74 protein-coding genes (2 of these 74 cut by a window edge) are annotated in these 55,832 nt (G+C 37.7%); 13 read left to right on the forward strand and 61 right to left on the reverse strand.

Annotation, left to right across the window (positions count from 1 at the left end; translation table 11 throughout):
• From NST02_RS17625 to NST02_RS17640, 4 genes are all read right to left on the reverse strand, one after another.
• Positions 1 to 1,616, reverse strand: partial view of a bifunctional diguanylate cyclase/phosphodiesterase gene (locus tag NST02_RS17625; protein WP_340949350.1) — the 5' portion only. 1,294 nt of this gene lie to the left of the window's left edge; 1,616 of the gene's 2,910 nt are visible here — the first part of the coding sequence; the start codon lies at positions 1,614 to 1,616; the stop codon falls past the left edge of the window.
• A 166-nt stretch (positions 1,617 to 1,782) separates the two neighbouring features.
• Complete coding sequence (locus NST02_RS17630; RefSeq protein ID WP_150914643.1) at positions 1,783 to 2,130, reverse strand: YisL family protein; 348 nt, start codon at positions 2,128 to 2,130, stop codon at positions 1,783 to 1,785.
• 99 nt (positions 2,131 to 2,229) lie between these two features.
• Positions 2,230 to 3,114 carry a fumarylacetoacetate hydrolase family protein gene (locus NST02_RS17635; protein WP_340949351.1) on the reverse strand — a complete coding sequence of 295 codons (885 nt, stop codon included), beginning with the start codon at positions 3,112 to 3,114 and terminating at the stop codon, positions 2,230 to 2,232.
• Between the two features lie 18 nt (positions 3,115 to 3,132).
• Positions 3,133 to 4,299 carry a DUF418 domain-containing protein gene (locus tag NST02_RS17640; RefSeq protein WP_340949352.1) on the reverse strand — a complete coding sequence of 389 codons (1,167 nt, stop codon included), beginning with the start codon at positions 4,297 to 4,299 and terminating at the stop codon, positions 3,133 to 3,135.
• Positions 4,300 to 4,666: 367 nt separating this feature from the next.
• On the opposite strand from NST02_RS17640, the gene NST02_RS17645 reads away from it, so the two are divergent.
• From NST02_RS17645 to NST02_RS17670, 6 genes are all read left to right on the forward strand, one after another.
• Complete coding sequence (locus tag NST02_RS17645) at positions 4,667 to 4,888, forward strand: spore germination protein (protein WP_095309945.1); 222 nt, start codon at positions 4,667 to 4,669, stop codon at positions 4,886 to 4,888.
• A 22-nt stretch (positions 4,889 to 4,910) separates the two neighbouring features.
• A complete protein-coding gene (locus NST02_RS17650) occupies positions 4,911 to 5,153 on the forward strand; it encodes a spore germination protein GerPB (RefSeq protein ID WP_095309943.1) in 243 nt (80 codons plus the stop codon).
• Positions 5,150 to 5,767 carry a spore germination protein GerPC gene (gerPC, locus tag NST02_RS17655; protein WP_095309941.1) on the forward strand — a complete coding sequence of 206 codons (618 nt, stop codon included), beginning with the start codon at positions 5,150 to 5,152 and terminating at the stop codon, positions 5,765 to 5,767. The genes NST02_RS17650 and gerPC overlap by 4 nt, the downstream gene beginning before the upstream one ends.
• 1 nt (position 5,768) lies before the next feature.
• Positions 5,769 to 5,948, forward strand: a complete 180-nt coding sequence (locus NST02_RS17660) for a spore gernimation protein GerPD (protein ID WP_095309939.1) — start codon at positions 5,769 to 5,771, stop codon at positions 5,946 to 5,948.
• A gap of 4 nt (positions 5,949 to 5,952) precedes the next feature.
• A complete protein-coding gene (locus tag NST02_RS17665) occupies positions 5,953 to 6,327 on the forward strand; it encodes a spore germination protein GerPE (protein WP_170943573.1) in 375 nt (124 codons plus the stop codon).
• An 85-nt stretch (positions 6,328 to 6,412) separates the two neighbouring features.
• The gene (locus NST02_RS17670) at positions 6,413 to 6,631 is read left to right on the forward strand and encodes a spore germination protein (RefSeq protein ID WP_137743594.1); all 219 of its coding nucleotides are present in this window, start codon (positions 6,413 to 6,415) and stop codon (positions 6,629 to 6,631) included.
• Between the two features lie 324 nt (positions 6,632 to 6,955).
• Here the strand turns inward: NST02_RS17670 and addA are convergent, their stop codons facing one another.
• The 3 genes from addA to NST02_RS17685 all read right to left on the reverse strand — a co-directional run bounded on the left by addA (position 6,956) and on the right by NST02_RS17685 (position 14,772).
• Positions 6,956 to 10,696: a helicase-exonuclease AddAB subunit AddA gene (gene addA / locus NST02_RS17675; RefSeq protein WP_340949355.1), complete on the reverse strand. Its 3,741-nt coding sequence runs from the start codon at positions 10,694 to 10,696 to the stop codon at positions 6,956 to 6,958.
• The gene (gene addB, locus NST02_RS17680) at positions 10,680 to 14,174 is read right to left on the reverse strand and encodes a helicase-exonuclease AddAB subunit AddB (protein ID WP_340949356.1); all 3,495 of its coding nucleotides are present in this window, start codon (positions 14,172 to 14,174) and stop codon (positions 10,680 to 10,682) included. Before addB ends, addA begins: the two co-directional genes overlap by 17 nt.
• Positions 14,175 to 14,568: 394 nt before the next feature.
• The gene (locus tag NST02_RS17685) at positions 14,569 to 14,772 is read right to left on the reverse strand and encodes a YwbE family protein (RefSeq protein ID WP_095309933.1); all 204 of its coding nucleotides are present in this window, start codon (positions 14,770 to 14,772) and stop codon (positions 14,569 to 14,571) included.
• A 535-nt stretch (positions 14,773 to 15,307) separates the two neighbouring features.
• Here NST02_RS17685 and NST02_RS17690 point away from each other — a divergent pair.
• A complete protein-coding gene (locus tag NST02_RS17690; protein WP_095309931.1) occupies positions 15,308 to 16,465 on the forward strand; it encodes an MFS transporter in 1,158 nt (385 codons plus the stop codon).
• A 228-nt stretch (positions 16,466 to 16,693) separates the two neighbouring features.
• Here NST02_RS17690 and lepB read toward each other — a convergent pair whose 3' ends face one another.
• The 4 genes from lepB to NST02_RS17710 form a co-directional block, all read right to left on the reverse strand.
• Complete coding sequence (lepB, locus tag NST02_RS17695; RefSeq protein ID WP_137743597.1) at positions 16,694 to 17,248, reverse strand: signal peptidase I; 555 nt, start codon at positions 17,246 to 17,248, stop codon at positions 16,694 to 16,696.
• Between the two features lie 32 nt (positions 17,249 to 17,280).
• Positions 17,281 to 17,901, reverse strand: a complete 621-nt coding sequence (locus NST02_RS17700; protein WP_095309927.1) for a TVP38/TMEM64 family protein — start codon at positions 17,899 to 17,901, stop codon at positions 17,281 to 17,283.
• Between the two features lie 14 nt (positions 17,902 to 17,915).
• Complete coding sequence (locus NST02_RS17705; protein ID WP_095309925.1) at positions 17,916 to 18,851, reverse strand: LCP family protein; 936 nt, start codon at positions 18,849 to 18,851, stop codon at positions 17,916 to 17,918.
• A gap of 259 nt (positions 18,852 to 19,110) precedes the next feature.
• On the reverse strand, positions 19,111 to 21,090 hold the full coding sequence (locus NST02_RS17710; protein ID WP_095309923.1) for a S9 family peptidase: 1,980 nt from the start codon (positions 21,088 to 21,090) through the stop codon (positions 19,111 to 19,113).
• Between the two features lie 302 nt (positions 21,091 to 21,392).
• Here NST02_RS17710 and NST02_RS17715 point away from each other — a divergent pair, with 302 nt between their 5' ends.
• Positions 21,393 to 21,755: a hypothetical protein gene (locus NST02_RS17715; protein WP_095309919.1), complete on the forward strand. Its 363-nt coding sequence runs from the start codon at positions 21,393 to 21,395 to the stop codon at positions 21,753 to 21,755.
• Positions 21,756 to 21,761: 6 nt separating this feature from the next.
• Here the strand turns inward: NST02_RS17715 and NST02_RS17720 are convergent, their stop codons facing one another.
• Both NST02_RS17720 and NST02_RS17725 read right to left on the reverse strand, forming a co-directional pair.
• Positions 21,762 to 22,184, reverse strand: coding sequence for a competence protein ComK (locus NST02_RS17720; RefSeq protein WP_340950022.1), 423 nt, complete (start codon positions 22,182 to 22,184; stop codon positions 21,762 to 21,764).
• Entirely contained in the window at positions 22,166 to 22,294 is a 129-nt protein-coding gene (locus NST02_RS17725; protein WP_340949357.1) for a hypothetical protein, read from the reverse strand. Before NST02_RS17725 ends, NST02_RS17720 begins: the two co-directional genes overlap by 19 nt.
• Positions 22,295 to 22,445: 151 nt before the next feature.
• Between NST02_RS17725 and NST02_RS17730 the strand changes: the two genes are divergently transcribed.
• From NST02_RS17730 to NST02_RS17750, 5 genes are all read left to right on the forward strand, one after another.
• Positions 22,446 to 22,658 (forward strand): helix-turn-helix transcriptional regulator, encoded by a 213-nt coding sequence (locus NST02_RS17730; RefSeq protein ID WP_340949360.1) that lies wholly within the window; start codon positions 22,446 to 22,448, stop codon positions 22,656 to 22,658.
• On the forward strand, positions 22,655 to 23,092 hold the full coding sequence (locus NST02_RS17735) for an SHOCT domain-containing protein (RefSeq protein WP_340949361.1): 438 nt from the start codon (positions 22,655 to 22,657) through the stop codon (positions 23,090 to 23,092). Before NST02_RS17730 ends, NST02_RS17735 begins: the two co-directional genes overlap by 4 nt.
• Positions 23,093 to 23,194: 102 nt before the next feature.
• Positions 23,195 to 23,533: a YolD-like family protein gene (locus NST02_RS17740; RefSeq protein ID WP_340949362.1), complete on the forward strand. Its 339-nt coding sequence runs from the start codon at positions 23,195 to 23,197 to the stop codon at positions 23,531 to 23,533.
• Positions 23,534 to 23,862: 329 nt separating this feature from the next.
• Complete coding sequence (locus NST02_RS17745) at positions 23,863 to 24,042, forward strand: hypothetical protein (protein ID WP_137744526.1); 180 nt, start codon at positions 23,863 to 23,865, stop codon at positions 24,040 to 24,042.
• A 1-nt stretch (position 24,043) separates the two neighbouring features.
• Positions 24,044 to 25,054, forward strand: a complete 1,011-nt coding sequence (locus tag NST02_RS17750) for an SDH family Clp fold serine proteinase (protein ID WP_137744527.1) — start codon at positions 24,044 to 24,046, stop codon at positions 25,052 to 25,054.
• 47 nt (positions 25,055 to 25,101) lie between these two features.
• Here NST02_RS17750 and NST02_RS17755 read toward each other — a convergent pair whose 3' ends face one another.
• The 48 genes from NST02_RS17755 to NST02_RS17990 all read right to left on the reverse strand — a co-directional run.
• Positions 25,102 to 25,890, reverse strand: coding sequence for an N-acetylmuramoyl-L-alanine amidase (locus NST02_RS17755; RefSeq protein ID WP_340949363.1), 789 nt, complete (start codon positions 25,888 to 25,890; stop codon positions 25,102 to 25,104).
• A 115-nt stretch (positions 25,891 to 26,005) separates the two neighbouring features.
• Entirely contained in the window at positions 26,006 to 26,491 is a 486-nt protein-coding gene (locus NST02_RS17760) for a phage holin family protein (RefSeq protein ID WP_137744824.1), read from the reverse strand.
• Positions 26,492 to 26,582: 91 nt separating this feature from the next.
• Entirely contained in the window at positions 26,583 to 26,690 is a 108-nt protein-coding gene (locus NST02_RS17765) for a CD1375 family protein (RefSeq protein WP_340949365.1), read from the reverse strand.
• Positions 26,690 to 27,016, reverse strand: coding sequence for a hypothetical protein (locus NST02_RS17770; RefSeq protein ID WP_340949366.1), 327 nt, complete (start codon positions 27,014 to 27,016; stop codon positions 26,690 to 26,692). The genes NST02_RS17765 and NST02_RS17770 overlap by 1 nt, the downstream gene beginning before the upstream one ends.
• Positions 27,017 to 27,026: 10 nt before the next feature.
• A complete protein-coding gene (locus tag NST02_RS17775) occupies positions 27,027 to 28,229 on the reverse strand; it encodes a hypothetical protein (protein WP_340949367.1) in 1,203 nt (400 codons plus the stop codon).
• Positions 28,230 to 29,342: a siphovirus ReqiPepy6 Gp37-like family protein gene (locus NST02_RS17780; RefSeq protein ID WP_340949368.1), complete on the reverse strand. Its 1,113-nt coding sequence runs from the start codon at positions 29,340 to 29,342 to the stop codon at positions 28,230 to 28,232. It lies immediately after the preceding gene.
• Positions 29,343 to 29,344: 2 nt separating this feature from the next.
• Positions 29,345 to 30,232, reverse strand: a complete 888-nt coding sequence (locus NST02_RS17785; RefSeq protein WP_340949369.1) for a phage tail family protein — start codon at positions 30,230 to 30,232, stop codon at positions 29,345 to 29,347.
• Between the two features lie 14 nt (positions 30,233 to 30,246).
• Positions 30,247 to 33,693, reverse strand: a complete 3,447-nt coding sequence (locus NST02_RS17790; RefSeq protein WP_340949370.1) for a hypothetical protein — start codon at positions 33,691 to 33,693, stop codon at positions 30,247 to 30,249.
• A 221-nt stretch (positions 33,694 to 33,914) separates the two neighbouring features.
• Positions 33,915 to 34,259, reverse strand: coding sequence for a hypothetical protein (locus NST02_RS17795; RefSeq protein ID WP_340949371.1), 345 nt, complete (start codon positions 34,257 to 34,259; stop codon positions 33,915 to 33,917).
• 17 nt (positions 34,260 to 34,276) lie between these two features.
• Positions 34,277 to 34,855 carry a major tail protein gene (locus tag NST02_RS17800; RefSeq protein WP_340949372.1) on the reverse strand — a complete coding sequence of 193 codons (579 nt, stop codon included), beginning with the start codon at positions 34,853 to 34,855 and terminating at the stop codon, positions 34,277 to 34,279.
• Positions 34,856 to 35,176 carry a hypothetical protein gene (locus NST02_RS17805; RefSeq protein WP_340949373.1) on the reverse strand — a complete coding sequence of 107 codons (321 nt, stop codon included), beginning with the start codon at positions 35,174 to 35,176 and terminating at the stop codon, positions 34,856 to 34,858.
• Positions 35,173 to 35,529 (reverse strand): HK97 gp10 family phage protein, encoded by a 357-nt coding sequence (locus NST02_RS17810; protein WP_340949374.1) that lies wholly within the window; start codon positions 35,527 to 35,529, stop codon positions 35,173 to 35,175. Before NST02_RS17810 ends, NST02_RS17805 begins: the two co-directional genes overlap by 4 nt.
• Positions 35,526 to 35,876, reverse strand: coding sequence for a phage head closure protein (locus NST02_RS17815; protein WP_340949375.1), 351 nt, complete (start codon positions 35,874 to 35,876; stop codon positions 35,526 to 35,528). Before NST02_RS17815 ends, NST02_RS17810 begins: the two co-directional genes overlap by 4 nt.
• Positions 35,863 to 36,120: a hypothetical protein gene (locus NST02_RS17820; RefSeq protein ID WP_445678167.1), complete on the reverse strand. Its 258-nt coding sequence runs from the start codon at positions 36,118 to 36,120 to the stop codon at positions 35,863 to 35,865. The genes NST02_RS17815 and NST02_RS17820 overlap by 14 nt, the downstream gene beginning before the upstream one ends.
• 44 nt (positions 36,121 to 36,164) lie before the next feature.
• The gene (locus NST02_RS17825) at positions 36,165 to 36,353 is read right to left on the reverse strand and encodes a termination factor Rho (protein WP_340949377.1); all 189 of its coding nucleotides are present in this window, start codon (positions 36,351 to 36,353) and stop codon (positions 36,165 to 36,167) included.
• Positions 36,354 to 36,390: 37 nt separating this feature from the next.
• Positions 36,391 to 37,563, reverse strand: a complete 1,173-nt coding sequence (locus NST02_RS17830; RefSeq protein WP_340949378.1) for a phage major capsid family protein — start codon at positions 37,561 to 37,563, stop codon at positions 36,391 to 36,393.
• A gap of 25 nt (positions 37,564 to 37,588) precedes the next feature.
• Positions 37,589 to 38,290 carry a head maturation protease, ClpP-related gene (locus NST02_RS17835; protein WP_340949379.1) on the reverse strand — a complete coding sequence of 234 codons (702 nt, stop codon included), beginning with the start codon at positions 38,288 to 38,290 and terminating at the stop codon, positions 37,589 to 37,591.
• Positions 38,290 to 39,429, reverse strand: coding sequence for a phage portal protein (locus tag NST02_RS17840; protein ID WP_340949380.1), 1,140 nt, complete (start codon positions 39,427 to 39,429; stop codon positions 38,290 to 38,292). The genes NST02_RS17835 and NST02_RS17840 overlap by 1 nt, the downstream gene beginning before the upstream one ends.
• A 19-nt stretch (positions 39,430 to 39,448) precedes the next feature.
• Complete coding sequence (locus NST02_RS17845) at positions 39,449 to 41,161, reverse strand: terminase TerL endonuclease subunit (RefSeq protein WP_340949381.1); 1,713 nt, start codon at positions 41,159 to 41,161, stop codon at positions 39,449 to 39,451.
• Positions 41,158 to 41,490 carry a terminase gene (locus NST02_RS17850; protein ID WP_340949382.1) on the reverse strand — a complete coding sequence of 111 codons (333 nt, stop codon included), beginning with the start codon at positions 41,488 to 41,490 and terminating at the stop codon, positions 41,158 to 41,160. The genes NST02_RS17845 and NST02_RS17850 overlap by 4 nt, the downstream gene beginning before the upstream one ends.
• Before the next feature lie 270 nt (positions 41,491 to 41,760).
• The gene (locus NST02_RS17855; protein ID WP_340950024.1) at positions 41,761 to 42,093 is read right to left on the reverse strand and encodes an HNH endonuclease; all 333 of its coding nucleotides are present in this window, start codon (positions 42,091 to 42,093) and stop codon (positions 41,761 to 41,763) included.
• The gene (locus NST02_RS17860; protein WP_340949383.1) at positions 42,086 to 42,439 is read right to left on the reverse strand and encodes a hypothetical protein; all 354 of its coding nucleotides are present in this window, start codon (positions 42,437 to 42,439) and stop codon (positions 42,086 to 42,088) included. Before NST02_RS17860 ends, NST02_RS17855 begins: the two co-directional genes overlap by 8 nt.
• A gap of 97 nt (positions 42,440 to 42,536) precedes the next feature.
• Positions 42,537 to 42,779: a hypothetical protein gene (locus NST02_RS17865; RefSeq protein WP_340949384.1), complete on the reverse strand. Its 243-nt coding sequence runs from the start codon at positions 42,777 to 42,779 to the stop codon at positions 42,537 to 42,539.
• Positions 42,780 to 43,007: 228 nt separating this feature from the next.
• Positions 43,008 to 43,283, reverse strand: coding sequence for a hypothetical protein (locus NST02_RS17870; RefSeq protein ID WP_340949385.1), 276 nt, complete (start codon positions 43,281 to 43,283; stop codon positions 43,008 to 43,010).
• Positions 43,280 to 43,735 (reverse strand): ArpU family phage packaging/lysis transcriptional regulator, encoded by a 456-nt coding sequence (locus NST02_RS17875; protein ID WP_340949386.1) that lies wholly within the window; start codon positions 43,733 to 43,735, stop codon positions 43,280 to 43,282. Before NST02_RS17875 ends, NST02_RS17870 begins: the two co-directional genes overlap by 4 nt.
• Positions 43,736 to 43,926: 191 nt before the next feature.
• The gene (locus tag NST02_RS17880) at positions 43,927 to 44,121 is read right to left on the reverse strand and encodes a hypothetical protein (protein ID WP_340949387.1); all 195 of its coding nucleotides are present in this window, start codon (positions 44,119 to 44,121) and stop codon (positions 43,927 to 43,929) included.
• Between the two features lie 29 nt (positions 44,122 to 44,150).
• Positions 44,151 to 44,378 (reverse strand): hypothetical protein, encoded by a 228-nt coding sequence (locus tag NST02_RS17885; RefSeq protein ID WP_340949388.1) that lies wholly within the window; start codon positions 44,376 to 44,378, stop codon positions 44,151 to 44,153.
• A gap of 13 nt (positions 44,379 to 44,391) precedes the next feature.
• Positions 44,392 to 44,622, reverse strand: coding sequence for a hypothetical protein (locus NST02_RS17890; protein WP_340949389.1), 231 nt, complete (start codon positions 44,620 to 44,622; stop codon positions 44,392 to 44,394).
• Between the two features lie 58 nt (positions 44,623 to 44,680).
• Complete coding sequence (locus NST02_RS17895; protein ID WP_340949390.1) at positions 44,681 to 44,947, reverse strand: hypothetical protein; 267 nt, start codon at positions 44,945 to 44,947, stop codon at positions 44,681 to 44,683.
• A 133-nt stretch (positions 44,948 to 45,080) separates the two neighbouring features.
• Positions 45,081 to 45,314: a hypothetical protein gene (locus NST02_RS17900; protein ID WP_340949391.1), complete on the reverse strand. Its 234-nt coding sequence runs from the start codon at positions 45,312 to 45,314 to the stop codon at positions 45,081 to 45,083.
• 40 nt (positions 45,315 to 45,354) lie between these two features.
• Complete coding sequence (locus NST02_RS17905; RefSeq protein WP_340949392.1) at positions 45,355 to 46,821, reverse strand: DNA cytosine methyltransferase; 1,467 nt, start codon at positions 46,819 to 46,821, stop codon at positions 45,355 to 45,357.
• Between the two features lie 23 nt (positions 46,822 to 46,844).
• Complete coding sequence (locus tag NST02_RS17910) at positions 46,845 to 47,318, reverse strand: hypothetical protein (RefSeq protein ID WP_340949393.1); 474 nt, start codon at positions 47,316 to 47,318, stop codon at positions 46,845 to 46,847.
• Between the two features lie 10 nt (positions 47,319 to 47,328).
• Positions 47,329 to 48,132 (reverse strand): DNA adenine methylase, encoded by an 804-nt coding sequence (locus tag NST02_RS17915; RefSeq protein ID WP_340949394.1) that lies wholly within the window; start codon positions 48,130 to 48,132, stop codon positions 47,329 to 47,331.
• 44 nt (positions 48,133 to 48,176) lie between these two features.
• Entirely contained in the window at positions 48,177 to 48,308 is a 132-nt protein-coding gene (locus NST02_RS17920; protein ID WP_340949395.1) for a DUF3983 domain-containing protein, read from the reverse strand.
• A complete protein-coding gene (locus NST02_RS17925) occupies positions 48,308 to 48,670 on the reverse strand; it encodes an organic solvent tolerance protein OstA (protein ID WP_340949396.1) in 363 nt (120 codons plus the stop codon). The genes NST02_RS17920 and NST02_RS17925 overlap by 1 nt, the downstream gene beginning before the upstream one ends.
• Before the next feature lie 23 nt (positions 48,671 to 48,693).
• Positions 48,694 to 48,987 carry a MazG nucleotide pyrophosphohydrolase domain-containing protein gene (locus NST02_RS17930; RefSeq protein WP_340949397.1) on the reverse strand — a complete coding sequence of 98 codons (294 nt, stop codon included), beginning with the start codon at positions 48,985 to 48,987 and terminating at the stop codon, positions 48,694 to 48,696.
• A gap of 91 nt (positions 48,988 to 49,078) precedes the next feature.
• Positions 49,079 to 49,303, reverse strand: a complete 225-nt coding sequence (locus tag NST02_RS17935; protein ID WP_340949398.1) for a hypothetical protein — start codon at positions 49,301 to 49,303, stop codon at positions 49,079 to 49,081.
• A gap of 223 nt (positions 49,304 to 49,526) precedes the next feature.
• The gene (locus NST02_RS17940; protein WP_340949399.1) at positions 49,527 to 49,718 is read right to left on the reverse strand and encodes a hypothetical protein; all 192 of its coding nucleotides are present in this window, start codon (positions 49,716 to 49,718) and stop codon (positions 49,527 to 49,529) included.
• Positions 49,719 to 49,722: 4 nt separating this feature from the next.
• Positions 49,723 to 49,971 (reverse strand): hypothetical protein, encoded by a 249-nt coding sequence (locus NST02_RS17945; protein ID WP_340949400.1) that lies wholly within the window; start codon positions 49,969 to 49,971, stop codon positions 49,723 to 49,725.
• Positions 49,968 to 50,282 (reverse strand): hypothetical protein, encoded by a 315-nt coding sequence (locus NST02_RS17950; protein WP_340949401.1) that lies wholly within the window; start codon positions 50,280 to 50,282, stop codon positions 49,968 to 49,970. The genes NST02_RS17945 and NST02_RS17950 overlap by 4 nt, the downstream gene beginning before the upstream one ends.
• On the reverse strand, positions 50,282 to 50,821 hold the full coding sequence (locus NST02_RS17955) for an ERCC4 domain-containing protein (protein ID WP_340949402.1): 540 nt from the start codon (positions 50,819 to 50,821) through the stop codon (positions 50,282 to 50,284). The genes NST02_RS17950 and NST02_RS17955 overlap by 1 nt, the downstream gene beginning before the upstream one ends.
• Positions 50,818 to 51,102: a hypothetical protein gene (locus NST02_RS17960; RefSeq protein WP_340949403.1), complete on the reverse strand. Its 285-nt coding sequence runs from the start codon at positions 51,100 to 51,102 to the stop codon at positions 50,818 to 50,820. Before NST02_RS17960 ends, NST02_RS17955 begins: the two co-directional genes overlap by 4 nt.
• Entirely contained in the window at positions 51,099 to 51,446 is a 348-nt protein-coding gene (locus NST02_RS17965; protein WP_340949406.1) for a YopX family protein, read from the reverse strand. Before NST02_RS17965 ends, NST02_RS17960 begins: the two co-directional genes overlap by 4 nt.
• Before the next feature lie 2 nt (positions 51,447 to 51,448).
• On the reverse strand, positions 51,449 to 51,877 hold the full coding sequence (locus tag NST02_RS17970) for a hypothetical protein (protein WP_340949408.1): 429 nt from the start codon (positions 51,875 to 51,877) through the stop codon (positions 51,449 to 51,451).
• A gap of 263 nt (positions 51,878 to 52,140) precedes the next feature.
• Positions 52,141 to 54,498, reverse strand: a complete 2,358-nt coding sequence (locus NST02_RS17975) for a phage/plasmid primase, P4 family (protein WP_340949409.1) — start codon at positions 54,496 to 54,498, stop codon at positions 52,141 to 52,143.
• A gap of 90 nt (positions 54,499 to 54,588) precedes the next feature.
• Positions 54,589 to 55,062, reverse strand: a complete 474-nt coding sequence (locus tag NST02_RS17980; protein WP_340949410.1) for a DUF669 domain-containing protein — start codon at positions 55,060 to 55,062, stop codon at positions 54,589 to 54,591.
• An 18-nt stretch (positions 55,063 to 55,080) separates the two neighbouring features.
• Positions 55,081 to 55,770, reverse strand: coding sequence for an AAA family ATPase (locus NST02_RS17985; RefSeq protein ID WP_340949412.1), 690 nt, complete (start codon positions 55,768 to 55,770; stop codon positions 55,081 to 55,083).
• Between the two features lie 3 nt (positions 55,771 to 55,773).
• Positions 55,774 to 55,832, reverse strand: the final stretch of a protein-coding gene (locus NST02_RS17990; RefSeq protein WP_340949413.1) for a hypothetical protein. 613 nt of this gene lie beyond the right edge of the window; 59 of the gene's 672 nt are visible here — the last part of the coding sequence; its start codon lies off the right edge, out of view — the gene reads right to left on this strand; it ends in the stop codon at positions 55,774 to 55,776.

Consider the following 55,832-nt stretch of genomic DNA (forward strand, 5'->3'; position numbering starts at 1 on the left):
TGAACAATTCGGTCTTCAATTTTCTTTTGTTCCGTAATATTGCGACCAATACCGTAGATCCCAACGCATTCACCGTTTATCGTAATCGGAATGTTCTTAATGTGAAAAAGGTTCTTTTCTCCCGACTTTGAGTTAATTTCAATATTATAATATTGTTCTCTCCCTTTAATGGCCCGAAAGAAGTGCAAGCGGACCCTTGCAATATCATCTCTATTAATATACTTTAACGCTGATTTTCCGAGTAGTTCTTCCTCCTTATATCCGAACATTTTTTCAAAAGAGGCGTTTACACTAGTGAAATTCCCTGATAAATCTGTTGAATAGACAATATCTGCATTATTATCAAAGAGTGAGCGATAATATTGCTCAGAAATTCGGAGATGCGCATTCAAATCCTTAATATCATCTTGAGACGCTTTCATTAAATGAGTTAACGTCGCGACTGTTTTCAATGAGTCAGAAATGTCATAATCCATTGCCATGTTCTTTTTCTTGCGCTGTACTTTATTTTCTGCCAAAGCTAAATAAGTAAAAGACTGACCAATCAATTTCGGGATTCCGTCGGCAATGGCGATCTCCCCATTGGCAAAAAATCCATTTGTTGGTGCCTGTAAGTGGAGGATTCGCAGCTCTTCATCAGCAAACCCATGTAAAATCCTTTTTCTTGAGAAACAATTAAAAGTAAAAATTGCCTCCATATTTCTCTTTCCTAATGCTTTCATTTCTCGAACAGACTTATCCACGATTGTTGGTAAATCCGCATAAGCGAAAACTAGCTTGTCTCCCTCAACAAGAGGATGATTCATTTCTATAGCTCCACTTTCGAGGATTTTCGATATCCTCATCACCTTTTTCTTTCCTTTGGTATCTAGCATAAACAAAAACTCTTCTTTTAACGTCTCAATATCCTCAATAAAAGCCTTTCCTAAATAACGCTGGATAATTTGAAGTGGTTTTTTCTTGTCAATGGCGTAAATGATATTTCCGCTCGCTTTTGTAATAGTAAAAGATTTCCCTATTTCCTGAAGTTCATAATTTACAAATGTTTCCATTTGTAGATCTGGATTGTTCAATGATATCGCTACAATCCCATGATTGCTTTCTTCATCCCCATAAAAAACAAAGCCTTCAGGATACAGATGATCACCTGTGGCGACACCGCCGGCTACTATTACATCAGGATTTTCATGATAAAAACAGTTTAGAACTGCAGCTAGCTCTTCACAATGATTTGTGGAAAATAAAATGAGTGCTCTTGTATCAAATCTCGTAAGCATATCAGCGAGCATTTTCCCCATCTCATTCACATCACCATAGTCATTAAAAAGAAACAATGAGGAGTGAAGCTCAGTCCTTTCGAAAATAGTAAAGTTAATGCTGATTTGTTCTTCAACCGTCCGTCCATTTTGGATGGCAGCCGTAGCAGTACAGCCTAAAACATGTGCAACTGGAAGCTCTGCACGAAGGCATTTCTGAATAGCGCCAACCTCTTCTTTAACGGCTGAATTGGCAAACAACTGTATAAAAATATTCGGGTATTCATATAGTGCGTGATCTTCAATGAACTTTGTTAATTCGTTTGCATTTTTATACATATAAGAAATAGTTTTTATCATAGAAACCACCTAGACGTTTTCTATATTACTTATACTAAATAGCTTGAATAGTCTCTTTTAAAATACCACATTTGATGAAAAGGTTAAATTGAAAATAAAGAAAAAGCTGCCAATTGGACAGCTTTTTTCAGAATTTTGTCGATATTTTGTTGATTTATTCACCCATTTACATTGGTAAGCTGTAGCCTAAATAAAGAACGGAAATAAGCGAGAGTAAGAATAAAACCCAAAATACAGTCGTTGTCTTTCCCTTTTTTGTACGTACGAGAACCATCTCCATAAAGCCAATAACGAGAATACCAGACAATACTTTTAAGATCGTCTCAACTAAATACGAAGATATTAAATAATGAACAAACATTCCACCTGTTGCAAAAGTGATTAAATAAAACAGACGTAAAATCATGTGGACAATTTTTTGTCCCTTTTCTTTTCCAGCCTTTTGAAGTCCAAAAGCAATGAAAAATAGAACTAGTGTTAAAACCCATGCTGTAACATGAATATGTATTGACATGTGCGCTCCTCCTCAGGTTAAGTTCGTGAATATCTTATCATATTTACATTGGAAATAGTAAATGAGAAGGTTCGTCTCAACGAATTTTTAAAACCTCTCTCACTCAGCTTGTATATGATTAATCAGTGTTCCAATTTTTTCAATCGTTACGGCCATTTCGTCTCCCGCTTTTAAAAAACGAGGCGGTTTAAAGCCTTTCCCAACCCCTGAAGGAGTACCAGTAGCGATGATATCTCCCGGCTCCAAAGTCATTCCTTGAGAAAGAACAGAAATGATTTCTTCCACTGGAAAAATGAAATTTTCAGTGTTTGATTGCTGTCTAATTTCATGATTGATGCGCGTTTCAATATTAAGTGAATTAGGGTTTCCCAGCGCTGATGCATGCACGATCCACGGCCCCATTGGGCAAGTAGTATCAAGGCTTTTTCCAATGAAGTATTGCTTATGCTTTGATTGCAAATCTCTCGCTGTCACGTCATTAATAATTGTATAGCCAAATACATAGTTTAAAGCATCTTCTCTATTTATTTTTGTCCCTTTTTTTCCAATGATAACAGCTAATTCACCCTCATAATCTAATTGTTCAGTTATATCGCGATGATGCAAAACTCGCTCATTCGGACCGATTACTGTTGTCGGCGCTTTCGTAAAGACTATTATATGCTGCGGAATATCGTCCTTACTCCCCATCTCAATAGCATGCTCTGCATAGTTTTTTCCAACACAATAGATATTTTTTTTCGGTCTTGGAATCGGTGCTAAAAGAGTGACCGCCTCTAAGTTGATAAACTGTTCATCAGCAGCTGCTTTAGCCTGCTGATAGATAGAAATCGCTTGTTCAAAAAACCCTGATGTAGCAATACATTCTTCAAGTGTCTCTGGTAAATCGTTTTCTCTGCGGTTTAATGGAAGAACTCGCTTTTCTCCTTCCTCAATAATGCCAACAAAAACCCCTTCCTCATCCTGTGCTGTAACAAATTTCATTCTCTCATCCTCCATTAATTATTTTTTCCATCTCTGCCATTTCTGATATGTAGCACTTCTCCACACCCATTCCATCGGACCAAATTGATGCGTCTTCATCCAGTATGAACTAAAAATAACTTGCACTGCAAAAATAACGATAACAAGAAGCGAGCCAGAAAAAACGGATATTTGATCATAAAGTCCAAATCCATAAGAGTAGAAAAGCGTTGTTGAGATTAATGACTGAAACAAATAATTACTTAACGACATTTGTCCTACAGGCGCTAAAAAACGGAGCAGCCTTTTTCCTCTTATCGTATCTGCAACTAAAGCAATGGCAAGCGCATAGGCAATGGCGAGCAATGGTCCGCCAAAGGTGTCTTGAATATATTCAAAAGCAAGACCGCCTTGAAAGATGTACGGACAAAGCTTCAGAAACAAGCCAAGAAAAAAGAAAAGGAAAAAACTTACCGTCAATGGCCTTCGCAGTTCTGTTACCCTTTCCATCCATTTGAGTTTGGCAGCGCCTCCTCCGATTAAAAAGAATGGAAAGATTGAAAACAACATAATAATACCGTTGCCTAAATTATTGACCATAGACCAATCATTCCATCTTTGAGAGAAAATCTCTGCAAAACTTCCACTTTGATACACTTCAATCGAATATTTTGCCATCTCTACCTGATAAATAGACGACTCTAACTCTGGCATGAATAATGCAGTAATAATCAATAAAAAGCAGAAAATAAGTTGGGGGATAAACCACATAAGTCCACCTGTTATAGTCATTCCCACGCCTGATCCCCTTATGAAAAGTAAGAAAAGAAAGCCAAACACCGCATAATTGATCAAAATGTCTCCATGCCAAATAAAAAAGGCATGAACCATTCCGAACACCAGCAGGACACCTAAACGCCGAAATGCAATTGGCGCAAATGCATTCCCTCTTCCTACCGTTCTTTCATAAAGAAGAACTAATCCATAGCCAAACAGTAAAGAAAAGAGGGGATAAAAGCTCCCTTGTGCAAAAATGTCAATCAAAGCATAGCTTCCCTTATCGAGCGGTGATCCCCACCAGGTAGCAGGGTTCAAATAAAGCATAGGTGAATGAAAGGACAGCATATTGACAAGAAATATTCCGAAAATGGAAAATCCCCTCATCATATCTAAAGATATAATTCTATTAGTTTTTGAAGTATCCATTATAGCTCCTTTAAAATTGTTATATCTTCGATTATAGATGGAAGTATATGGACATGCAATTTTCAAATATAATGGAAGAATCCCGCTCGTGCCCCAATGTGCTTCTAAAAAACCCACTTCATCATCTACATTCTCAACTGCCTGTTTTGAAGGGCAATTAAATGTTCCGCTCTCCGTTCTATTTTATTTCCGCTTTTTCTCTCCTAGACTGAAGATATTATCATTCTATCATGATCTTTTGTATGGCTCGCCCACCACCTTTTACCTATAAGCGGGATTTTACTTTTTCATCTTAGGCGATTTCATCACATTTGCCCCAGAAATTCATACGATAAAAGAGGAAACCTAATTACAAAGGATGTTGCCTATGCCAGCCATTGTTGGGATTGCCCAAGTCAATGCAATTGGAACAAGCTCTGTTTTTAATATTGGAGATGTCTACAAAATCATGCCCATTGCTTCTGTAAAGACTTTTGCAGGTGCAGGCTCATTTAATACGGGAGATGTATTAGAGGTTCACAACAACTACAGCTCTACCAATACGTTCGATCAGGATGTCGCTGATCAAAGTATCCTTTTCAACAGTTAGAAGAACTTAAAGGTGTGATTTTATGAATTTTAACATTCAACAATCAATTGTAATAAATAATTTTCGGATCGGAAGTCTTGCCAATTCCTGTGTCCTGCAAATCGGCAGTGCGGGGATTATTAAACCGTCAAGTCATTTATATAATACGGGTGGGTTTACAGAACCAGCCCCCATTCCGCTTAAACCAGAAGAAATTGAAACAGACTATCTCCATGTTCCTTCCGTCCCATTAGCCCCTCCAGCAGGTGGTGCTGGAATGCTATGAACCGTGAATACTACTCATATTTAGAAAAGTTGCACCGCTTTGTGGAAGCCCAAGATAAAAGAATTGTTGAGTTAGAGAAAAAAGTAAAGGGTTTATCTGATGAACTCAAAGATGTTCGGGCCCAACCGCCTGTTCAGGTGGGAACAATCGAATATAAATTCGACCAATTAAAGGTCGAAACCTTAGAAGGAACTTTAAATATCGGCTTAAATCCAGCCAATCCAGAAGGAATAGAAGATTTCGAAGTCCAAAATAAAAATATATCCACTTCTTTTCCTATGAAAACTAAATGGAAACCACTTAGGGAGCTTGAGCAAAAAATTGAGGAGTACTTAGACAAAGACTTGAACTCTCTCATTAAAGAATACGAAGAGCAATTGCAAATAAATGTGGATGATTCTTATATTGACTTTATAAAAAATGATATTAAAAAGCAGCTTCCCGGCCGGCTCGATCATTATCTTGCCCAAATTCCCGAAAAAGAGCGAAGTGCTGAAGCGTCACAAAAAATGACAGATGGAATTGTTGAACAAATGAAAAAGGATATTGGAAGTGCTGTTTTTGTTTTTCTAAATAATTTATCAAAAGAATCTACTCGAAAGGATGATGAATGATATGAATTTACAAATTTATAATGAAGAGCTTCAAGTTGGCAACATGCAAGTAGAAGCTGTCTCCAGCTCGTCAATTGTTCTAATTGGGGATGCAGAAACGATACAACTCTCATCCATTTTTGACACCCCTGCAGAATCACTGATTATCGGTCCATTTGTGCCACTGAATCCACAGGGGTAACGGAATGCTGAACAAGAGAACCTCTGTTGTTGATCGTATTATCATCAATTCTTTATCGATCGTCTCCACTTTCGAAATCGGAGATTCTTCACAAATTCAAGCTTTTTCTCGTGCAATCGCTTTGCAGCGTGAGCGTCAAACTTTTTTTAGCAATGAAATCAGGTTCTCTGATTTCGATATTTTTACAGAAGCGATTCCAATGGAGCCCATTTTCGAAAATGTGACCTTTGAGACAAACTCGATTCATCCTATCATTAAGGTGGGATTTCTCGATATAACAGGGGTGTCCACATCTTCAGTTATCCATATTGGAAACACGAAAAATATCAATATGGAGTCTAGGATCAAGCATATCCGCCATCTTCACCCCCGCAATTGAGTAACATTATTGGCAAAAAAGCATAATATTTTAATAGGCATTTAAATTAGGGATGTTTTACTCCATTAGAAAAGGGTGTTTTAGTATGCCTGCAATTGTAGGACCTGTTCAAGTAATTAATTTAGGAGGAGGAGTGCTTCAATTTGGAGATTCTCTCTTCATCTCTCCGAAGAGCGCTTCAAAATCGATGTCGGGCTCGGGGGCTGGTAATACTGGCGGCTTTATTATTACTAACAATCTCATAAGCGCCAGCAATACTCTCGATACAAACCTTGTCGATCAGCCTTTGGTAGGAAACAATTAAGGCATTTCTTCATAGATATTGTTGATTTTTAAAGCATATCAGTTGATTCAAATCGGACCAAATAAATGGGCGAAAGAACGAAAAAGCATCTGCACACTACTAGGCTTCGTTCACAAAAGCCGGAACGGCTGCAAAACTCACCATCCGCACGAGTTAAAAAATTTTGCTTTCAAGTTTGTAAACCTCCAAATAGAAACAGTCCTCAAGCTGAATTGAGGACTGTTTTTTTGTTTTAAGGGGAGATATTATTTAGACGATTTGCTGTTGAAAATTCGGCATATTCGATTTCGTTAGGGCACTCATGCCGATAGCCACAACTTTCATTTAAAGTTTTAAAACATGACCACCATCGAAGAAAAATAAATAGCGTTCTGTCACTTCTTTTTGCAAAATTTGTTCCAATGCTTGAGCATAAAGATTAAGCTGGACGCGATAACGTTCCTCAAGAATTGGTCTTGCTTGTTCAAAACCACCTTGATAGCGCTCTTGAATCGCGTCCGTCTTGTAATCGACAAGAACTAAGCCAGCTGCGTCAACAAACGCACAATCGATAATTCCTTGCACAAGAATCGGTTCATTATCACCAATCCAGTTCGGATAAACAACACTTGCAGGAAAAACGGCATTGAACGGGATCTCTCTGTTTAAGAAATCTGCGTGCAGCATCCGTTCCCCTAGCTCTGTCGTAAAAAACTTCACAATTTGTTCTACATCGATCACTTGCTTCTGCTCTTCGGTTAGCAATTCCTTGGCCACCATCTCTTCAAGCTGAGCTATAACGGAGGAAACTGTGATGTCCGCTGCTAAATTGACATGCTGCATCACCATATGCATTGCCGTTCCTCTTTCTGCAGGAGTAATCGTTTTTTCCTGCATGAATCGAGGACGATTAAGGATTGGTTTAGAAAATGAGAGCAAATCTTTTCCACTCTCCTCATCAATCATTTCCCATTGACGTTTCATCTCTGAAACCGACTGTTTTGAACGATGCATGGCAGCTTCCTTAAAAGGATACTGAAATGTTAATTTTTTTTTGATTTCTTCCTTCCAGTTTGACTCTATCTCAACAGTAAGCCCTTGATAGACACGCCCCATCAAATCATTCTCATCGGGGAGCTTTTCCTTTTCTCTCACAATTAAGTCATTCGCTTTCATAAACTCAATTTTCCAAGAGGAAGAGTGCTCATAAATTTCAGCTGGCACCAACTTATCAGTGCTTTCAATTCCACGCAATATGTCCGCATCCCGATGTCTAATCAATGCTGGACCAATCCAGTCTAAATAGCTTTTCGCCGCAGCGCGTTCATACTCCTTTAAAAGCCATCCTTTATTTGACAATGACTTTTCCCAGTCCGCAATTTTTTTATCTAGTTCCTTTACAGATGATAATAAAAATAATTTTTCCTTCGCTCGCGTGAGCGCCACATAAAGCACCCTCATTTCTTCAGCAAGCATTTCCAGCTTCTTTTTCTTTTTAAAAGCAAGCTGCGGAAGGGAAGGATATGAAATTCGTTTCTTCGCATTAATATACTTTGTCGCAAATCCAAGATCTTTATCAAGCATTTGCGGTTTTCGCAGGTCCATCATATTAAACTGGCGTGCTGTTCCCGCAACAAACACCACCGGAAACTCCAAACCTTTACTGCTATGAATTGTCATGATGCGCACAACATCTTCTTGCTCGCCTAAGGCACGCGCAGCTCCAAGATCATCTCCCCGCTCAGTCATCCTTTCAATAAAGCGAAGAAAGCGGAACAGACCTCGAAACGAAGTATTCTCATACTGTCGGGCTCGATCATAGAGGGCGCGTAAATTAGCTTGACGCTGTTTTCCCCCAGGGAGTCCACCAACAAAATCGTAAAATTTTGTATCGCGATATAATTGCCATATTAACTCAGCTAAAGCCCCTTGCCGGGCTTTCTTTCTCCAGCCGTGCAAGCGCTCGATAAAGGGTATCAGCTTTTCTTGGATTTCTTCTGTTCCCTCTGCTGCTCTCTCTTGACAAAAAGACACGAGTGCTTCGTAAAAGGAACCATGCTTTTTTTGAAGGCGCACTTGTGCCAGCTCCTCTTCATTCAAACCGATGATTGGAGAACGTAGTACCGCTGCTAATGGAATATCTTGATATGGATTATCAATAATTTTTAACAGCGACATCATGATCGAAACCTCAGTCGCCTCAAAATATCCAGTCGAAAGATTGGCATATACGGGAATTCCCGCTTCTTTAAACTCTTCAATAATTTGTGGCGCCCATGTCATTGAACGGAGTAAAATTACGATATCACGATATTGGATCGGCCGAGTCGATTTTGTTTTTCCATTGTAAATTTCTTTTCTCTTCACAACCATTTGCTTAATCTTATCAGCCATTACTCGGGCTTCTAATTGTGATTGTTCCAACTCAACATCATCAAACTGTAGCACATCTGGCTCATCCGCCTCAGAATCAGCGTCATCTTTTCCTTCCTGTTCAATCAAGAGCCACTCAATTGGATGTTCGCTTTCTGGATAGCTTGCACCTTGTACGAGCTCCGCCGCTTTATCATACTCAATCTCACCGACTGTTTTTCCCATGAGCTGTTTAAAAAGGAAGTTTGTTCCGTCCAATACTTCTTTGCGACTGCGAAAGTTGCGCGCTAGATCAATTTTTAATCCAGTGTGTTCTCCATCAGTAGTAAACCGCAAATATTTTCCTAAAAACAGGTTCGGTTCAGCGAGGCGGAAACGATAGATAGATTGTTTCACATCCCCCACCATAAACATATTCCCGCTTTTTTCCCCATCTTTTGTAACGAGCTGAAGAATAGCCTCCTGAACCATATTTGTATCCTGATACTCATCGACAAAAACCTCTTTAAACTGATTGCGATATGAAATAGCCGCTTCAGAAGGAAGCAGTTTTCCTCCTTCCGCCGACAGGATTTGCAGGCATAAATGTTCTAAATCAGCAAAATCAACTAATCCCTTTTCCTTCTTCACTTCAGCGAAGCGGGCAGCAAAGCTTTCCACTAACTGAACGAGGGTGTGAATATGGGGCGCCATTTCTCTTATATCTCGAATAAAGCTCTCAGGCCTTCTGGAAAACAATTCATCTTTTATCGTTTGAACGATTTTTTTCGCCTTATCGCGCAGCTTTTGTGCTCTTTCAAGCAGATTTTTATCAAACTCATCCCCCCGGCATGTCTTTGCCCTTGAAAAAGATTCTGCCTGCATGCGAAAATAAAGCTCTTCCCACGATATTTCCTTCGCTGTCAGGAGACTATCAACGATGCGAATATCATCGATGAAATTCTCAACCCTTGGGGAAGGACCACCAGGCAGCTTTGTTAATTCCAAGCCATTTTCTAAGAGCTCCTTTGCTCCTTTTAACTGCAGCTCGATATCAAAAAGGAGCACATCGGCAAATGGCAGATCTTCAATTGTTGTTCCCTCAGCCACCTCATACATTTCCTTCAACGATCGCAAATAAGCATGTGGAGAAGGATTGGATTGGGCAAAATCGTAAATCTCACGGATAATATCCTGAAGGGCAACATCACTGCGATCATTGGAAAAAGTATCTACCAGTTCAAAAAAGGCCTCATTTTCCTTCTTGCCATATTCATTCTCAAAAAGCTCCTCCATCACTTCATCTCTTAACAATTGTACTTCTGTTTCATCGGCAATGCGAAAACCCGGATCAACATCAATTTGATAGTAATATTTGCGAATGACTTCCAAGCAAAAGGAATGGAGAGTTGAGATAGAGGCCCTATTTAGTAAACTAAGCTGTTTACGTAAATGCTTTGAAGAAGGATTATCACTAATGGCTTTTTCTAATGCTTCTCCAATTCGATGTCTCATCTCAGCAGCAGAGGCATTCGTAAAGGTTACAACTAATAGCTCGTCCACGTCAATTGGCTCAGCGGTTGAAATGATCTTATTGATCATCCGTTCTACAAGAACTGCCGTCTTCCCCGAACCAGCCGCTGCCGCAACAAGAATATCCTGACCGCTCGCCCATATTGCCTTCCATTGGTCGTCTGTCCACGTTGCTTCCACCGGTTTAGTTGGTATCTTCATCGATTTCCTCCTCCTGTCTCATCATCTGCAAAATTTCCTCTTTAGAATAGGATGATAGATTGCGATAGTCATTCGCTTCTAACGATTCATCGAATTGACAAACCGATTTAAAGGAGCAAAATGTACAAGGCTTGCGCTCCTTTAGTTTATAGGGGGCAATTTTCACATCTCCACCTGCGATTGCATTTCCTGTTTTCACGTAATACTTGCGAACAAAGCGTCTTAGCTGCTCAAATTCCTCATGGCTTGCCACCTTTGAACGCTTCGTAAGTGTTCCGTCTTTTTTTATCCCCGCTGCGATGATAGCAGAATCACCTGTATCGACGGTTCTATCCATCAAGCGAATAATTTTTTCTTCACCCAGCAATAAACCATTCATTTTAAATTTTTTAAACAACTGGTTATCAAGCTCGTCCAAAGTGAGCATTTTGCTTGTGTTGACGATCGGATTGTGGACGTGAAAATAGAGGACTCCAGCCGGGTCCGCTTCTTTGCCAATTAACGCTTTCGAATTCGCTACAACAATATCGAGATAGGTTAACATTTGCAGTGATAATCCGTAGTATACTTCATTTAAATTGACATCTTTTGCACTTGATTTATAATCCATAATCCTTAAGTATACTCCGTTTTCATCCTCCGCCTTATCAATGCGGTCAATTCGACCAATAAGCTCCATCTTTGTTCCATTTCGCAAGGAAAATTTCAACGGCGGCAGCTTTTGCTTCGGTCCAAAACCAAGCTCAAGGCCGACAGGTGCAAAACCGCTCGCTTTCGCATGCTCCTGCAAGACGAGCGAGGCTCTCTTAATTATCTCTGCTAATTTTCTTTTTATATAATGATGGCGATTCGAGCTTAATAATATTTCATGCTGCAGTTTCGGCGCTAAAAGTTCAACCGCTTCCTTTGCCAGCTGCTCGATTTCCATCTGAGTCATCCGCTCCCATGATTTTTCACTCGCCATTACTGTCTCGACTATATATTTTAGGGCACCATGAAATAATTCCCCAATATCCGGAGCCTCTAAGCGAAAGACCTGTCTTTCTCTGAGCTTCAAGCCGTGTTGGGCAAAATGGGAAAACGGACAGGCAGAAAAAAGCTCCATCCGTGACACACTTCCTTGAATCACTTCTGAATATAGCTCCTTGCTCGTATCTTCAGAAAGTTGAGTCGATTCATTTTTGTAATTTAAGCTCTGCAGAACTTTTTTAGCCCGCTCTCTCCACTTTACATTTCCTACATAATAGTTATAGACATCCCACCAAATATCATAAATAGGATAGCCCCGCTTTTGCTGCTGAAGTTGTCCAGTTAACAAAGACAGGCTTGTCTCTTCATGAGAGATATAGTCTATTTGCTCCAGTTCAGGAAGCTCGGAAATTTCTTGAATATAGTGATGTGACTGAATGTGAGGGAAAATTTCCAGCAACCTATTAATATACAATGAAGGCATTAAGGCCTTTCCATCATCATTGGCCAAAGGATAGCTCACAAATAGGCGTTCAGATGCTGTTGTCAGAGCATTATACGCAAGAAATTCTTCATCTAGCAATCTCTTTCGACTACTCGGAGCAATTTCAATTCCCTTTACTGCTAACCTCTCTCTTTCCTCATCTGCAATCAGCCCTTCCTCAGAAAATTTGGCCGGCAGAACTCCGTCATTCAACCCAATTACAAAAGCAGCCTTGATCTCGGTTAATCTCGATTTCTCAAGATCTGCTACTAACACTTGATCGATAGACGGCGGTACAAGAGAGAATCGAAGTGATTCCAGCCCCGCATCAAGAATCGTGGCAAACTTCTTCAAAGAAATCTCTTCATCTCCTAGCATTTCCACAAATTGATCGAGAAGATCAATCATTCCGTTCCACGCCTGATCATGCTCCCTTGCTCGGACTAAATTCCCAGCCTCTTCTTCTTGTAATTTCCATTGTTCCAACTTCGCCGGAATATGAAGTTCTTCTAAAAAGTAATATAGTGCTGCACAGAGCTCTCTTCCTGTTCTCGCTTTGGCGAATCTCTTTGCCAATCGTTGAATTGGTGTTGAGATCATCTTCTTCAACCCATTGAGTTCCTCTTCTTTTTCCTTTTCCGCATCAGTTTGAGCAAATGCTTCCAGCTCTAATCCTTTAAATCGTCGGTATGTCCAGCGTTCCTTTTGCATCCACTTCTTACCTTGAATGCCATGTTCCAACACATAATTTTCCAGTTGATCCATCTGCGCCCGCAGTCTATACACATCGCCTCCTTCTGGGAAAAGAAGCTCCGTTTTTACTGCTCGAAAGACAGGTTCATACCTCCAAAATCCGTTAATCACTTCAAGACTTGAGCGAATAAGCTCAATTAGCGGATGATTTAACATCGTTCTTTTTTGGTCAATAAAGACAGGAATATCATAGTCCGCAAATATATTTTCAATCAGATCATAGTATTGTTGCCCATTTCTTAGCAAAATGGCAATATCACGGTAGCGATAATTCTCTTCTCTCGCAAGCTTGCGAATAGCTCTTGCTATTCCCTCAACTTCCGCTCTTCGATTAACAGCCTGTGCCAAATGCACCAATGGCGTCCCTTCGAACGAAACAGTCGGTCTCTGTTCAAAAAAAGATTCTAAATGTTTTAAAGAATCATTTGTCAATCTAACTTGCTCTTGGAATAGAATCTCCTCCACATGCACCCCTTCAACTTTTGCCATTTCGTAGAGAGTCTGGCACGTTTCTCCAGCCATCCGAAAAAGATGAAGCTCATCGGGAGCTTCATGATGAAATGGCCGATCTAATGTTAATGCAATGGTCATATCTTTACTATGCTTCATCAACTGTTCAATAATCATGTATTCTTGCGGTGTAAAGCTATAGAAGCCATCGATATAAATCGTCGCATCTTGTAAATATGCGGAGGAAGCAATCTGCTCTCCTAATAAGCGCAAATAGTCCTCTGAATCTATATATTTATTTAACAACGCATCTTCAAATGCTTCGTAAATAATTTCTAAATCATGAAGTTTATCCTTGAGCACTTTTTCACTTGCATCATCTGCTGATAAGTGCCGTTCTGCTAAATCTTCCGGCTTAATCAAATAGCGTTTAAATTCAGTTAACAGTTTTTCCAATTGCTCAATAAATCCTGTTTTATCTGCCGCTTTTTCAAACAATGTTAACTGCTCTTTTTTGTCCTCGATTATTTTTCGAATCAACATGCTGACACCGACGCTATTAATATGATAACGGCTTATCCCACCCGTCTCTTGAAGAATTCTCCAAGCTAGTCGAGAAAAGCTATAAACTTGTGTTCGGATCATCCCACCTAAATCAGATGTCGATAGTAATTTATATTCTGATAGAAATGTCATTTGCTCAGGTACTAAATAAATGAGCGGATCTCCATTTGGCTCATTTTTCATTTTTTCCTGCATCTCATTAATACAGTAAGTTGTTTTCCCTGTTCCAGCTCTACCTATTAACATTCTGATAGACATTTCTTAACCTCCCAAAAAAAGCCTTACTTAACCATTTCACTACTGAAGACTACTCACATCTTACCATAAAACAATGGATTTTTTCGGCTTGAATTACTGACACTTTTTTCATTAATTCAGAGAGCATATTCGGGCTTTTGCAGGAAGACACAGATTGTGCATATGCCTAGCTTTTTCCACTTCTTTTTCTCCCTTATTGGATCCCACTCTGGATGGTATCTTTCAACAAGGCTTTGTTATATGTCGGTGTTGACTTTTGGCTCGTTTCGTTGTTTAACAAAGCCTTCACTGAAATAAAAAATCTCCCATTTTTAGTAATTCAACGTAAAAAGAGAGATTTTTTATTTACATGTGCGATAACTACTATAAATATTTGCGCTCTAGCGATGTTTATTTAGTCGCTTGAATTCACTTTCCTTACCCTTCCCACCTGTCCGTCCACTAATCGAACTTTAATTCCGTGGGGATGATAGGAGGAATTAGTCAAAATGTCTTTTACCGTTCCTTTTGTTAATATTCCTGTCCGTTGATCTTTCTTTAGGACAATTTCAACTTCCAACCCTGCGCTAATTTCTTTGCGATAACAGCCCTCTGTCATTGTACTACGCACCTCGTTTTTCCTCTATCATAGTTAAGCATACTACTAATCATATTATGAAAGGAATTCAAGATCCATTTTAAGCGGAGGCAATTCGAAGTAAAATTATAAATTTGTGAATCATTTCCCCCATTAATACGTCACAACGAATTTTCATTATGAAGAGAGTGCATTCGAAAAAATACACACGATCATTTGTATAAAAAATGGAAATTTTTTCATCCTTATCGATATATGGAAGAATAACATCCAGATATTCAATTTCGCTGCCTAGGAGTTCCGGAAGATTATCTCAAATTCTATTCAATCCTTGGCTGCGGAATCCACCATCGAAATCAACAATTGGAGAAGATTTTAAAAGTAGAAGAACTCCTATCCTCATACCTGGGGACAATATGTGGAATGTCTACGCTGGTTTAAATCTCAACGGGACCTTTCTTACCTATAACGGTTTTACCTTAAAATAATGTTCTTCCCCTTATACAACTTACGAAAACATTCACTGTAGCATATGGTGGGATAGGTGGTGATTATTGTGAAAGTCCGGTTGAAATTAACAGCAATTTTGCTAACCATTACCGGAATCTTTGTAGCCAGCAATATTTATACATTAATCCCGATTTACGAAAATGTTTCACAAACTTTACAAATTAATGAAAATCACGCTGTTCTTGCCGGGAGTCTATTTTCCCTCTTTTATGCGATTGGACTCCTCTGTTTTGGTCCTGCTTCTGACCAATTTGGACGACGGAATATCATCATTGCCGGGATGTTCGCTTCCATTTTTTCAACTCTCATGGTCGGGATGGCAGACGGAGCAATCGGTCTATACGCTGCCCGTTCTCTTCAAGGTTTAACGCTTGGAAGCTTTGCCCCAGCAGCTTTTGCCTTGGCATTCGACCTCTACTCAGAAAGAAAAAGAACTCTACTTCTCGCCTTTATTAACACCGGCTTTTTGCTCGCTGGGATCATCGGTCAATTGCTCAGTTCAACCATTACTGCTTTTTCAGTTTGGAACGCTGTCTATTATTTTTATGCGATGTGCTATTTTATTCTCTTTCTATGCTGTGCACTGATTCTGCCTGCATCTAAACTACCGTTACGTGAAAATCGCTCCGCCCTTTCCATCATGACTTCACTCCTTAAAGATGCAACCATTCTTAAATGCTATGGGATCACCTTCACCTTATTGTTTTCTTTCGTTTCGCTTTATGATGCAATCGGCCGTTTTTTCAGCGGGTCACCTGAGCAGCTTTTTCATCTTCGAACAGTGGGACTAACTGGAGCAATTTTATCTCTGTTTACCGGAAAAATGATTGAGAAATTCAGTGTGGAAAGGACGCTGTTTACAGGACTTGTCATCAGTATATGCAGCTTGATTTCAATGAGCATTTTTCATGGCCTCATTGCTCTCATGGTTTTATCGATACTATTTGTTGCCTCAATTTCTCTTCTTATTCCCACGATCATTACATTGATTGGCAATTTAGGAGGCAGCCATCGAGCAAAAGCACTCACTCTTTATTCCTTTATTCTTTTAACAGGAGCCAGCATTGCTTCACCAGTTGTTTTGCTGCTAAATTTCCAGCATGTCCTTCTCTTACTTATTGGACTATTTTTAATGAACCTTATACTTGGATTCCTTTTAACACAGGAATTAGGGCAAAGGCATAGTGCAAAATTGAATGGGTGAAAAGAAAAGGAATTGAGCATTCTTATCGAAAGAATAAATCCACACGAACTGAGCTAATAAAACTTTTTATCCACAATATTGTTTAGCAAAACCAAACGATAAAAAAGAGGGCTCCTCAAAAGCATCGCTTTTGGTACTGCACCCCAGAGGTTAGATTTTTAACTCTAACTTCTGGGGTACAGTACCTCTTCCAACGACCTTTTGAACAGCTTCTTTTTGTCGCATATTTTAAAAAGATATCTCCATATGATCAAGCGGCCAATAGCGTAAATTCACTTTTCCTACTACTTGATCGACTGAGATAAAGCCCATTTGGCGGCTGTCCCAGCTCTCTAGACGATTATCTCCAAGAACAAACAGCTTTCCCTCTGGAACAACCTTAGCTCCTGTTCTTTCCTGTAAGGTAAAATCCTCAGTCAATCGTTTGGTGAGGATTTCATTGCGATGTTTTTCTAAATAAGGCTCATCCATCTTTTTTCCATTTATAATGAGTTGATCATTTTTATATTCAATCGTGTCCCCCGGTAATCCGATCACTCTCTTAACATAATCTTCCTTTTCATTTGCATGAAAAACAATAACATCGAATCGCTTTAAATCTCCAATTTGGAAGCCAATTTTATTTACAATCAGCTTGTTACCGTCCTCGAGAGTCGGCATCATTGAACGTCCTTCTACAACATAATTGGAGAAGAAAAAAGCGCGAATGAAAACAAAGATGATTAAACCAATCCCAATTGCTTTCACCCATTCCAATCCCTCTTTTTTCACATTCTCTATCAAAGCAATTCCTCCCTCCAATACTTGCGAAAACATTATGAATGCTGTCTTTCTTTTTCAACGCTTCTGTTTATACGTAGCTCTATCTGCTTTCCAACCAGCCAAAGAATAAAAATAACTACACCAACAATAGCCGTTCTAATCGGCTGAGTAATCAGAGAATGAAGGTCATGCCCAACAAAACTAATCATAAAAATCATGACCATTTTCCCAGTAAGCACAGCAAGCATATATTGATAAATACTAATTTTTGAAAGGCCCGCCACAATATTTACGACTGCGGATGGTGTAAAAGGAAAACAGAGCAACAGAAACAGCGGTCCGAATCCGTGTTTTTCCACCCAAGCCATCAGTTTTTGAACTTTTATATTTTTCTTTAAAAAGGTTAAAAAACGTTTCTGTCCAAAACGGCGTATCAAAAGAAAGACTAAGAAAGCGCCTACCGATGCTCCAATCCATGAATATAAAAAACCGAACCAAAGACCAAAGGCATTGGCATTCGCCATTACAAAGACCACCAAAGGCAAAAATGGCAAAAAGGCTTCAATCATTGGTAGTAATATTCCGGGTAACGGCCCAAAGGAGCGATATTTATCTATGACCTCCATGATATTATTTTCATTTGTTATCCATTCTTTCAGCACATCGATGTCCATTAAAAATCTCCTTTTTAATTTGCAAGGAATTCATGAATTGCAGTTCGGTTCTTTTCTAAATCAATTTCCAAGACGTCTGCACCATTAACTCTAGTATCTGTCCACGCTCCATCAACTGGAATTCGCAAGGAAGCAATTTTACGATTTTCTTTGGCTAGGAAGTCTTTTCCAATATACAACATATCACCTGTATCCATATTCGTATTAATGAACGGTGTCACAACGCCAATCAATTTAGGGAGCTTAGGAATTGTCTGAATGCTTGTTAATTGCGAGCCAATTTCTTTCACGACCTTTTGCTGACGCTCGACTCTACCAAAATCACCAACCGCATCATACCGGAAACGAACATAGCCAAGCAAGTGCTCTCCATCTAAGCGTTGAAGGCCTGGTTCTAATGTAACCCCAATATTGCGGGACATTTTCTTTTCAACATCAACTTCGACTCCATTTGGAAAAGCTTCATCTATCAGTTGAACAAATCCTTCAAAATCAATAATGGCATAGTATTGGATATCAATATCAAAGCTTTCTTTTATCGTTTCTCGAAGTAATTCCGGACCACCTCGAGCGAATGCTGTGTTAATTCTATTTTTTTGATAGCCTGGAATATCGACAAATGAGTCTCTCATGATAGAGATCAGCTTATAAGTTCCTTCTTCCGGATGATATCTTGCAATCATAATTGTATCCGTTCGCGCTTTTTCTTCCCCACGGGAATCACTACCTAGCAACAGGATATTTATTCCTCCATAGCGATCCTTTTTACCGTTAAACTCATATTCTTTTTGCAATATCGAATTGCTTTCAGCTTTTTCCAGAGATTTGGACAATCCTTGCTGGTATTGCAAATAGCTGTATCCTAATAAGCCGGCAATACTTAGAAAAAGAAGCAGCAGAACAACCTTCCACTTTCTTTTTTTCTTTTGCCTTTGTTTTTCGTATCTCATTTAAATACCTTCCATTCAACAGATTTATTTCAAGCTTCATCAATCCTCAAGTTTCTACTTTATTAGACACTCTTTTCGCCCAAGAAGTTTCAATTTAATTATTATGCCTTTTTCTGGTAGAGTAAACCCCTTTATCTTCTTTATACTAGAGTATCAAAAATGGGCATTTTTTTCTATTTTGATCGGATTCGATGAGCAAAAATCTTATAGAGAATGAAAAAAACCGCAAAACAAGAAGCTTTGCGGTTAAATGTTCTTTCTACTTAATATACTCTTTAAACCAATTTAAAATGTAATGTAAACGGGCAATTCTTAAGCTAGGTTTTCCACTGCGTGACAGTTCATGATTGGATTCTGGAAAGCGAATGAATTTTGTTTCCTTTTTCCGATGCTTTAAAGCAATATATAGTTGCTCAGCTTGTTCAATTGGACAACGGAAATCCTTCTCACTATGCAAAATAAGAAGCGGTGTATCCACATTGCCAACGTAAGCAAGCGGAGAATGCTTCCACAACGTTTCAGCATCTTCAAGCTCACTCTTAATTTGCCATGCATTAAAGTAATAACCGATATCACTCACTCCGTAAAAGCTAATCCAATTGGAAATCGAACGTTGAGTCACGGCAGCCTTAAAGCGATTTGTATGACCAACAATCCAATTTGTCATGAAGCCGCCGTAACTGCCTCCAGTTACCCCTAAACGATTTACATCAATAAAATCGTATTTTTCTAATACATAATCAACAGCTTCCATTAAATCTGCATAATCTCTTCCACCGTAGTCTCCACGGACGGCGTCGACAAACTTTTGACCATAGCCATGGCTTCCTCTTGGATTAATAAATAGGACAGCGTATCCTTCCGCTGCAAGCATTTGGAATTCGTGGAAGTAGGTATTAGCATACATCGCATGTGGTCCACCATGAATTTCAAGAATTAGCGGATATTTCTTACCTTCCTCAAACTGTGCAGGTTTCATCAACCAACCGTGAAGGTCCCAATCATCCTTAGATTTGAATTCAATTTCCTCAACTTCAGCTAACGCGACTTCATTTGCATACTCACTATTTACATTTGTTAACTGGGTAAGCTGCCCTGTGGGAACATCTAATAAAAATAGTTCACCTTGTAATGTCGGCTTACTAATCGCGACAACTGCGCGATTTAGCTCTCCTCCAGTTGTAAATCCATAAACATGCTGACGCTCTAATAGAGCAGGATACATCTCACCTTTTAAAGATCCATAATAGACGACCGTATTTCCACGATCAGAAGCTAGAAAATAGAAACTTTCATTATCTTCAGCCCAGAGCAGCCCTGGCGAAACGGCTCCTTGTTGAAAATCACCAATCGCAAAATCTCCTATGAGTAAATCAGACTCTGCTGTAAGACAAGAGAGTTCCTTTTGTTCTGTATCATAAACCCAAATTTTCACTAATGTTGCATTTTCAAATTCCCTTTCATGGCCAAGTATGCCGATATATCTCCCGTTTGGAGACCAAGTGGCTCCACTAAAATAACCAGTCCCTGGTGTAATCTTTTCGAATTTCTTCGTTTCTAATTCAAGCAGGAATACATCACTTACAAAAGAAAAATCTAAATTCTCGCTAAAATCTGCCGTTACTGCCAACGATTTCCCATCTGGTGACCAGCCTTGCAACTGATAATCACGATTTCCTTCCGTTACTAATTCTATTTTTCCTGTTTCCAACTCCACAATTGCAATTTGTGAATATTTCCCATCCCAGAAACCGGAGGAATCCGACTTATATTTCATTTTGTCTACTTCAAGCGGGACTATTTTTTTCTCTTCTTTCTTATCCGTATCCTCTAATTTCTCATCCTCGCGTAATGATACGTTGAAAGCTATTTTCTTCCCATCTGGCGACCAAATCGGATTGGAGGCACCATAAATCGAAGTGGTAACTTGTCGTGCCTCTCCACCGTTTGCATGTATTACATAAATTTGATTCTTTCCACTGCGATTTGAAACAAAGGCAAGCTTATCCTCAGTTGGCGACCAGCGCGGCGAATGATTGCGATCATTTCCGTAAGTCCATTGCACCGGAGCATTCTTTTCTTCAACATTTATGTAAAAAAGGTTTGATACATACTCATCTTTCTCCTCAGAAATGCTTGTTTCCACGTATACAAGATCTTTTCCATTTGTACTCAAGCGTGGATCTGCCACTGACTTCAATGCATATAAATCTTCAGCTTTTAAATACCTTTTCGACATTTTCATCCCTCCATATTTCAATCTTCTTTTTATTTCGATAATTGAAATATATTATCCTTCTTTTTTGCGCATTTTTTTGTAAATAATGAAAATAACTCTATTTTGCCTTCGAAATACAAATTCCCCTTCCCTGTCCAATAGGTTGAATGGGCAAGAGCAACTAAGGAAAAATCCACAGCCTTATATAGCATCGCGAAAAAATTAAATTCGTGCATCAACTCTTGTCAAATGGAAATACTTTATATAAAATAAATACACGAACATATGTTTTGTTTTTTAATGAAATGTTGAGGTGAACGATTATGACTAGAATCCCTGAGGAAGAGCGGGACATCATTGAAAAGGCGATCTATTTGCCCATGGTCCTCACCATTTTAAATCGAGATTTAGAATTGATTAATCAAGGTTCATTTAAGCTGAAACAACCTTATATAAATCTCATTGAAAAATCGATGAAGACCATTCAATTAGAATTAGCGCAAATAAAAAAGTATATGAAACAAAATAATCTTAAAGTATTTGAATTAAAAAGAGATGAAGCGTTTACTATGTATACGTTTCTCTACAGGGGCTACGAAGAGCAGCATAATTATTTCAACCCAAGAATTCGCAACAAAGTACAAGAACTGCTTGAGTTCTATTTAACACATCTCAGTATTCAATAGCCATGCTCATTCCCAATCGTAAAGTTCGGAGTTTTCAGCAGCGGCTTTTTGTTTTCGAAATTTTTTCGCGTAAAACGCTCTTGTAATAGATTGTTCAGCGCCTTTTGAAAGAGTGGACTTTAACATCAGGGTACGGAGCAATTGATTTTCAAAAGAGCGAGTTGAAATAGGCAGGGGGATGTAACGATTGCTTTGAATTTTAATTATCGTTGTACTATTATCTTTTCCTTTTCTATAATCAAGAATATGTTCATGAGCTACCCAAGCACAATGAGGATTTTCAGGTGATGCTGTTGGGAAAAGGTAGATAAGCGGGGAAATCGCAATGGGGACTTTATGGGATGCCCCGATGAGTCTCTTGGTGGCAGCTTTTCTTCCTTCATATGATATGGTAGGACAAACTTCTATTTTTATCTTATTTCTTGAAATGTCACGACTTCATGATTGATTGAAATCCCCGACTGCTCTAAAGCATGAATCAATATAAACATTCCACTAGAAGCACCGACAAAGGCTATACCGAATGTAAAAGGATCCACTTTTAACCACCTCGCTTTGTCACTGTCTAGTACAGTGTATGGGCGACTATATCTATCAATGCCTGTCTATCACGATTATTTCTGTATCTTTCAAGAAAATTTTTGTAAAGGAATCATTTATTATTTGTGGAATATATTTATAGGTGATGTTATGAAACAATTAAAAAGTAATATCGGTTGGTTGATTGATCGTTCTAAATATGATAGAGATTTTATTAGGAAAAGATATGATAAATCAGCAAATACAATTAGTACTTGGTGCACAGGAAAGAATTATCCAAGTGCTCCAATATTGTGGGATTTAGCTGAATTATTAGGGGTTAAAGTAGATGAATTGTATTCATATGAGGAGGAAAAGGAATGAGCTACACCTTTAAAAAACCTAACACTATTGTAGAGTTGACAGATGATGGTGTAATTTTTAAAAGAGGAAAGAATGACTTAATGATCCATAAATCATTACGTGGAGAAACAAAAGTACTGTACAGTCAGATTCAAGAAATTAAATTCAAAGAAGCTTCTTTGACTTCATCTGGGTATCTGCAATTATCCACCCCTAGAAGTTCTATGGTAGGAATATTAAGAACTGTGGATCAACCACAAAATGCTGTTAAGTTTAAAAGAGATCAGAACGAGGAAGCTTTAAAATTAAAGGCTGAAATAGAAAAGAAAATGAACTATCAAAGTTCTTCTGGTTCCGACCTCAACTCTCTTAAAGAACTTAAATCATTATTAGATGATGGAATCATTACTGAGGAAGAATTTCAAGCGAAGAAAAAACAGATACTTGATATTTAATCATCGAGAAACATATCCGTCTCTTAATGAGGCGGTATTTTTTTATACTTGAAATACGAACAGATGTTTGTATAATAATATCAAAGGAGATGTGATTGAATTATGAACAAACTGACAGAGGGAAGTAATTTACGGTGGGAATCAAGTCGTATGATGTTGCCGGAGCATAAAGAAGAACTTATCAAAATGGGGAAAGAGAAAGAAAAAGTACCTAAGCCAATTTTAGACGAACAAGAACTTGAGCAAATAAACATTGATATTTATAACTCACTTAATTACACCATGCCTATGCGACTTACACTATGGGATGATGGATATTTTAAAGACATTGAGGGCGTAATCGACAAAATTGATTACGTCACTAAGACCTTATTAATCGACACAGACAAGGAGATATTAAGGTTATCGATTAATGACATTAGCAAAACGGAGATGATTTAGTTGGCAATTATCCCAGAGGATGACCGTAAAATCATTGAGCAATCCATTTTATTGCCGATGCTTTTAACAATCCTAGATAGAGACAGGCGAATTTTTGAGTAGCTATCTGTTAAGTTTAAGCCGTCCTATTTTGCTCTCATTGAAAGTATCATTTTTCACAAAAAACATAATAATAATAATAAATGAGTTATGCATAATATTGTAATTTCTTTTGCGACTGAAATTTTTTTATTAATTTCTACAAATTTCTGCACAAGTGATTTTTCAAAAGGTATATTATTTTTATAATTGATGTTAATATATTATAAGAAATAAAGGGAGGTATTAATTTGAAGAACGATGAAATCCGACCAGAAATAACCGACATTTTTAGGAAGTTAAATATTAATAGCAAAGAAAATAGAAAAAAGTATACTTTTGGTTCAACACTGTTAGATGATGAAACAAATAGTAAATTTGTCACCAAACATATTGTTGTAACTCCAACCGAAAGGGGGGAACAAAGATAAAATGCCTAATTGGAGTGAAATTTTAAATGAAATCAATATTTTTAACAATCCTTTTGATTCAATTAGAAGAAAATATCTAAGGGCCTTACATGAAATTACTGAGAGAAATGTAATAGTTTATTATTCAGGATGGCTTCAAAAACAAGAATTAGTTGCTGAACGTTATAATGGTTTTTCTGTTGACGATAGTGACAAAAACGGTTTCATGACAGTTATGAATGGATTAGACAAGACAAAAGGACTAGATTTATTCTTACATACCCCCGGTGGTAGTATAGCAGCTACCGAATCCTTAGTTGAGTATCTAAAATCTATTTTTGGAACTGATATTAGAGTAATTGTACCACAGATTGCAATGTCAGCAGGTACAATGATTGCATGTGCTTCTAAAGAAATAATTATGGGCAAACATTCTAACCTTGGACCTATAGATCCACAATACCGGGGCTACCCAACACATGGAATTATTGAAGAGTTTAATAGGGCAGTAAAAGAAATTACTGAGGATCCAAAGAAAATTCCAATTTGGCAACCTATCATAGCTAAATATAGTCCTACTTTAATAGGAGAATGTGAAAAGGCAATTGACTGGTCAAACCAAATGGTAAAAGAATGGTTAATAACTGGAATGTTTAAAGACTCTTCTAACAAAGAAAAAAAAGCTGACTACATTGTTTCTGAACTAGGAAATCATGCTTTAACCTATTCTCATGATCGTCATATTTCTCTGGGTAGAGCAAGAGATATTGGGTTAGCAGTTCAAGCACTTGAGGATGATAAAAAATTACAGGATGCGGTTCTTTCCGTTCACCATGCATGCATACATACTTTAACTGCTACTCCAGCTACAAAAATTATTGAAAATCATAATGGAGTGGCATTTATCTCTCAAGTTCAGAGAGCAATTCCAGTATTACCACACCAAATTGAAAAGCAGCCTCCTGGTCCCCCAGCTGCACAAGAAGTTAGCAGCCCTCAATTTGGAATAGAAGAAAATAATATCATACTATGACCCAATATTAAAAGCCCCTACTCAAAAAGAGTAAGGGCTTTAGCATTTTACTCACTTTTACCAGTGATATAACCGCGATCTACAGCCACATAAAGTATCCCTAAAGCATCTGCTCCTGTTAACTCGCCGTTGATAAACTTGGTACGCCATTCTTTACCGAGTGCCGGGTCTTTTTGCTCAAAGCGACCGAGTACACGTAGCAATGCATTTTCCATCTCTTTCACTGAAAATTTAACTGGTTCCATCAGCCAATTCACCTCATCTTCTTTTTCTGGTTTTGGTTCTGCTATTCCTGATTTAACTTTTTTTAACCCTAAAGCTTTAACAAGACCATTCACATGCCCTTGAGCAATTTTATCGATAAAATCTGTTTGTTTAAGCTTCGCGGCATCACTTGCATTGTCAATAAATCCATTCTCTGTGAGGATGGCCGGCATATTTGTCTCACGTAATACTGCGTAATTAGCACGTTTTTTACCTCTGTCCTTAAAGTCCAAAGGTTTTAAGATTTCAGTATGAATCTCGTTTTGATTAGCAACTGACGCATTACTCGCATTGGTATGGACAAACGTTTCAAATCCTGTACCGCCGCCTGCGTTAATGTGGATGGACATAAAATAATCGGCTCCCCATGCATTGGCCAGTTTTGCCCGTGCTGACAAAGACAAATATTTATCTGTCTCACGGCTTAATTTGACTTGAACATTTTCATATTGAGACAGTAAGGATTTAATTTTCAAAGAGATTGCTAAGGTAAGATACTTTTCTAATAATCCATTTGCCATAGATCCTGGATCTGTTCCTCCATGTCCTGGATCGATAAAAATTTTGAGCACTATTTTTCCTCCTCACATTCGGAGCAAACTGGTTCCCCATGTTCCCCTTTAGCAAACAATTCCTGATTCCATTCGATTTCCTTTCCACACACTACGCATTCAGTTACTTGCCCCATCACTTCCCAACTCCCTTTTCCGTATATTTTCTTACCTTCGCTGTGATTTCTGACTCTAAAATCTTAAATGCCCACATCGGAAAATATTTGTCCCATCCAAGGACATATAAGTTCGCACAAAACGATTGGAAATTATGATAGGTAAACGCTAGTGCAAGAACACTAAAGACAAATGCACCTGTACCTAGCATCTGGTCAATTATCCATCCAACTGCCACTACAGCTAATATGATTCCATCTCGTATGACTGCATCAATGCCTTTATTACTTTGATACTTTCCATTCTTCTTGGCTGCTCTTACCCCTACTGTAAAATCAAGTGCGATGATAATCAGCAAAATGGCTGTAATATACGCATGTAAGTCAATAAACCCTTTGGCATTTAACATCACATCTACAAATGTTCCGATAGACGCAGCGATAAATCCAAAGCTAATACTATGATTCGAAAGCATTTTTTGAAAAACTTCTGTTAAATTAAACATGTCTCACTCTCCGGATTCAAAATAAATAGCCCCGATCGGTTCGGGGCATACTGATATTTAGGCATAAAAATAACGCTAGCTTATGCTGCGTTTATCCTTCATTTTCTAATTCAGAACGAACATCCTCACGCCACAATGTTGGTACTTGGTCTATCACACGTAACCCAACTTTGATTAAATCGCAATAAACTTTTACCATTATTCATCGCCTCCGTGTAATGATTCTGCTAATTCAGCAAGAGCTAATTGTGTTTCAAGTTTAGCTTGTTCTTGAGTTTCTGCCAACTCAGCAATTGCAAGTTTAAGCGTTAAGTTTTCTTCTTTTAACAAATCTGTTTCACTTGGTGGAATATCCTCCAATATCGTTTGATGTGGAGTTGTGGTAGTATCAACACTTAAAATTCGTTTTCCATCAGGTATATCCACCCATAAAAAAGGTACTCCGATTGGTTCTCTTGGTGCAGGTTTCCCATGTCTAATTGATAAAACATACCCTGTCTCATCGTAAATAATTAAAGTATTCATTTTATGCCTCCTACTCAATAGCTTCCCAATAAATATCCGTAGCACTAGTATTGTTTGCTATCAATTTAAATGCACCGAATTGAACATAGCAAGCAAAATCAGATAAATTTCTCGACGCTCCAGTTGATAAATATCTAGTAGTACTGACATCAGCATTATAAATAGTTGAAAGGACGCCGTTCGTTATTTTTCCAGCAACGATAGTTCTTGGAGTGAAATCTAAGCCAGTTATTTCAATTATTCCATTAATGTTAGATGACGTTATTCCACTATTCTGCTTTTTCCCCGTACTAATCTGTCCTGTTGCATCTTCTATTTCTTCCCATGTACTGTCATAAGATATTGGTAGACTTGGGTCAACTTGCAATAATGCGTCTACCATAGCGATTTTTACATTATTGCCAGAGGTAAAAACCTCTTTTATCGCCTCTTTTACATCCGTTGCGGTCATGTTTGGATCAGAGAAACTTATATTTTCAGCTCTGTGAGCATTAATTGCATCCGTTGCCTTATGTGCGTTAAACTCTTGCTCCAGTAACAATATCTTGTTTGCAAGATTCGCGGCAACGTCACCATCCAAAATTACTTGCAGAGAGTTAAACCAATCCATAAACTGTTGTTCGGATGCTGCTTGCCATTCCCTGATTTCTCCTTCAACGTTCGAGGCAACTTCGTTAAACCATGCTTGATATTGGTTAAAAATCGTTGTCGTATCAACTTGATTAACCGTACCATGTACAATCCCGCATAGTTGCGTATTGAGGCGCAAATCTGTAATGTTTGCTTGAGTGATACTTATTGCCCCGTTATTAATTAAGACATCAGCAAGGGCAATCTCATAAGCATCTGCATCTCGTTGCAAAGTTGGGGCAACAGGGTTAGATGCAAATGCCCCCTTTTTTAACTGTGGAATGAGTTCTCTTAATGAAAAATCTAGACGTAAAACAATACGGTCAATTCTCTTTAACACTCCGTCCGCTATATCATGCTGCATAATATAGTCGTCATCATTTACTGCATAATATCCGTTAATCCATGCCTTACCAGCTTTAATGACGGTTTGCATTCCATCGCCTGCTATCACTTGCATACCTGTTGATGGATTCGGAAACACTCCATTCCCAATAAACGTAGCAAAGTATGACGCAAACCACGGGGCGTTATATCTTCGATCGCCATTGATACTGTTAAATAGTCCGCTCGTAAAAGCCATTTAATTATTCACCGCCCTTTTTACTTTATCTATTAAGCTCGGAATATTGCTACCGAAGTTTAGCTGCAGTGAATACCCTTGTTTATTTTCGGTTTCAATCACACCAACAATCCTTGTGTGGAGGATCACTCCTAATTCATCGTTGCGGATACTCACTTTATCACCTAAAAAGTAATCAGTTTCGTATATAAAATTGGCTCCAGGATCAATATCAGATTCAAATGTGCGAATAGGAATATATTCTGAGAGTGTGTTTCTCCCTTTCTCATCTAAAAGTCTTCTGTATTCAGCATCTGATAAAGTGATTTCTTGGTCATTTTCATTAGTGAATGTTTTTTTGATGTCATTGCCTTCCACAAGGATTTCTTTTCGGTTAAAGCCTGATAATTCATCATTTACAGTAACAATCTCTTGTGGACTCCCCTCTATTTCTTCGCCTAATACAATGGCTGTTGTCTTGTTATCAGTTACGCTTTCCACGTAATGTTGACGCAAGACATTCTCAAATTCTTTAGCAAATATTACTCTTGGATTTTCGGATTGTTGTGAACTTCTGTCTATTCCTTGCCATACATGAAAGACTAGCTTTTTATTCTCATGATCTAACAAGATATCAAATGACACATCATGCTTTTTGGCAAGTTCATAGAGATAGTCACACAAAGGCTGATTGACAGTCCCCTCTGTTGTCTCAATGGGGATGCCAACACTTGATGAAATCGTAAGATTAGGGATAATCCTATTTGGATTGGCAGGAGCAACCGCATTAGCATAGACAAAAGACTTCATGACATTTTCAATGTATCCATTAAACTCCTGTTGACCAAGAACGAGGCGGTCATTTAGAATCACATTTAAAGAAGGAGCAATAATTTGCAACTGTGTTGCTTTCTCGTCAAGGTATTCAAATGTTTTAATGATATAACCTTTCGTTAGATCCGTTGTTTTGACAATAATTCTATCCACTTGTAATAGATCTAAAATGTTCTTTGTGCCCTCCACAGTTAAATGTAAAGACCCTAGATCATCATACTTAGGATTTATCTTTACATCGATAAAATCATCTAGTATGCCATGTCTATTTAGGTTTAAATCAAAGATATAAAACTCCATAATTACACCCCTATCAACCTTGGAGTAAATGTCATGGATACCTCTAAATTGTCCAGCCCTTCTTCAGCATCGTATCTAAAGAGATTATCTCCAATTTCAAGTTGCAGAAATGTACTGGATAAATCAAGAGCATTGAAAATATTGAACTGTTGTCCATTTCGATTTAATATGACTTCTTTTCTGCGTTCGTAAGTGCTGATTTCAATTACATCACCAGCAAGCATAGTTGTATTTATTTTTAAAGTTTCATAGGTATTCACGTTAATAAGTGATGGATTAAGAAGCGTACCAAGTGCTCTAAAACGAATCATCATGCCTGTCGACTCTTGACCATCATTTAGCACATTAACAATTAATGATGGAGCACGATAGCCCATTTCAATACCCTCTTCTGGTATCTCTAATGGAAATTCAAATGAGCCTATCCATAAAGCAATATCAACCTTTTGCTCATTTTTCGCATAAAAAAAAGGATCATTTGCACTAAACTGCAATAATCCTTTTTGCCATGTATTATTATCATTTTCAAACCCAGTCGGAAAAGATGGAACTCCTTCAAGGTTAGCATTGATGTAATATTCCTCGGCTGCTTTGGTGGTTATATCAATTCTCATTGGGTTGGCTTTAGGGTTAAAGACCTTATAAGCCTGATTCCTTTTTTCTTCAATCCACCATGGTTCATTGATACTTTTATAAATAAAGAAAGGAACATCAAAATCCTTATTTTCTAATTTTGTATTTTGATAATGGGAACCATCCACAGTTGTTTCAGAGTAATTAACAGTAGCTGCCGTTCCACTCAAATCAAAATCTCTTTCAAGCCGAAAATGGCGACCGAATGTAATCGAATCGCCACGACTGTTGGTGATAGTCATATCTTTAATTATCATTCGATCACCCTTCTTTAAAATTCATAAGCTAACCTTCTTAGCGCTCTGTCTACCGCTTGAGCATCACTAGATGATGTACTAATGTTGATTGTATTATTCATGATTCGAGAGTTATCAATTGTCTTGCTGTTTGATCCATCTTTCTGGTTGCCATCTATTATCTTTTTTGCGCTATTAGCAAGACTTCCGTAAACATTTTGTGCAGCTGCTTTCAATTTAGCAGCAGATGATAAAATCCCTTTTATCAAACCTTCGTTTAGATATATTCCGTATCCCTCAAATAACCTCGAAGGACTATGGATATCAAACATACCAGTAAAAGCATCCTTTATGCTATTACCGATAGAAGTGACTGCATCCCATACCCCGCTAGCCATAGAAGTTATACCCTTGATAAGTCCCTTGATAATATTTTTACCGATATCTAACAAGCTGACTCCCTCAAATTTATCAAGAAGGGGTCCTATTACTTCTTTTGTGAGGGCCGATAATAAAGTAGCTACAATCGAAATGATACCTTCAATTAATGAAAACAAAATATCCTTACCAGCACTTAGAATGGTCGGCAAATTTTTAATTATGGTTCCCGCTATCTGAATCACTAGATTAATTGCCGTTACGATAAGAGTAGGCAGGATTTGAATAATCCCTTTAATTAGAGCTTCTAGCACTTGAACCCCCGCACTAATGATTTTAGGCAAATTTTCTGCCAAAGTTTTTACAATCGTTACAACCAAGTTAACAGCGGTCGTAATTAACGAGGGTAGAATTTTAACAATACCCTCGATTAACGCAGTTAGAATTTCTACTCCCATTGCGATAATTTTAGGCAAATTCTCGACTAATGTTACAACAATCGTAGTGATCAAAAGTAATGCAGCCGCAAGCAATAATGGTAAGACAGAAACAATCCCTTCAATCAGAGAATTAAGTATTCCTGTTCCTGCTTCCACAAGTCTTGGAAGTGATTCAGCTATAGTTGTAATTAGCGAAGTAACTACCTCAAGCGCTAAAGTAATAATGATAGGTAACACGATCCCTATACCCGCAATGAGCGATTGAAGCAAACTTACTCCTACTTCAACGACCATTGGCAAGGCACTAATTATCCCTGTGATTAAATTTAGGACAATATTTAACCCCGCACCTACTAATTGTGGAAGGCCCACCTCTAAGAATTGAATGATATTCGCAACTACACCATTTATGGATTCGATTAAAACATCTTTATTACTTTCTAATCCCTCTACAATTGCAGGAAGGAAACGAGATGCTGAAATGATAAGACCTGGTATCCCACCAACCAATATAGCGATTAACGTAGGGAAAAGCATCTTGAATATTTCACCAAGTTGAGAAAAATCTCCGTTAAACACATTGACAATTTTAGAACTGATATCTTTAAGGGCATCCACTAATTTACCTAATAATGGACCAGCAAAATCAGCTATTGCAGCACTAACATTTGCTATGGATGATTTTATTGTTTCTAAAGCATTTACTATGGTTGTTTTAACTGACGAAAAAACAGAAGATGATTTTTTTTCTATGGTATCCCAATTTTGATATAAAGTTACTCCTGCAGCAATAAGGAGTGCAACACCAGTTGCGACACTTGCGATTATCCCAATCAATAAACTTAGACTTATGCCTAAGGTAATTGACGCTCCTTTAAGAAAAATTAAAAGTGGAGCCAATGCCATTACAGCACCTAATAATATTCCCAAACCAGCAGTTACAGACGCTAACGTCGCTGCCAATTTAGGATTTTCAGAAATCCAACCAGCAATTTTAGAGATAATATCTGCAATAATCAGAAGAGCTGGTTCAGATGCTGTTTTAATATCTTGCATAGCTTGACCAAGTTTAATTGCAGGGTCAGCATCTAATCGATCTGTTACATCTTGAATGCCTGTTAGATTTTCCTTTGTTTTATCCGCCGCTTCACCAACACCTTGAAAAACGGATATCAAATTGTCCCCCTGATCTTCCCATTTTGTTCCGAAAACTTTTATAGCAATTTCGTTTCTTAGAGCCTTATCTTCAATACCATCTAGCCATGTGGCCACTTCTGCCATTGCCTTAGACCCTTCTGCTCCACCTTCTGAGACTGCTTTTCCCCATTTTTTAAATTGTTTTTGAGACATTCCAGCCTTGCCAAGTAATTCACCCATTGCTTTGTCAATCTCAAGGCCAAATTCAGACATCGTGATACGGGCTTCTTTAACACCATCGTTAAGGTTATCGATGTTCCATGTTTTTGTGTCAATACCCGCTTCAAAAATCGCTTGAATTTCAGCAGCAGTAAAACCAATACCCTTCATCTGCATTCCATATTCAGCAATAGTGTCCAATTGCTCTGGTGGAAATCCTGCTTTCAACAATGTATTAGTTAATCCGATTGCTTCATCATTAGTAATTTTAAGGGCAGAAGCTATTTCATTTGTTTCTTGAATCAATTCTATTAAATCAATACCTTGATAAGCTTTGGAAATGGCTCCTGCCTGTTTGATAATGGATGCATTTGCTTCATCGCTCGCATCTTTATTTAGTGCCCATTGCCGCCTAACCGCTTCAAGAGCCTCTTCTGCATCCAACCCATAAGCAACCATCGTTCGCACTGCTTCTTTAATAGATTGCTTGGATGACTCTGGTACTTCCATAGAGATATCTATTTTTGTATTAACGGAAGACATATCAAGAGCCTGTTCGATCGATTCTTTAATTCCTCCGCCTGCTGCAAGAGCTCCTGCTACATTCTCAAGTTCTATACCTATGCCTTCCACAGAATCAGCAGCGCCCTCTGCTTCACTTTGCAACTGCTGTAAATCACGACGAACATCTTGAATGGAACTACCGCTATCCACAGTTCGCAGAGCATTTCTTAATCTCTCAATATCACCGCCAGCGCCGATAGATTCTCTCCCTATACGTTGAAAGGCGTATTCTAGGTCTCTGCTGGTCGCTGTACCGTTTTGAATGGATCTAACCAACCTTTGCCCTATGACGTTCGCATAATCCTCTACAGACGTTCCTGTGGCGTCAAAAAGGGTTTGCAAATCTCTTGTTCCTCGTTGTACTCTTTGTTGCTCTTCGTTCATGTTAGCTAGGGCTTGTTCAAATCCCGATAATTGTTGTTCAGCTGCTTGCAATTCTCTACGAAATGCCCGATATTGTTCTTCTCCAATTTCCCCGTTTCGGAACTGTTCCTCGACTTGCGATTGAGCCGCACGAAGCTGATTCAACTTTTCTGTGGAGGACTGTATGGCTTGCGAAAGAAGTTCCTGTTTCTGAGCCAATAACTCAACATTATTTGGATCAAATTTTAGCAATCGCTGCACATCTTTTAATTCGGACTGAACTTCAATTGTACGTTGATTAACGTCTTTAAGAGCTTTCTCTAATCCGACCGTATCACCGCCAATTTCAACAGTGATTCCTTTAATTTTTTTACTAGCCATATTTTCACCTCGCTTTTAAAAGGAATCAAAATCTTTTTGACTCGCGCGTCTCTTTTTATCTTTGGAAGGTGTATTCATTTCGACATACTCGTCAATGTAATCAAGGCACATTCCGATTGTCATTTCCTCAAGATCATCCAACGAAAGGTCAACCTGCCTACATAAAACAAGGAACGTGTCTGTAGAGATAGACTCTCCTTGACCCGTCCCCTCTGTATTTTCTATTTTTTTTTACTTTGAATCGTTTTGTAGAGTAAATCTTGAATCTCTGGAATAATATCCATGATTGGAAAACTATCAAAGCTATCCAACCATGTAAGAGGATCCTCAATTTTCTTATCCGCTTGTTTAGCAAGTACCCAAGTGAAATTATAGAAAAATTCGAAGTCCATACTCTCGATTGTGGAAGGATCCACTTTTCCATCCTCACCAACTTTACCGCCCTTGACCAATTTAAATAAATCATTAAAAAAGTCTTGCTGGAACTGTGCTTTATACCGCAAGGCGGTTGCTCCTGTGCTTTTTAATTTCACTTCTCTGCCATCTATTACGATTGTTTTTTCCAATTAACTCACCGTCTCTCTTAAACTTCTGGAGTATTAATTTTTTTATAAACTGATTGATACCAAGCGTTATAAATTTCAGGTGGAGTATTCACCGTTGTTTTGGTTTTAACCATTTTACGACCATCAATAACCGCTGGACTTGCTACGAAAGTAAGCTCATTTGGTTGCGGCTCTGCTGTATTTGTCTTAGTAGACCCACTGACCGTTGGGCGGTTTGCTGTGCAGTTGTAGAGGACGTGACGAGTCGCCTTTACATCGCCCTCGAATTGAAATAATAATGCGAATGGCTTACCTTTTGAATCCGCTAATTCAGATAAGACCATATCAGTCTCGTCCTTTTCCTCACCTAATGCATCGATGGCGAACTGCTCAGGAATGGTAGCAATGGACAAAGTGCCATCGTACCCTTGGTTGTTAGAAGCAGAATAATAAAGCATATTATCGGCATAAAACTCGACCATATCGCCCCGTGGTTCTAGAGACAACTCCACTCCACCAGGTAGAGGGATAGGAGTTCCGAACGTTACTACACCTTCTGTTTCTGTGATTGGAGCATAATGCACATCTTGTAGACCATATTGGATTTTGTTGCTCATTTACATCAACCTCACTTCATAATTTTTTTGAAATAATCCTTCTGAACTAATAAAAGTCTCAAATGACTCATAAGCAATCTCATGGTCATCCAAGACTTTTTCTAAAGCCGCTTCTGCAACTAAATCTTTTTTTGTTGTATAAAGTTCGATAGTTACGTCACTGATTTTATGATATACCTTGTTATCAGCGATAAAATTCGGGTTACCCTCCACAAGGTAGCAGATGTAGGGAGGGTCAGGCACGTTCGGTGCATTAAAATGCGAATAAGCAACTGGCATCCCTGCTAAACCAAGCATTCTTTTAAACTCAACGATTGTCATGTTTCTAGCGCCCTTTCAATCTTACTCAAATACTCTTCAATAGCTTCTTCTTCTGCTGGCCGAATATGCGGAATTGCAGGAGCGCGACCACCTTGTCTTAACGCATGACCATTTTCAAGCAAGTGCGTTAATTGATAATCGGTTGCGTTGTAAACAATAAACTTATTTTTTTCTCGTTTAACTCTCCATCCTTTACGGTAATCACCTTTAAGCTTGGGACTATTAGTTTTTAAACGAGAGACAAGACTTTTGGACACATCTTTTCCAGCTTCCTCAATTTCCAACTTTACATCGGATTCATAAGCCCTCAATTGTTTCATAATTTCATTCGTTAGTTGATCAATGCTTGTCATTTTAACCGCTCCTTTGCGAGGATGGTGAGTGTTTTATTCAACTCGTCATCGTTTATAGGAGGTTCGACAATATCAAAGGTTCGACCCTGAAAAGATATCCTCATATCAGCTGTGATGCCCTCTGTGTAATGGATAATAAAGCGATTAGTTAGAGTCACTTGTTCTGCACCAGCAGAAACATATTCAGAACCTTTAACCGTTTTAATCATCGCCCATGCTTTCTTATGCGCGACCCATGTTGTTTCCTTTTGTCCTAATTCATCCTCAACTGTCACCGGCTTAAAAAAGGTGATACGGTTACGAAATTGTCCTGAATTATAGTTTGGATTGTACTTAAAGGGTTGCATCGGTATCACCATCCAAATCAATTTCCTCAAGAGCCGACTTCAACCTCAAATTATTGATTTCTGTCAAAAAGTTAGTTGAGAAATATTCAAGCGCATCGTTATAAACATAACGGGAACGCTCAAATACTAGTTCCTTAAATCTTAGATTCTCAAGGTCATATTCTCCACAATCCTCTTGTAAGGCAGCAACTGAAGCATCCAAGATATTTGTAAGGTTCTTATCTTCATCATCACTCAGCTTCATGCGATCCTTAAATTGCTTTAATATTTCAGGAGTAATCAAAGTAATCACTCCTTATCGTTAGATTCTTCTTCCACTTTCTCAATAAATACCTTTTTATATTTATTTTTAGTGGTTGCTAATTGCTCCAACCTAGTTTTAGTTGCTTTTTCTCCCTCTGCCGGATAGACTTCCCCAACTTCATAAATATGACCGTGTTTAATATCCTTAAAACGATTTACAACTTTGTACGGCATGATTATCCCTCCTTAAAATGAGTAAAGACCCCTTAAATTAAGGAGTCTCTATTGGTTCAGTGGTAGATGTGCTGAATTTGATATCTAAGTCATACACCAATGCTGTCTTGTTGTCCTTTGGCTTACCATTAGCAAATTGTTTAATTGTGTAAAGCATCGCATCTTCAATAGCCAATGTTTGGTCAAATTTATTGGTCTTATAACCGCCCGCGACAGCAGCCAAATAGGTTCCTTTCACAAAAAATAATGCTTTTTTCTCAGGGATTTCTTCTGATTCAATGACTTTAATGTTATATGGTAAAGCTGTTACCCACTGACCATTAGCAGTTTGGATAGTATTTCGCGCTTGGACGCTAATCGCATCAATAGGGTTAACTACCATGACTACTTTGCTTAGTACTTTACGTGCTTTATCTTTAGCATCAGTTGATAATTCTTTAATAACATCATGTAATTCACCAGCTACAACTTCTCCAAATTGAGAAGGTGCAAAGGTTAATGTACCAGAAGAAGTTTTATCTGTGACTGCACCTGTTGAAGAATTAACATCTTTCATTAAACCAATAGGCTCATTTTGAGAAGGACCTCGACCATTAATCAGACCATATTCTAAACCTACAGAATAAGATTCTACGAGCAATGTCCGTACATATCGTTCAACCCATTCAGGCCCAAGTTCCAGCATATCTTTCGGTATAACTGCAAAGGCAGTTAGTTTTAATTGACCAATTTGTTCTTCACGAAAAGCTGCGTTAATTTGACCTTTAATTTCACCAAAAAGAGCACCCCATGCGTAAGCCTTTGTCGGATCAGAATAAATAAAACGTGTAACAGCTCCTAAGTCTTGTAACCCAATTTCATCAAGTAATGGATGTGCTGTAACTAAATCTTCAAATACACGTTCCTGTGTCGTAATTGGAAGAATAGTATCTTCTTTAAATCCACCTTCTTGTACAACCGCATTGAAAAATTTACGTTCTTCAGAAGTTAAAACATTTTGACCACGAGCAGCTAAAATTTGGGCATCGTGTACCTCATTTCGTGCTTCAGCTGTAATTTTTTCTGTAAGGTCTGTTTGCAAAGCTGTAAACATTTCACTAAATGCATTTTCTAATTGATCCGGTGTTGAGTTTTCATCTTTTACTACATTCATATAAGCTTGTTTTTTCGTTTCGAAATTTTCCATAGTACCTTTTAATTTCATTGTCATTTAAATTACCTCCAATATTTAGATATTAAAAAAAGCGTCGTCTTTTTGTATTAGACGGCACTCGTTCCTGTGGGTTATTCGGTTGTGTCTGTGCTGCGTATTTTGCAACTAATCCTTCCTTGAAGTTTTCAACTTCATCATCTTCATCTTCAAGTTCAGCAATTTCAATTTCATCAGCTATCGTGTCGGCAAATCCTAAAGCAACTGCTTCATCTGCATTTAACCAGGTTTCATCTTTCAACAACTCTGTAAGTTCATCATCATTTCCAACGAAACGATTACGATAAGAAGCTGTTACCGCCTTGTCAATTTTACGCAAATCTTTGGCAGTTTTTTCAAATACCTCCGCGTTTCCATACTCAAATGTACTCGCTTGATGAATCATCATCATAGTATTGCTTGGCATGATGATTTCATCCCCTGCCATTGCTATGATAGATGCAGCACTTGCAGCCCAACCATCAATATGAACTATTATTTTTGCTTTATGGTTTTTTAAAATGTTTCCAATTGCAATCCCATCAAATGCGGAACCTCCGCCACTATTGATATGCACATGGATTTCATCAACGTCAGCACTTTCAATTTTTTGCAGAATATTTTCAGCGCTATTTCTCCAACCACCGATATAACCGTAAATAGATAGTTTTAAACCCTTTTCAGCTTGATTAACAATATCAAATCTTTGCTTGAAATTTAGAATTTTATTCAAATCAATTTTATTCATTATCCTACCTCACCTCCTTCAACAGAATTCGCAAATTGATAATTCTTCGTGATCACATATTCATCTAATGACGGATTATCCACACGCTCATCCCCTAACTTCTCACGGATTTCATTGCCATTATAAACACCACTAGCTCGTAATTTATCAACTGCATTAGCAACTTCAAGTGGGTTCAATTCTGCAATACCACGTATTTGAATTTTGTCGCCTTTTAAATAGGCATCTTTTTCAATCAATTTTGCATTTAGTTCATCAGAAATTTTTTTATTCAAAGGATTTATACAAAATTTTAAATAGGCCTTAATACTAGTTTCATAATCCGAAAGTTCCCCGTGGATAAGTGCGTTAGGAATACCCAAAATATCTGCCACATCAGCGATCAAAGATTTTTTTAATTTAATAATCTCATCGATGGACTTTCCGTTGGCTGAACCATTCGCAACTTCGTCATATTCAAAGCCTTTAAGTTTTGGCACGATGGCTATTGCATTTTTTCTAAATGCGTTAAAAAGTTTATCTATGAAATTTTGTAACTTATTCCTATTCTTCTCATCAAGCGATTGAGTGGAATCAACATTTACTGTAGCTCGAATTTGATTGCTATGTTTACTCGTTTCAATCATCCTAGTAAACAGGTCTGCAAAGTCTTCAAACATACCTTCCATAAACTTTGATAATTTTTCGTTGTTGTAGGTAAGGTAAATGACCTCATCCATATTGAAGGTTCTTCGGAACGTATAGTCCTTTACGGTCACATCTTTGAAAATATCTGGATAAACAGCATATTCAATCCTAGAAAAACTATCAGCAATTAATAAATCGTTATTATCGGTTAGGATAACAAGCACTTCGTTCTCATGGATCAATTCATAAATAAATCTTTGCCAAAAATCAGAAGCAGATTGGTCGGTGTTCGGTCGGACATTTAAAAGATAATGCCAATCATTCAACTGTCGCTTTCCATTCTCCACAATTCTAAAATCTGACTGTGAAATGGTTCGGCCAATAAAATTTATACACGTTTCGAGAGCCATTTTTTTTAAATAAGCTCGATGTGACGTGTCATAAGTTAAATCCAAATCAAATAACGATTCTAAATCCTTGTTCCGTCTTAAAACACTATCTAAAAATCCCATTTACATTTTCACCCCCTCCCTAAAAGTTGAGCGCATCTAAGGCATCTAAAGCATCCGATACATCGTAATCTTCTAAATCTCTAGATCCCCATACTCCACATAAAAACATCATAAAACCATCTGTTTTTCGTTTAACTTCTTCTTTTTTTCGATAAACCTTGTTTCCATTAGGAAGTCTTTTGACAAGGACATTATTTGTGTACCAACGCATTAATGGATTATCTCCAAATATAACTTGTTCATTTTCAAAAGCGATTTCTATTCTTGGAGCTAATAGACCACTGGCTGCATCAGGATTACGTATTACTTCAACAACAAAGCCAGCATCTTCAAATAACGGTTTTAAAATATCCATTTTAAAGTTATCACCAACTATTTTCTTTATGTTCCATCCCTCCTCACGTCTATCAACAAACCATTTAACGACAAGATGAGGGTCCATTGTTTCAATGTCCAGAACAGTCAAAAGACCATCGTTTTCCCACTCTCGAATTGGAGCGAATTTCCGATGGTCTTTCTTGTTATTATTTTCAGCTTTTTCTTTGCTATAAGCATAGTGCTTGTCTGCAAATGGCTTACAAATATACGAATGTGTAAGTTCCTTTGGAATAAAATAGTTGTCATTCTTCAAAAATAACAACCCCATGGCAACAAAATCACGGACAGTCGCATAATCTAAACAACCAATACATTCACGATTTTTTAATTCATCTAAATCGTATTTTTGATTAGTAGCCTTAATTTTTTTCCATGAGGTTACACTTTTCTCTAAGTCCACTTTCGGTAAGTTCATTCGCTTCGTAATAAATTCTTCATATCCGTCTGGATTGTGTTCTAATTTGTTATATTGCTTCATTACAGTTCTTAACAGTGTTTTTGCATAACTTGTTAAAGGTGGATGAAATTGAGAATTTGCTTTTTGCCACATATTTGAATTATGCATTTCTTCTTCATCATCTAAGCAACACATAAACGGGAATAACCCATCCTCACGAATACTCACATGACCATCTAAAATATTATCAGCTCGTTCCAATAACTTATCTAAAAAGCCTTCGCGAACGTAACCATCCGAACCAACGTAAAATATTCTTGGATTGAGAACTTTACCAAGTCCAGAAGTAAACACATCCACTGTGGAGGAATTTTCGTATTGATGAACCTCTTCGAAAATTACACAACCGTCTCGCAAACCATCTTTTGTATTAGCGTTTGATGTATGATATTGGAACACTGATTTCGTGATACGTGATTCAATTAATGCTTTTTTATGGTTAAAATGTCCTTTTAACCGATCATCTTTATCAATTGTGTTAAACACTTCTGTGAAAGACATCTTAGCTTGCTTTTCACTATTCGCTACAACTGACACATTATAATTATCTATTCCATGTAGTTCACTAATGAAATAATTCGCCAGTGTAGAAATACGTCCAGTTTTCCCCCCGCCACGTCCTTCGTAATCTAAATGCTCATCAAATACTAAAGAACCATCTTTGTAATATAAAAAAATGAAGCATGTTTTAAATTTTTGAGTGATTGTAAGAGGGAAATAATATTTTTCAGTAAATGCAATGTAATTCTCAATTTGTTCCTCATCAAAATACATATCATTAGATTTAAGTATTTCACGCTCAATTAACTTAATTAATTTGATACGTCTTTTGTTTAAAATAATTTCTCCATCCCGCCACTGGCGAATATAATCTTCGATGTACGGATAATTAATCAAATTAAACTACCACGCTTCGGCTTGTCTTCCACACTTGATGATGCAGGAGCAGGGGCAGCCTTCAATTTAAATTTAATTGATTTTTCAAGCGCGATTTTTTGAGCGTTGATTTTCATTTTTTCGTTCATACTGGGATGGCTTTTTATAAATTTTTGGGAGCCGTTCTCTATGACGATGCTTACACCATCACGGTCAATTACTTCATCACATGCTGAATCCAATTCATGCAGCCGAATTAAATCATTAACTTTCTTTACTTCCAGCAAATCTTCTGTATCAATTCGCGATAACAATTGTTTTCTAAGATTCTCTAATTCTTCTTTTTTCATATGACCCCTCCCCCCTATACACCCTCCTAATGTGAAAGGCAAATTTTTGAAAATTTTTAGAGAGTTGACTCCCCCTCACCGGTGCCCCCAATAAAATTTTTTTCAAAACTTTTTGACCGGGGGGTGCTATAACTTTCTAATGAACTGCCTGTATCTTTCTTTTCTATCTATCTTCCTAGTATTCAACTGAATTTCATCTACAAATAGAATTGATGACTCAAGTTTTTGTTCTAATGCTTTTGCCCATATATTCCTCAACCACTGCATCACTTACCACCTCTCATCATCCCACTTAGGTTTCTTTGGTTGAAATATTCTACCATGAATACGGTTATGGCAATTAACGCAAAGAGTCTCAAGGTTATCTATCTCAAGCGCTAGTTCTGGATGGTCTTCAAGCTCCTTGATATGATGGACAACTAACTGTATCTTCTTTCGCTTTGCCTTCTCGCTGTATTCGTTAGTATCAATAAAGACATAACCATTTTGTTTGCACTCTTGGCATTCATAGTTGTCACGTTTCTTTACTTCTTCTCGTAGTTGCTTCCAATCTTCACTATCGTAAAACTTTCGTTTCTGTTGGCGAGTTTTATACTCAGTCACAAGCATGACCTTTCACCCTACGCTCAATACGATTGGTAGCAAAGCAGTTTTCTTTCTCGGCATGTTCAATTGCATAAGTTAGGCCACCAGGAATACTTGTATCAGTTTCCCAATGGAAAAGGATCTCTCGTTTCTCTTCAACTTCTTTGCCTTTAAAAATAATTTTAGGAACTGAAGATTCATTTTCTAACTCAATAACAAGCAACGGATGTTTGTTCTCTTTGCCTTCTACTTCATCTGCTAATTCTTTTGCAGTCTGATAAATAGCATCATTTAGTTTTTCTAGGAGTTTATCGATGTTGGTATTGATATTTACCGTAAGTCCTTGCACAACTTTCTTTTCCATTACTCTCACCTTTCTTTCTTCAAAATAAAAAGCACCCTCGAAAGGATGCATTAAAAATAAATTAGATTCACTATCTTGTGAAATTACGACAATGTATCTAATCTCTAATATTTAGTTTTGGCATATTTAGCTTCAACTCTTCATTTTCACCTTCAACTACGATACTTATAACATTGTCTAAATTGATATATTTATCGCCTAAGAACATCCAATTATTTTTGTCTGTATTTAATAATCTTGCCCTCAATTCTGCTCTTGCTTCTTTATTGTATTCGAATTTTGTTTCAATTGGTTCAACTTCTCCATTGACATAATGAACAACATACTTAGAATTAGACATACTTATCATCCCTTCTTTTTAAAAAAATTGAACATTATATCAATTCGACACAAAAGAACATTTTCCCTTTTAAATAAAAAGACGACACTCCCAACCTGAGCGCCGTCTTGATATATTTCGTTAATACCATATTAGCATGGTTAAAACAAAATGCTCGATTTATTATCGGTTTGAAAACTGTACGATTTCGGTTCTAAAACTGTCTTTCTAATAATTACATTAATTAAGTTACTTTGTTTTCTTCGATAAAGCTAAACCATTAAGGCGAAATTTCTCTTTTGTTTCTTCCGATAAAACTCTAATTTTCTTCATCGATACTTGCTTATCAGATAATTTACCTTGTACGGCTATTGGTCTATCATTTTCCGATTCTTTGATTTTCATATCTCCGATGGACATTAATTTTCTAATATGTTTTGGAACAGTCGAGTATACCTCCCACACATTCTTTTCATAATCATAGACGAGTACCGTTTCCTGTTCTGATTTCGCATAAGCCATCATTCTCCCTCTTTCTTCTTATAAACTTCTACTCTAAGAGCAAAGGCTAAATTGTAAAAAATACGCGGTTTAAATTTCTTATGATAATAAGCTTCACTCATTCCAAGTTCGTTATAAACTTCATAATCAAATAATTCTTCTTCACCAAGATATTTCATGATGAATGCTTGTCGTTCTCTGAAAGGAAGTCTATTCACAGCCCTTCGAAAATACTCGATGTAGGATTCTTTTTTTCTTTGTTCGTCCACACGCTCTATGGCAATTTCTTCTGTTGATGAATGAAATCCGTTTGTATTTGATGGAGGAACAAGTGAAAATGATGCGGTCACTTTGGGAAGCTTTTCTTCTGGAACACTGAAGCAATACAAACGATACTTTGCAATTTCTCTCTCTACATTTTCCTGTGTCGCTACACGATCAATCTCTGGAAGCAACTTTGATAATATTTTTCCCACCCAAAGGATCCCTCCTATGTTAAAATAGTTTGTGGGCATAGTCAGGAGAAATCCTGGCTTTTTTTATTTCTTCTCAAATTCAATCCAATGTTTCTCGCATAGTACAAGACTTCCATTCTTGGTCTCTACGAAGAAATCTTCGCTTTTTTCAATGCTCAAAATTTCTCCGCATTTATCGCACTTTTCAACCATTACGAACCTCTTTTACTACTAAAATCGCTATATCCCCATCTTGGCTTATGGCTAGCAAAACTTAATTGTGCGGCCGCCTCACCAAATGATGTGCCCTTTGGCTTTTCGGTTGGTTTGATTGGATACTTTTCTATATATGCAAGACGTTCTTCCTCAGTCATATACCAAACTTTCACTTCTCCAATCGTTGACATTTTAGGCACCTCCTTCTATCTTGAGTTTATTAATCGTATATCTCGTATTCGTCCCCGTAATCGTTAAAATACTCTCCAATAACATCCTCAACAGCTCCGGTTAAACGTTCCAAAAATTCATCTGTGGAAACAAGATTACTCGCTAATGCTCGCTTCTCTTTAGTACTCATATCAGCAATTTGCACATAACCAATACCACCTTGGTTGTCTTCTAAAAAATCAGCAATTACTATTTCCATAGCTTCTCTTAAATTCATTCTCTTTCCCTCCTTAACCCCAATGACCATGTCGCTTCATAATTTCAATGACTTCATCCGCATACGGTTCATCCGTGTTGATCACAAGATATTTAGGTAATCCTCGCTTTCCTTCTGCCAATCTATTTTTTACAATTGTTTCTTGAACTTCACAAAAATACTCTTTGCGAATTGCCGACAACTTTTCAATATCCTCGTTTTTAAACACTGTAAATTTTATTTTCATTCCTTGTGTATTAGCCATCCTCTTTCCCTCCTAATCAACTGGACTATCATTAAGTTTCGCTATTATCTCGAATAGTTCAGTAAGTTCTTGGTAGTAATCTTTCATTGTCATGCCAAGAATCCCATTCTTTACATTCGCCTAACCCAATTCCATCATCGTTATAATCTGCATTTTCTTGATAAGTGACATCACATATTCGACACCAATAAGATGTGCCTATATCTCCACCATCGGTTGCTGTTACTGACCTTAAATGCGTTCCTTTTTTAAATGTTTCAGCACATCCCCAACATTGCTGTTTTTTGCGAATCTTAACAATCTTGTCTTTTATAACAGTTGCCAACTTTTATCACTTCCTTTGTGTCACATTTTCTTTCAATTACGAAACAGTCTGCTTATTTAGTTAACTTACTGCTAACTTATCTTCCTCCTTAATTAATAGAAAATTTTGTTTCGTTAATTATTCGGATTGTACATCAAAGATTCAATTCTTTTCTTGCAATTTTCCCACCGTCTTTATTTACAACGGGGATATTATCGTCAATTGGTGAAAAACTGTAATTAGCTTTTAAAGCATAGAATTTCAACGCCTTCGTATATCGGTCAATAGTATTAATCATCCATTGAATTTCTTCCACCGAAATATCCGTTTCGGTGTAGCCTTTTTCGTTGATTCGTAATCCACCACGACTTTTTATTTGTTCTAACATTTTCTTTTCCTCCTACTGCGAATCATTTTTACTCTTGTGTTTAATAAGAAACAGCTGGCTTGTACCGATTATGTTGCACGCAATACTCAGGCAAGTTTGCTCTTACCAGCGCTTCAGCAAATGGAGGCGGTACCGCATTGCCACATCTGGCTACTTGAGCTGTTTTCGGATAAGGGTTGCCCTCGTGGTCCCTGTCAATGATGTAATTGCTCGGAAATCCCTGTGCTGCATATAGTTCATGTGGTTGGAGCATCCTCATGCCAATGTCCACTATTTGATAATTTTGTCCTTTAATAGTAACCAATCCGAACCTGTCACGAGTGGTTACTGTGTGCAAAGGCTCCCCAACACTTTGACCTACATCGGACCCGTAATATTTAAGCAAAAAGGCTTGTACAAGGCTTGCTTTGTTTACGGTTGTTATAGCTCCTAGAGGTTGACTTAGTTCATGGCCAAGCGAGCTTTTATAATGCTGGGCAATATATGCAGTAACCAGACCAAATCTATTTGCAGTTGGAATAGTATAAACAGGCTCTTCTAACGACTGTCCTCTAACCTCGTTCGGATTTGTCTCAGTGTAATATTGCGCAAGAAAAGCAGTAACTAGGGCATGATGATCCTTTGTAGTGATTGTGGATAATGGCTCCCTTAAATCAGTTCCTGCACCCGTATAATTGCCACCGTAATGTTTTGCCATAAACGAAACTGCATTTACTGGAGCAATAAAAGGATTTGAATTATTAATCACGAATTTACCTATTCCTCGAGCAATTCTTCTTAAGGTATTTTCAGCCAAAGGCTTTTTTCGATCAAAGATGGAAGGAGTGCCGATATTCCAATCTATTATTTCTGATGCCGTTCTCCATGGCTTAAGCTTCCCTGCTTTAACTGCTAAACTATTCGGGTCTCCATGTGTTGGGTCGGGCCATTTAATTTCTTTACCATCGCACCGGGCGACCATGAAAAACCTTTTACGTATGGTTGGAGTACCATAATCGCAAGCTCTTAATTCTTTAAACTCTACCTGGTACCCTAATGATTCAAGAGCCTTCACAAATGAGTTGAATGTTTTCCCTTTTTGCATTTCATCTGGATAACCATCTTCATTCAATGGTCCCCATGTCTTGAATTCTTCCACATTCTCTAACATAATCACTCGAGGCCTAACTGCAATTGCCCACTTAACTGCGATCCAAGCAAGCCCTCTTATTTTCTTTTCAACTGGCTTTCCACCCTTAGCCTTTGAAAAATGTTTACAATCAGGGCTGAACCAAGCAAGCCCGACTTTTCTCCCTTTGACTGCCTTAACAGGGTCCACATCCCAAACCGACTCACAATAATGCTCGGTATCCGGATGGTTAGCTTTATGCATCGCAATAGCAGCAGGATCATGATTTATTGCTATATCGACTGATAAACCTGTGGCCATTTCGATCCCAGTGGAGGCACCGCCCCCACCCGCGAAGTTATCGACTATAATCTCCCGAAATAAATCTAACTGCTGCATGGTTTCCCTCCTTTCTAGTAAACTTAAAAAATTAGCATTTCATGTTCAAACAAACTAACATCAGCAGGCTGCAATGGTGGTGGCATCCTTTCCTTCGTTAGCTGCAATAAGGGAAGACCACGCTTTTTGCTTTCACCAATTTTCTTAAATCCTGCTGCATGAAAAGTTCCACCCTTTAAATGCTTTCCAACATAAGTGATAATTCCATCCTTTGGAGGTTCACCCCATTTAGCTGCCGTTACACCTAATGCAAGTACTATAAGATGTGAAGAAAGAAAATTCCCTTCATTCCTAAACAACGTACATTCCCATGCTTCAAAGCCATCATCACGAATACCTTCCCATGTAACCCACAAAGCTTTCTCATCTTTTGATAAGAGCACTAAGTTTTTACCTGGGCGGCAAAATTGGTTAGTGCCTGGTTTCTGCCTAGTGTAATGTCGATCTGCTAATGCAAGTGCTCTTGGATCTCCTTTGTTTATTTCAACCCAGCACATATTCTCACCCCTAAAATAGTGACTCTTGATAAACTCCGTACTCTGCAGCATAAGGATTAATCCAGAGGACTTCTTCACGAATTGCTCCAGCTTCTGCCTTTGCCCTTTTGGTTTCCCTTCTCCAATGTTTGAGTCGTTCATCGTATAAAGGATGGGAATAGCCTGACAAGATTACTGGCCCTGGATGTTCTTCTAAAGTTGCAAGAAGTTCCTCATGATCATCCTCAGACATTTCATGTTTGTAACTTGAAGTAGTTCGAGTTGCTAAAATATACGGTGGATCTGCGTATATCAAAACACTCTGCCTCGAGTATCTTTTAATCAATTCGACAGCTGGCTGATTCTCAATTTGAACTCCGATAAGCCGTTCAGCTACTGCGGAAATCTTTTCAGGAAACTTCAACCACTCTTTACCTGGTAATGGCCCATTCATTTCAATCATGCTGCGCCAACCAGTTCTATGTGATGTCTTTCCTCCACGTCCCTGCCACAATCGAACAATCAACCTTCTTGCACGTTCTAGATCATCTTCTGCATCGAGGTAACTTTGATAATATTCCTCACGACTATGTGGAGTAAGAATAATTGCTCTAGCAAGCTCATCGGGACGTTCTCGAATAATGCGAAAAAGATTAACAACTTCACCGTCTAAATCATTGACCGTTTCCAGCTGACTCCTTTTCTTCGAGAAGAGCACCGCACCAGAACCGAAGAAAGGCTCAAGATATGTTTGATGTTCGGGAAAATGACTAATAATCCAATCGGACATGCTCCACTTGCTACCTGGATAATGCAAAATTCTCGGTATGGCCACATCGCCACCTCCTAACCTAGTAAACTTAATACAAATCCAGTAAATCAATCTTTCAATATCTCAGCCTTAACAAAAATATTTCTCCAAGCTTTATCTAATCGTTCCTTATCGGTTTCCTTACGACGGCGAGCAAGTGATTTGCTCAACCGTCGTTTTTGCTTTTTACTCTTAGCCATTATTTGACCCTCTGAATATGTGGCTGTTCTTCTTCCTCTTCATTTTCCTCACGTGTAACTTGACTATCTGAAACCGAAACATTCCCACTGCCATCCACAGAATACTCAATACCTTCGTGAGTATCATCAATACTCATTTGTCCTTCTGGAACATCTTGTGGACGACTCTCCATAACTTCTTTAGGAGTTTGAAAAGCATATGTTAAATCGATTAAGAAATACTGACCGTACTTGTTATATTTCTCTGTGATTTTGTGCATTTGAAGATGATCATTTTCTTTAGCAGCTGAAACGATTTCTTCTGCTTCATCCCGAGTATCTGCGTAATGTTGTTCCTTTTGATTAAGTTGTACTTTTGCCATAATATCTTCTCCCTTAAATTAAATTAGTAAGCTTTACCGCCGTGCTTAAATGAACGCCCTTTATTCTTTAACATTTTCTTGTTTATAGCTGTTTCTAAATCAAGATTCTTGGAGCCGCAAAGGTCAAATATACGAATACAAACATCGGCTAATTCCTCTATAAAATTCTCAGAATCTCCTTTTCTATCTGCTTCTAATGCTTCGCTCACTTCACTATGAATCAAAGCAAGCAAAGTACCTGTTTCCCTTTCTTCATCATGCCAACCCTTTGATTTAGCTGTTTCGTAGGCTTCTTGACATAGTTCATTAATTTTCATCGATATATCCTCCGATCCAATTCTAGTAATGCTTCATAACGATATTTCGAATATCTCGCAAGGTCATAGAGTTGTCCTAGTGTTAAATTCCTCATTCATTCACCTTCTTAAAATACTCAGCACCGAAATGGTTCACGATAATCTCCATTGTTTTAGGTCCGATGCCTTTAACATCTTGTAAACCTTCAAAACGCGAAGCGAAATACATGGTTGCTGAATATTTACCCTGTTCATATCCGTTCTTAGTTCCAGTGAGAAATCCAGCCTGATAACCTTCGTCAAATTTTTTCTTGAGAAGTGGATTTTTCTTACTCATGACTTATACCAATGCGAGTAACACGTTCCGCATATTCCCTCGGTAGCATATCCATTAGGCTTCCCGCACTTCCTGCATGTGCAGGATAGAGTTTGCCATCTTGTCTTACATTTTGGACATTCAAGCTTCACAAATGATTTTCTGTAATTAATGACATTCCCAACGGTGTTACACCTTGGACAATTGGGAACTGTTTTGATATTAGATATCCCTTCCTTAGTTTTCAGAACCATTTGTTAGCCTCCTTTTCAATATCAATTTCTCTATAAGCCGATAAGACTAATTCATACTTTAGTTCCTCATAATCACACTCATGGATTGGAGTACCTTGCTGAGAATGTGTAACCCCTTTTTCTATTAATCTTGCTAAAACTAATTTTTTCTTGAGTTGATTAGTCATAACATTGTCAGCCATGTGATCAACTCCTAGTTTTGGATAAATTGTAGGCTTGTTTATAAAAATCACGTTGCTCTCTTGTTCTTTGTAACGCTTCTTCCAGAGCAAGATTTTCATTAGCAATTTTCATGTAATTACTAAAGCGAGTTTTCTCCTGGAGATTCCGAATGACTTCTTTTTGATGTTCGACTGTTTTAATTAGCCATTTGATATGCTCACGAGAAAAACAACCATTATCTAAGTCCTTTTTAATATCTTGAAGTTTGTTCATTTTCCTGTACCCTCTACATTCAAGAGTTCAAGAGCAATCTCGATGTATTCTTTAGGGTTGTTCGTTCTTAACCCAGATTCTAAAATTTGAATGATGTATGATTTTCTTTGACGTTCACATTCAAGATATTTAAGACCATCGGCTAGTTCCTCTTGAAGCATTTTTAACCAATCATAGTTATGAGAGTGGTCCAGAGATACACCGTATTTCCCAATCCCAAAATCATCTTGCTGATACATGACTTCTTTCAACGTTTCTAATGCTTTATCCGAAACATTATGTTTGGATATATTTAATAAATTTTGTTCCATCAAAATAACCCCGTTCTTAAATAGTGTTTTGCCTGATAATAAAAATGATGATATATCCAATTACCGCTGTATTTTTGGTCTACATATACAATTTCAAAATTGTATTTTGCTTTGAATGTATTAAGCCGACCAAGTAATGCCTTAGCATTATACTTAGAACGATATTGACCTTTTAGCATTTTTTCATAGCCATGTAGGTCTTCCACAATTAATGTAAATGGAATGTCCTTTGAGCGAATTAATTCATTTTCAAATGCCGTTGCCGTATCTTTTTGTAGATTCCCTGTAATTTCATCGATATGTGCTTTCCGTTCCACTCGACTACTTAAATAGATATCTCGAGAGATACCAAGTTCTTCATTTTTAGGAATCATGCAGCCATAGTCTCCAGTATCCAATTTTTGAATTTTTACTGGAACTTCCTTTTGTCGTAGATATTCAAGTATGTGACCATTCACTTGCTCTCGAGTATCGATGACAATAGTTAGTGTTTTAAGGATTTTGTTTAATTCTGTATCGGTGTAATGATAAGAAATCATTCTTTTACCTCCACCTCTACTGGAACCCATTCAAAGTTCTTACTGATATTTGTATAACCAAAATTACAAACAGAATCGAGACCGTACCTATCAGTAATAATTTTTTCGTGAGCCTTTTGTCGTTCAATTTCTCCCTCTTTGTCGAAGATTAATTCTGCTTTCTGAAGGTTCTCTGTTAAAAAATCAATTTCATCATCATCTGTTAGAAACAAGGTCTTGCCTTCATATTGCTCTATAGCGACTTCCGGTTTTAGTTGCAATACCCATGCTTCTCTAATCATTTCTTCCCCTCCAGTAACTCAGGGTTTTCGTAGATGTTACCGACAACTTCAAGCATTTCACTATCAAAGTTATCAAAGTCATTGTGGTAACCATTTAACACATATCCATTTGTTCTCCATTCGACAACATAATGAAGTTTATCTATACTTGGATGTACATTCCTGTCGTAAAGAACGATATCCCCTTCATAAATCTCTTTACCATACTTGTCGAGTAACTCTGTAAACTGCATAAAGATAAAACCATCATCTTCTAGTCGGTGCATTTGCATTGTTTTTACTAAATTCCAATTAGCCATTCCTTTAGCTTCTTTATGGACTGCACGAAACTTTATTTCTCTCATTCTCATGCTCCTTTCTTGGCATATGTAACCGCACGGATGTATAATTCATGAGCCATTTTATTTGATTCTTCATTTTCGTATTGTCGATAATCTTCGTAGACATCTTTCCAACCGTTCCTAGCTAGGAGATTCAACCAATCTATGAATAATTCAAGTGACACTGTATCAGTGCACATCCATTCCTTTAATTTCTCATTATCTTGCCATCCACAGATTTGATGAACCATTTTCATGAGCGTAGTTTTTTCAGCATTAGCACCCTTCCAAGACTTAAACCATTCATCGATTGCTTGGAAATTTTGTTCAGCAACTTGCATCACTTCTTTAGGAATCAAATTCTGATTCTTAATCGCAATTCGATTATCTGTTTCATCCAAATAAATATTTGCGCCTGATTTCCAAATTTGGCTGAGAATCATTAAAACTTGCAAAATCTATCACCTCGATTATCCAAAACTACTTAAATTGTTACTGAAAACAGCTTAAAATTATCATGTGTTACTAAAAAGTAACACCTTTGAGCCTTAGAGCCACAAGGGATTGAAAGCAAGTGTTACTTTTTGTTACCTATTTTGAGTATTAACGCTCCTAATAGAATACTTATATATATATTTTTTTGTTTATATATATTTTTAGTAACAAAAGTAACAAATATAAAAGATAAAGTATTTTAAACCCTTGATACATAAGGCTTTTAAGAGAATTTAAATGTGTTATTTTTAGTAACACTTTCGCTATTTTCTTCTAAATTCAGTAACTTTTGTTGAGAAAAAGTATTTTTTCGTTCTATTAAAGTAACACCCTTGATGAAATACTTATTTCTACTGCCTCGTTCTCTTCTTAGTCCTTGAGATTCTAAAATTCGATAAAACGCTCGATTCTTTAACTGGTGCTCACCATTTTTGAAACACCAATTGGAATAGACTTCATATAATTCTTTTGCTTCAATCTGAACATCTTCACGTTTAAAACAACATTCGAACATGAACGGTCCAAGAATATCCATTTCCTCTTTGTAATCCCCAGTTGCTTTCATAACGACTGCTGGATCGTTTAGTCCCGACTGCTGCCACTTCAAGCAACCTTCAATCGCCCAATTCAAGATACCAGGCATTTCAAGAGATAATTTTTCAGGAAGCTTTTTATCACGTTTTTCTTTTGGCAGTTGAAGATTGAACGGAACCAATCGAATACGTCTCCAAATCCCTTCGTCTACCCCTTTGATTACTGGCTTATGGTTGGTTGTAAAAAACACTTTAAATTCAGGGATGAACTCAAAATACTCTTGTCGAAGGAAACGAGCGAGAACTGGTTCCCCTCCTGTTATCTGTTTTACAAAAGCCTCTGAAAGTTGTTCACCATCTTCACTTTCAATGGCAGAAACAAAACGACTACCTACCAATCTAGCAATATCGTTATTGGCACCTGTCTCTTTTTTCTTGATAAATGTATCTGACTTGGCTTGCTTGCCGTATTCGCCCATGAGATCCTTAATCGTATTAATGAAAGTTGATTTACCATTTGAACCTCCACCGATTAAGAAAACCATTATCTGTTCTGTAATCTCTCCAGTGAGCGAGTACCCAATCAATCTTTGCATATATTCAATTAATTCTTTATCCCCTTGAAATATTTGGTCTAAAAAGTTCAACCATTCAGGACATTTTGCGTTTTCATCAAAAGAGATATTGGTGATTTTGGTGATCCCTAAATTTCTATCATGAGGCTGTAATTTCCCTGTTGTTAAATCAATAATTCCATTTTCGACATTAAATAAATATTTATGTCGGTCAAACTCTTCACGTTCTCCTGGAACCAATGGCATGAGGTCCTTAATGCTGTTCATTCGGATATTACGACGTTCGCACATTCTAGCCCATTTGGTCTCTGATTCATCTTCTGACTTGTATAGACCGCGAAGGACTTTAGCTGTAATTCGTTCAATTTCCTTTTTGGTGTCTAACTTCCACCGTTTTCCGTCCCATATCAACCAACCCATTTCAGAAACATATTTGATAACATGGCCGTATTCGTGTGCGATCCTCTCAGCGTTCCCCAATTCAGTTAAGCGGAATTTCTTTTTCGGCTTTTCCTCCACAACTTCTTCTGAAGTATCACCAAAATGAAAATCATAAGAGAATTCTTCGAATTGCTTCTTGTTGTCCAAAATCGTTGTTGAAGTTGCAGCAATAGCAGTCGCAATTGTTCTCTCTCCGTATGTTTCATTGGTATCTCGGAAATGAATGACGTCCCATTTATCACGCATAAGATTGGATTCCCTAAACATGGTATCCATTCTAGTTGCGGAATTTCCTGTCCAAAAAGCTAGATGATTACATAAAGCCAAATCACTCGCTGAATGATCATCATTAATTAGATTTCCGTTATACAAACTTCGAATTTCGTCACCGTTCTTGCTGCGAAACATCTTTTCCCAAAGAGAATCGTTTGAAATTTTGATTTCGTCTTTTTCGAACTCTGCTAAATTAATGCGGCCCTGTATATCGCTGTCGTCGAAATAAGTTTCAAACACTTCGGCTAGTTCATCCGTGCGATCATAAATTTCATTTGAATTTTCTCGATTTCCAGTAAAGGTGAAGTAACGGCCATATGAATAGATTTCTAGTCCGTGCTTAGTGCTTTTTCGACCTGTACCAACAACACCTTGCGGAAGATTGCCTTTGATAATGATGTGGATGCCTTTTCCGCTAGGTGAAAACTCTGTGTAACTATCTAAAGTGTCAATAATTTCCGTGGCAAATGCATTCGGTTTTTCATTGTTTACGCATTTATCAATATCAATTCCGATGTAGTTGTCTTGTCTGCTAAAAACAAACCCTATGCCGTCATACTCACCTTGGAGATAAAACTTAACGGCTGTTGCAAAAGTGCTCCAAGTTCTACGATTATTAGCTTGAGCCATTTCCCCATTAGGCTGATACGGTACTTTAGTGGGCTTACCATTACGCTTTTCTGATTTCCACAAAATCCATTGAGGAAGGGCTTTTAATTCGGCAGGGATTTCGTTGAAATTGTATGGATTTTCTTTCATTTCGCCCTCCTATGAAGCTTTATCCTTAAATTTGTGTATAAAAAAGAGAAGCCAGCCAAAAACCAACTTCTCTATTAAGTTAATTACTGATCAGAATGGAATATCATCATCTGAGATAGTGATTCCACCTTGTGATATTGGGTTCACATCGGATACATCATAGTATTTTGCTTTAGCAGCTGTACGCTTTTGCTTTTCACCATCAACTACTTTTTCATATTCTTCATGCTTAACAGTGATTTTGAGATTTTTATTGATAAGTTGCTTTGCCATGTCTTCCGGATCCTTAAATTGGTGACCATTTGGAAATCCGCATGCTTTTAATAATGAATTGACGATCCTAACTGATACCTCATGTTCAAAGGTAAATGTGTTATAGAGCACCTTAGCTCCTTGGTGGTTCTGTGGAACATCACTACGAATTTCAAAATCCACATTCATCATTGGTTTGCCTGCCTGTGTTTTACGTGGTTCTGCATTAACGATTACCGCCTCATACTTACCTTCTGCTACTAACTCAAACCCTGCACTTGCGTTTTCTTCATCAAATTTAAAAAATGACATTATTTATTTCCCCCTAAATTATTTTGTGGATGATAAGAATACTTCTTCTTGCTTGCAACCTTTTCTGCTATCTAATTGATTCTTTGCATAAATACTGTTCGTTCCCTCTAAAACAAACCCCCTCTCACCTTCTTGATTAATCATCAAGCGACCAACTACATCACATAAACCAAGTACGTTATTTAAAATCTTTGCATTGATCTGTGGATATGAACGGTTATATTGTTGGCCTTCTGATGATGTATAAAGGTCAGTTGTTTCCCAAGCTGTAAACACAATCCGATCAGCTAGATTTTTCATCCAACGGAAACTATTTACTACTCGAAATTGCATTTTCTGATAATCCCCCTGTGACGGAACTCCTTGATTACGACCAATAAATCCTAAATGTGATAATAAGCAACGTTCTAATTCCGAAACGTTATCTACCGCGATATTGTTATATTTACCTTTCGTTTCTTTAAGGTGGGTCAGTAAAGCTTCCCAGTAATCCCAAGTGTTTTGGTTATCTACATAAATGATGTCGATGTTTTCTTCACCTTTTAGGACTTGAGAAGTGCGGTCAATATCAAGGACTAACGTTTTTCCTGGCAAATGACGCAGTGTATGTGTCTTACCCATTCCAGGATTGGCATAAAGTAAATATGTTTTGCCATCCTTTTGAATCTCTGTAGCACTTTGAGTGCTGAAATCAAATTGTTGTGCCATAGTTTAGACCTCCACACTATAGGAGATCGACTCAGGCTTAACCGTCACACCAGTTTTTTTAA

Source organism: Robertmurraya sp. FSL W8-0741, from assembly GCF_038004005.1.
GTDB classification, from domain to species: Bacteria; Bacillota; Bacilli; order Bacillales; family Cytobacillaceae; genus Robertmurraya; species Robertmurraya siralis.

Coding starts and splice junctions, on each gene's coding strand:
- NST02_RS17975 (WP_340949409.1), bottom strand. CDS start 54,498: ATGAAAGAAAATCCATACAATTTCAACGAAATCCCTGCCGAATTAAAA.
- NST02_RS17920 (WP_340949395.1), bottom strand. CDS start 48,308: ATGGCTAAGAGTAAAAAGCAAAAACGACGGTTGAGCAAATCACTTGCT.
- NST02_RS17775 (WP_340949367.1), bottom strand. CDS start 28,229: ATGGCTTTTACGAGCGGACTATTTAACAGTATCAATGGCGATCGAAGA.
- NST02_RS17925 (WP_340949396.1), bottom strand. CDS start 48,670: ATGGCAAAAGTACAACTTAATCAAAAGGAACAACATTACGCAGATACT.
- NST02_RS17640 (WP_340949352.1), bottom strand. CDS start 4,299: ATGGATACTTCAAAAACTAATAGAATTATATCTTTAGATATGATGAGG.
- NST02_RS17750 (WP_137744527.1), top strand. CDS start 24,044: ATGCCTAATTGGAGTGAAATTTTAAATGAAATCAATATTTTTAACAAT.
- NST02_RS17960 (WP_340949403.1), bottom strand. CDS start 51,102: ATGATTAGAGAAGCATGGGTATTGCAACTAAAACCGGAAGTCGCTATA.
- addB (WP_340949356.1), bottom strand. CDS start 14,174: ATGTCTATCAGAATGTTAATAGGTAGAGCTGGAACAGGGAAAACAACT.
- NST02_RS17705 (WP_095309925.1), bottom strand. CDS start 18,851: ATGAGATACGAAAAACAAAGGCAAAAGAAAAAAAGAAAGTGGAAGGTT.
- NST02_RS17985 (WP_340949412.1), bottom strand. CDS start 55,770: ATGGCACAACAATTTGATTTCAGCACTCAAAGTGCTACAGAGATTCAA.
- NST02_RS17910 (WP_340949393.1), bottom strand. CDS start 47,318: ATGTGCTGGGTTGAAATAAACAAAGGAGATCCAAGAGCACTTGCATTA.
- NST02_RS17800 (WP_340949372.1), bottom strand. CDS start 34,855: ATGAGCAACAAAATCCAATATGGTCTACAAGATGTGCATTATGCTCCA.
- NST02_RS17805 (WP_340949373.1), bottom strand. CDS start 35,176: ATGACAATCGTTGAGTTTAAAAGAATGCTTGGTTTAGCAGGGATGCCA.
- NST02_RS17700 (WP_095309927.1), bottom strand. CDS start 17,901: ATGGACATCGATGTGCTGAAAGAATGGATAACAAATGAAAATAATATC.
- NST02_RS17820 (WP_445678167.1), bottom strand. CDS start 36,120: ATGAAGCTGAGTGATGATGAAGATAAGAACCTTACAAATATCTTGGAT.
- NST02_RS17950 (WP_340949401.1), bottom strand. CDS start 50,282: ATGGAACAAAATTTATTAAATATATCCAAACATAATGTTTCGGATAAA.
- NST02_RS17790 (WP_340949370.1), bottom strand. CDS start 33,693: ATGGCTAGTAAAAAAATTAAAGGAATCACTGTTGAAATTGGCGGTGAT.
- NST02_RS17870 (WP_340949385.1), bottom strand. CDS start 43,283: ATGATGGCTTATGCGAAATCAGAACAGGAAACGGTACTCGTCTATGAT.
- NST02_RS17955 (WP_340949402.1), bottom strand. CDS start 50,821: ATGATTTCTTATCATTACACCGATACAGAATTAAACAAAATCCTTAAA.
- gerPC (WP_095309941.1), top strand. CDS start 5,150: ATGAACCGTGAATACTACTCATATTTAGAAAAGTTGCACCGCTTTGTG.
- NST02_RS17670 (WP_137743594.1), top strand. CDS start 6,413: ATGCCTGCAATTGTAGGACCTGTTCAAGTAATTAATTTAGGAGGAGGA.
- NST02_RS17715 (WP_095309919.1), top strand. CDS start 21,393: ATGACTAGAATCCCTGAGGAAGAGCGGGACATCATTGAAAAGGCGATC.
- NST02_RS17900 (WP_340949391.1), bottom strand. CDS start 45,314: ATGTTAGAACAAATAAAAAGTCGTGGTGGATTACGAATCAACGAAAAA.
- NST02_RS17865 (WP_340949384.1), bottom strand. CDS start 42,779: ATGTCTAATTCTAAGTATGTTGTTCATTATGTCAATGGAGAAGTTGAA.
- NST02_RS17660 (WP_095309939.1), top strand. CDS start 5,769: ATGAATTTACAAATTTATAATGAAGAGCTTCAAGTTGGCAACATGCAA.
- NST02_RS17645 (WP_095309945.1), top strand. CDS start 4,667: ATGCCAGCCATTGTTGGGATTGCCCAAGTCAATGCAATTGGAACAAGC.
- NST02_RS17835 (WP_340949379.1), bottom strand. CDS start 38,290: ATGAATAAAATTGATTTGAATAAAATTCTAAATTTCAAGCAAAGATTT.
- NST02_RS17930 (WP_340949397.1), bottom strand. CDS start 48,987: ATGAAAATTAATGAACTATGTCAAGAAGCCTACGAAACAGCTAAATCA.
- NST02_RS17665 (WP_170943573.1), top strand. CDS start 5,953: ATGCTGAACAAGAGAACCTCTGTTGTTGATCGTATTATCATCAATTCT.
- NST02_RS17860 (WP_340949383.1), bottom strand. CDS start 42,439: ATGGAAAAGAAAGTTGTGCAAGGACTTACGGTAAATATCAATACCAAC.
- NST02_RS17685 (WP_095309933.1), bottom strand. CDS start 14,772: ATGACAGAGGGCTGTTATCGCAAAGAAATTAGCGCAGGGTTGGAAGTT.
- addA (WP_340949355.1), bottom strand. CDS start 10,696: ATGAAGATACCAACTAAACCGGTGGAAGCAACGTGGACAGACGACCAA.
- NST02_RS17710 (WP_095309923.1), bottom strand. CDS start 21,090: ATGTCGAAAAGGTATTTAAAAGCTGAAGATTTATATGCATTGAAGTCA.
- NST02_RS17945 (WP_340949400.1), bottom strand. CDS start 49,971: ATGAACAAACTTCAAGATATTAAAAAGGACTTAGATAATGGTTGTTTT.
- NST02_RS17850 (WP_340949382.1), bottom strand. CDS start 41,490: ATGAAAAAAGAAGAATTAGAGAATCTTAGAAAACAATTGTTATCGCGA.
- NST02_RS17935 (WP_340949398.1), bottom strand. CDS start 49,303: ATGAGTAAGAAAAATCCACTTCTCAAGAAAAAATTTGACGAAGGTTAT.
- NST02_RS17780 (WP_340949368.1), bottom strand. CDS start 29,342: ATGGAGTTTTATATCTTTGATTTAAACCTAAATAGACATGGCATACTA.
- NST02_RS17770 (WP_340949366.1), bottom strand. CDS start 27,016: ATGAATACTTTAATTATTTACGATGAGACAGGGTATGTTTTATCAATT.
- NST02_RS17650 (WP_095309943.1), top strand. CDS start 4,911: ATGAATTTTAACATTCAACAATCAATTGTAATAAATAATTTTCGGATC.
- NST02_RS17735 (WP_340949361.1), top strand. CDS start 22,655: ATGAGCTACACCTTTAAAAAACCTAACACTATTGTAGAGTTGACAGAT.
- NST02_RS17815 (WP_340949375.1), bottom strand. CDS start 35,876: ATGCAACCCTTTAAGTACAATCCAAACTATAATTCAGGACAATTTCGT.
- NST02_RS17830 (WP_340949378.1), bottom strand. CDS start 37,563: ATGACAATGAAATTAAAAGGTACTATGGAAAATTTCGAAACGAAAAAA.
- NST02_RS17965 (WP_340949406.1), bottom strand. CDS start 51,446: ATGAGAGAAATAAAGTTTCGTGCAGTCCATAAAGAAGCTAAAGGAATG.
- NST02_RS17880 (WP_340949387.1), bottom strand. CDS start 44,121: ATGTCAACGATTGGAGAAGTGAAAGTTTGGTATATGACTGAGGAAGAA.
- NST02_RS17940 (WP_340949399.1), bottom strand. CDS start 49,718: ATGGCTGACAATGTTATGACTAATCAACTCAAGAAAAAATTAGTTTTA.
- NST02_RS17840 (WP_340949380.1), bottom strand. CDS start 39,429: ATGGGATTTTTAGATAGTGTTTTAAGACGGAACAAGGATTTAGAATCG.
- NST02_RS17635 (WP_340949351.1), bottom strand. CDS start 3,114: ATGAAATTTGTTACAGCACAGGATGAGGAAGGGGTTTTTGTTGGCATT.
- NST02_RS17730 (WP_340949360.1), top strand. CDS start 22,446: ATGAAACAATTAAAAAGTAATATCGGTTGGTTGATTGATCGTTCTAAA.
- NST02_RS17905 (WP_340949392.1), bottom strand. CDS start 46,821: ATGCAGCAGTTAGATTTATTTCGGGAGATTATAGTCGATAACTTCGCG.
- NST02_RS17885 (WP_340949388.1), bottom strand. CDS start 44,378: ATGAATTTAAGAGAAGCTATGGAAATAGTAATTGCTGATTTTTTAGAA.
- NST02_RS17890 (WP_340949389.1), bottom strand. CDS start 44,622: ATGGCTAATACACAAGGAATGAAAATAAAATTTACAGTGTTTAAAAAC.
- NST02_RS17760 (WP_137744824.1), bottom strand. CDS start 26,491: ATGTTTAATTTAACAGAAGTTTTTCAAAAAATGCTTTCGAATCATAGT.
- NST02_RS17740 (WP_340949362.1), top strand. CDS start 23,195: ATGAACAAACTGACAGAGGGAAGTAATTTACGGTGGGAATCAAGTCGT.
- NST02_RS17785 (WP_340949369.1), bottom strand. CDS start 30,232: ATGATAATTAAAGATATGACTATCACCAACAGTCGTGGCGATTCGATT.
- NST02_RS17630 (WP_150914643.1), bottom strand. CDS start 2,130: ATGTCAATACATATTCATGTTACAGCATGGGTTTTAACACTAGTTCTA.
- NST02_RS17810 (WP_340949374.1), bottom strand. CDS start 35,529: ATGACAAGCATTGATCAACTAACGAATGAAATTATGAAACAATTGAGG.
- NST02_RS17765 (WP_340949365.1), bottom strand. CDS start 26,690: ATGGTAAAAGTTTATTGCGATTTAATCAAAGTTGGGTTACGTGTGATA.
- NST02_RS17980 (WP_340949410.1), bottom strand. CDS start 55,062: ATGTCATTTTTTAAATTTGATGAAGAAAACGCAAGTGCAGGGTTTGAG.
- NST02_RS17825 (WP_340949377.1), bottom strand. CDS start 36,353: ATGCCGTACAAAGTTGTAAATCGTTTTAAGGATATTAAACACGGTCAT.